Here is a 57,028-nt window from a genome sequence, read left to right on the forward strand (position 1 = left end):
CAGAAATAGACAAAATGATTGAAATTTTCTAAAAATTCAGTTACAATGAGTCCTAAGTCGTGATAGGTAAGACCTATTAAATAATTGAAAAATACAAAGGAGGAGAATGATGACTTTGGAGCGTATGTCTTTAGCTCGTCAAGTGGATGTTGCATTAGAGAAACTGAGTGGAGAATTAAAAGGATTGAGCGCGGGCACAATTGTATTGCAAATTCGTGACGATGCGGTCGGCAGATTCGGTATTCGCCATCTCCCAGTGGATTGTGGAACTCAAGAGCAGGGCACTTCAGGGATGTCACCCTCACAGGTATTAAATCTAAGACGGCTGGCTATCGAAGCACTTAAACATAAGAGTGGATGGACGCATGGAGAAATCTCTTACGATTTTGGATTGAAGCAGGGGCAAGTGTACGTGAGCGTGCTATTCGAGTCGAACTACAATATGGCAAATGTATTGTTTCGATATTCTCCGAAAAATCGAGATCGCAGAGAAGCTTCTAACGAATAATGGTCTTACATAATCAAATCCGGCATCCTCTAAGGAGAATGTCGGATTTTTCTGTGAGTAAGTATTTATGGAGGTTAAAAAGTTTATCGACCGGAGCGGCCAATGAGCTGCTGTTCTCCCATTTGAATGAGACGGCGGGTAATTTGTCCTCCGATGGAGCCGGTTTCACGAGTTAACATATTGCCGTAATAACCATCTTGCGGAAGCTGAATACCTAACTCCTGGGCAACTTCATATTTCAATTGTTCCAATGCTTGTGCAGCTTGAGGAACGACGAGGGAATTTCGACGTGAAGCCACTATCGCTCACCTCCTTTTCACGTAGTATGGACTTTATTGGGAGCACTATGCATTTCAAGGGAACGTTTCCATTATTAATTTTGGATATTTTGTTTTTTCTTAACCGAAATCAAGGTCTGGAGTCACATAGGGCTCGTCAGGTGGAGCGATCTTAACGACTTTACTGACATCGAGCTGGATAATCTCTTGGCCATGATAGGAGGTCGTACCAAGCTTCCCTGTAACGGTTACCCATTCATCGGTTGCGAGGAGATAGGCTTTATTGAATTTCACCATGACGCCGAAGGGGGAAGCATCTGCGGAGCAGCATGAAACTGCAAAACGGCTCACTCCGAATCGATTACGCTCCATCCCCTCTTCACGATAGACAAACCCACTTAGCTCAATGGTTTTCCCGAGGAATGCATTTCGATACAAATCAATTGTCGTCAAGGCTTCAATATATTGCTTATCGGTTACTTGAATAAGATTTTGCTTAATGAGTTGCTTACCGAAATGGGCATAGCTTTCTGTAAATTCATCTGAAGGAAACATGCGATCTAGTGCCGCAGCAGAATGTAAAGGTTCGACAGTATCCTTAGGTTCAATATCAATATCATCGAATTGAATAAGCGGGCTTGTATCTTCTGAGGATTGCTCTGTAATGGTCAACTGCTCGCTTTCTAGGGGATAAGAGTGAATGGATACAGAAAGATCAGCGGATGGGTTGACGAGCTGCTGAGGGGCGAACTGAACACCTTTGGCGGTTGCTAAGCTACTTCCAAGCGGTCCATTGGGCAATATGAATCCGATAATTAATGGAAAGGCAAACCAACTGTACAAGAGAATGCTTTTCCCCCAAGTTGCTGGCATCTCATGGTTACAATCGCATGAAAAATCATGAGCATTCTTATCAAGCCACGTTCGTATAGCGGCATAGAATTGCTGTGCTGCAATTGCATATAATCCTAGGGCGGCAAGCTTGACGATGACTTGCATCCGATTTGCAATATAGAGATTAAGATTGCCAGAACGGACAAGATGAACGATGAAGAACGCAAAACCGGCAAGGATTAAAGCTCTAACTAGATAATGGAGTGCCAAAGCGGCTGAGCTCTTATGCATAATGATATCCCTCCCTTATACGAAGCCCAGATGATCGAACAAAATGGAACCGGCTAATACGAGTATCGCGATTAATAAACTAAACTTCAGAACGAACTTTTTGCGGAAAACAGCTAGCATCATTAATGTGTTCTTCAAATCGAGCATTGGCCCGAATACGAGGAAGGACAGAAGTGCTGCTGGGGGAAACATATTGCTGAAGGATGAGGCTACAAATGCGTCAGAGGTAGAGCATAGCGAGAGAGCATAGGCGAAGCCCATCATGAAGAGATGGGACATGAGTTCTTGATCTGCAACTGCTGCGAAGGACGCGCGGGTAACTAAAGTTTGCATAAGCGCGGTGATCAATGAACCTAGAATTAAATATTTACCCATATCGAAAAATTCTTCGGCGGCATGTGCGGGGGTGTCGGCAAGCTTCTTGATGAGGCTACCTTTACCCTGTGGTGGATGTTCGTGGTGATGATGCTCGTGGCTGTGAGTATGGTCATGGGTATGAGCAACGCTGTGATTATGCGTGTGTTCATGTCGCTCAGCCTTTAAGGGATTCTGTTTCATAAAATAGTACAAGATGAGTCCAATAGTGACCGACACCAAGAAAGCTAAATAGAACCGCGAGTAAGCCAGGTCTCTGTTTGTCCGAAAAGCGGCCATGGTTGCTCCAAAAACAACAGGATTAATAATGGGTCCCGCAACGATATAGATGATTCCTATGTAAGCTGGCAGCCCTTTACGGATGAGTCTCCGAACGATGGGGATCATGCCACATTCACAGAGGGGTAAAATAATGCCAAGTAAGCTACCGAACAACACTCCTGCAATCGGATTGCGAGGTGTTAGCTTTTGAATAAGTTTGTCCGATACGAAAGATTGCAGAAGCGCTGAAATGAACACTCCGACAAGGAGGAAGGGTAACGCTTCGAGTATGATGCTGAGAAATACGATTTTGAAGTTTTGTAGCTCTCCGGCATCGAAGCTCCACTGTGACAAGTCCCTTCCAAAGAAAATCAAGATTATAAGTGCTGCGCAGCAGATAGTAGCAGCTACGGTTGCCATTCGCATGAGTACATTAGGCACTGTATCACTTCCTTATCGATATATAAGTTCCTATCCCTAATAGGTTGACAATGCACTTATGAGGGGTATAATGAGTAACAACTAAAGTATATTCGGCGTTGAAGAGAACAAGTACGCTTGGATGGAGCGCTCCCAGAGAGCCGGTGATTGCTGGAAGCCGGTACGCTTGCCTTGCGGAATGGGTCTTGGAGCTGAGAGCGAAACGACGGGCTAGCGGAGTGGGTTAAACCCCAGCTGTGATCGCGTCCTATGTTCTCCGATTGTTCCCCGTTAATGGAACTGAAGGTATTGCGACACAGGTGGTTAATGGGTTGTGATACGAATTAGGGTGGTACCACGGCTTTCTCGTCCCTTGCGGAGGAGGGCTTTTTTTGTTTTCAAAAATAGAAATAAGGGAGTTCGATGACTATGACTACACGCCAACGCGTATTATCAGGTATTCAGCCTAGTGGCAAGCTTACATTAGGCAATTATATTGGTGCTATGAAAAACTTCGTGGCTTTGCAGCATGAACATGATTGCTTCTATATGATTGTTGATTTGCATGCCATAACGGTGCCACAGGATCCTGCCGCCCTTCGTGAGCAAAGTGAAGCAGTAGCGGCGCTATTCGTAGCTGCCGGTCTTGATCCTACGCAAGCCTCTATCTTTATGCAATCTCACGTCCCGGCACATGCGGAGCTCGGCTGGTTATTAACGACTATGACGTATATGGGCGAGTTGGAACGTATGACTCAGTTCAAAGATAAATCAGAAGGTAAGGAAGCGGTCGGTGCAGGTCTGTTCGTGTATCCATCGTTAATGGCTGCAGATATTCTTCTCTATAGATCTCATCTTGTTCCAGTAGGTGATGATCAGAAACAGCATTTAGAGCTTACTCGGGATTTGGCAGGGCGATTTAACCACCGTTACGGAGAGACATTGGTCGTTCCTGAACCGTTCATTCCTAAAGTAGGTGCACGGATTATGTCCCTGGACGATGCTTCCAAGAAGATGAGCAAGAGTAGCCCTAACGCTGGTAGCTTTATTACCCTTCTAGATACGCCAGATGAAATTCGCAAAAAAATATCCCGAGCCAAGACGGACTTGGGTCGGGATGTCCTATTCGATGTTCAGAATAAGCCGGAAGTTAGTAATCTCATGACGATTTACGCACAGTGCTCTGGTCAAACGCTTGAGCAAATTCAAGCTACCTATGAGGGTCAAGGTTATGGGGCATTTAAGAAGGATCTCGCTGAAGTCGTCGTGCAAGCACTTGAACCCTTGCAAAGTAAATACAAGGATATTCGGGCTTCAGGAGAAATTCATCACATATTACGCGAAGGTGCGGAGCGTGCTAACACAGTAGCGGAAGTCACTCTACGCGAGGTTAAGGAAGCTATGGGTTTCTTGCCGCGTGGTGGGCATTAAGGATTTTTAGAATTTTTTTTTCGCAGCTTTGCTTTAACTACGAATCCGAAACCTGTCATACAGAGACTTAAGGTTGCGAACAAGAGCGCTAGCCAACCGTTGTTACTTAAGGAGAAAGCGGTAGCGAGCAAGAGTACAATAGAAACAACAGCAAACAAAAGCGACAAAGATTTACTCATTATTTCACCTCGCATATTTTCCTTCATTTCTAGCATACTAAGTTGGCAAGCTTGCAAACCAATCATCTAGTCGAAGGGAGATTTTAATCATGGCATCAAGTAACCAACTAGTAGTACCGCAAGCGAAAGCAGCACTGCAAAGTATGAAGATGGAAGCAGCTCAATCTCTAGGAGTTCAAATTCCTGCGGATGGATATTACGGTAACGTAACATCTCGCGATGCTGGTTCACTCGGTGGTTATATCACCAAGAAACTTGTGCAAATGGCTGAACAACAACTTTCCGGTCGCTAAGGACGAATAGTCCAGCACCGAAAGCCCGAGGAAAGCCCTCGGGCTTTTCATATTGTGCGCTTATAGGGGGCAAACGTCAAGCGGGAAACCTCATGATGAAGGCTTCCCGCTGCGATTTAGTAAGTATTCATATGGAGTCTTTTTTCCAGCCGTTCATCACTTAACCATCCGACATAGGACGTTAGGGGAACGAGGTTTAAATCCATCAAAACGACGGCGACGAAAGGGAATTGCTTACGATAACGATAGCGGACATCGACCCAACGGACCTCATAGCCCCAAGTCTGTGGCTTAATGTGACCGCATGGGAATGGGGTGACACTTAAGAATGCCTGCACATCGGGATGCTGCTTGGAAGCTTCAATCGCGGGGTGCTCGTCACATTTTAATACATCGAGCCATTTCATTCGTCCGTGATCCCATTCTCCGATCCCATAGGTGCAATCCTTGGAAATCCTAACTAGATTCCAGCGATATAGCGATACGGTAGGAAGTAACGAATAGGTGTCTCCAGCTTGATAGTCGGGATCCTTTTGTGGCATTTTCCGTAATAACCGGTGATGAACGAGTGTCCGCCAACAGTAATAGACGCCCAACAGGATATAGAGTGTCGGGAAGATAGCCTGCGGAGCTGCAATCCCGGTCACCCATAATAAAATGGCGAGCAGATGTGTGGAAAAAATAAAGGGATCGAAGATATGAATGATATTCCACGCGATCCACTTCCTGCTAATGGGTCGAAAGGCTTGTGTACCATAAGAATTAAACAAATCCGACAACACATGTACAACAACGGCAAGTAAAACCCAGAATCCGATATGCCACCATGGAATGCTTCGGAAGATCAAGGACACGATTGTCGTAATAAGCGCTGCCCAACCAATAATAGCTGGGAAGGAGTGGGACAAACCACGGTGATTTTTGATATAATCGGCATTGCTTTTGAATCTCAGTAAACCATCTAAATCTGGTGCGTTTGATCCTGCAATTGTGCCAATCAGAATGGCAAGTGGACCATAGGTGTGTGAAGTGATTGTGGGATCCAGCATGGCAAGTCCACCTAATCCCAAGCCGAACACGAGATGCGTGCCGGAGTCCATGAGCTCAGCCCCCTTTGTTTCAGTATGGACGCCTTAACGAAAAAGTATGAAGGAAAGGATGATAAAGCTTGATCCTCTTTTGCGAATATGTCATACCTGAAATTCACCAAGAAGCATTTACGGCATGGGTACATTCTTTTCCAGAGCAATGGCGGGGCATCAAAATTTGCGAAAACACAGCTCAGCCTGGGGTATATGTAGAAATCCAGTCTGCTGCGACTGTGGAAGAGGCAGCTGAAAAAGAAAAAGAACGCCGCGAGGGACGTTCATGGGGTGAGATGGAGCAATGGGTCAAAGGGGGACGAGAAGGCCTCAGAATCTGGACCTTCAGACCGCTTGAGATTAACGAGTCGGCATAGAGCCGAATGGAAGTGTGTAATTGATTGGCTCATCGAAGGTAATATAATCCAAGTTCAATGTAAGCAGCAAGTAACGTTTGCCAGTGACAGGATCGCTAATAATAATATGGTCGCGACCAGCTGCCTCTAATACGCCTTTGAATATTTTGGCATTCCATTCGGAGTTGTTTTCATAAGTCATGTACAATGTGGCTACTTTGCCTAGATTCATTCGAAGGATATTTTCTACATAGGATTCTTCTTGAACCGGAGCAGGAAATGTCATTCCGTTTGGAGTCATCGGGATACCAGCAGGAATCTGTGGAGGTACGGTCGACTGCATCATCATATTAGGCATCATTTGGGTACCAGCCACATTCATAGGTACCATTTGGTTACTAGGCATGCTCATCGGCATCATTGTATTTTGAGCTTGAGCTTGCGGATAAGTTGGCCAAGGCATTTTATTATTGTTTAACATTGTAAATCCTCCTCTAAATTAATAAACGGATGGACAATCTGCAACTGTCGGGGCAAAGAAACAGTGTGCCTTGTATCTTCCAGTGTTTGCTTGGTCATACCAAGTACCAGGGCAGCCTCCGGCAGGACGGAAAAACCATAAAGCATTAGATGCGGGATGCTGGTGTTCGCCATTAATGACTCGTTCGGCAAGTCTAACGTCCCTCTCTCGAGCCTTTTGGTAAAAGTAGGGTTTCTGAACAGCCTCGAATCCGCCTGGAGATTGGTAAACCATGTCGGGGATTGAGCGAATATTCTTGAAATCCATACAATTGCCTTTGACTCTATTCACGCCAACATTACCGACCATGAGCATACCTAACTCGCCCTCACCTTCGGCTTCGGCGCGCATGAGGCGGGCTAACATTCTCGTATTCTCGCTGTTAGTCTTGATGACGGCCAATTTGCATGCCACCTTCCTTGTCAAGTCGCCCATGTGTTTCCCTTTGGCATTAGGCGATTGTCGCAATACAGTGTATTTAGGCGGTCTGCAATGTGTGACTATAGAGTGGAATGATTTTTGTGTAATTGTTTGCATCTTCTTCACAGGTAGTGGCGATTTGATGAACTCAGAGGGGCGAACGTTGTCAATACTTGAACATATGGGGTATCATTGAACAAACATCAGGATAAGTTTTTTGCTTGTAGAAAGGAGGGCTCCAGTGCTTAAAGATCTTGTGGCTTTAACTAAGCCAGGAATTATTAGGTTGAATTTATTTGCAGCATTCGGCGGCTATTGGGTCGCATCCAAGTGGGAGTGGGGGGTTATTTTTAGCTGGCCTTTGCTTTGGATGCTTCTTGGATCTACGCTAACTATGGCCTCCGCCTGTGTTTTTAATAATTACTATGATCGTGAGCTCGATTTGAAAATGGAGCGGACTCGCAATCGTGTACTTCCTCAGAACAGAATGTCCTCTCGATTCGTATTAGGATACGCGATCATTCTTGGGGTAGCGGGGTTAGCCATTTTGTTCACTTTGGTGAACGTAAGAGCGGGTTGGCTAGGTCTGTTGGGGATGTTCGTCTATGACGTGATCTATACGATGTGGCTTAAACGGAGCTCTACATGGAGCACCTCGATTGGTGGAGTGTCTGGTGCAATGCCACCTGTCATCGGTTATGTAGCGGTTACGAATGAAATTGATGCTGGGGCTTGGATTTTATTCGCCTTGCTATTCTTATGGCAGCCTGCTCACTTCTGGTCGCTTGCCATTAGACGTAAGGAAGAGTACAAGGCAGCGGGATTCCCATTATTGCCTGTTGTTAAAGGTGTGACTCGTACGAAATGGCAGATGCTACCGTATATTTTGTTGCTTATTCCGACATCCATCTTGATGTTCTACTATGATTACGTAGGTGTTTATTTCCTTACGTTATCCGTTGGGATAGCTGCGATATGGTTTATCCATGCGGTATCCGGTTTGCGCGCCAAGGATGATACGAAATGGGCGAAAGCTGATTTTATGATATCGATTAACTATTTAATGATTATGTTTTTAGCTATGATATTGGATACGAACGGGGTGTAATTCGAAATGGATCAAAATAAAGATGAGCAATCGAAGGTTCAAGAACAATCAGTCGATAACACGAACTCGATTTCAGCGGACGTGACGGCAACCCCGCAACGACCTTGGTTGAAACGCTATGGGTTCTCTTTAATCATGCTTGCTTTGTGTATCGTTTTAGGCTATTTCATCATAGATCAGCAAAATGGTAATAAGGGTGAAGAGCTCAGTGTTAAACAAGCGGGCGTTGAGTTTTCTTATCCGGATACGGACGGCAATACGGTTACATTGAGTAACACGAATGGCAAAGCTCGTCTTCTGTATTTCTTCTTCGCTAACTGTCCGGACGTATGTCCACCAACAACAGCGTTGATGTCGCAAGTACAGGATGAATTGATTGAAGATGAAGTGTTCGGGGATAAAGTTGAGTTTTTGTCCGTCACAATTGATCCTACACACGATACGACAGAGGTTCTGAAGGAATATTCAGATCGGTTTGGTGCTGATCCGAAGGGTTGGAAGTTTCTCCGCGGGGACGAGCAGAAAACGGCTGAGTTAGCGAAGGAATACGGTATTCTTGTGAATAAAGATAAAGACGGCAACTTCGGGCATATGAACCTGATCGTATTGCTGGACAAGGATGGACAGGTTCGCGAATGGATTTCTGCCAATGATTATATATTAGAGGGCGAAAATAATTTAAGCCCAAGCGATATGGCCAAAATTATCAAAAGTGTATTGTAATTATTTATTAATTTAGGAGAGCTACTTCCGACGGTCTGTATAGATCATTGGAGGTAGTTTTTTTGCTTTTATGTGGATCTTTGGGAATGGGCTGCTTTGGTGGGCTAGAGCTCGGTGTCACCTCACCAAGGAGCATTTGGGTCAGGATATATGATGTATGACTCAAGCCCTGCCTTTTCCAACTGCTGAATGAGGTATTCCTCAGGTGTCCCTTCAACCCCACTATAGCCCCGGCGAGTGTAAATATGATCAGCGTCTGGGAAAACATCGCGAAGTACACCTCTAATCCGCCGACCGGATGAATCAGGATCGGTAAACAAGAAGACGTGGCGGTCACCGACCATCTTACGCAGTGCCTCTATCCGATTCGTATTCAGAGTCCCGAATGTGCAGTGAATCGGTATTTCAGGGGAGAGTACACGAGAGAGACGGCTTTTATCATTTTTACCTTCGACGATTATTACTGCATGCATGGCAATCCCCCCGCATCGTGACGGAATGATGTGATAGTCTATATTCGAATATTGTAACATGGCTTGTCCGAATTTATAGCAGACAACAATCGAAGGGCGGCAGAGAAGTACAAAGCAGCCCTTCATTGGGTGGCGTGGGATTAATATGCGCGCAATACAATAACAAGTAAAATAAATATGACGAGTACAATGGTAGTAGTCGTTCCGAACCCATTTAGGGATTGGGACATGATCTTCACTCCTCTTGAGTCATCTGATTAAACATCCGCTCACTTCACACGAATCAGCTATAGGCATAGGCCATAGTGCATGATATGCCCAGATTATCGCCCTTGAGTGTGCGAATACCCAGATGAATGATAATTGAGTGAATTGATCGCTCCTTGATCACATTGATCTCTCGCAGATCTCTTTGATACCTCGCTACACCCGTTATTCTCCCAACTTGCTCATCAGCTCCCTGTAGCAGGGGGGATTGAAGCGTTCGTGTTCCAGTTTTCATGGAAGGATGGACGTGGGAATAAAAACACCAATGCGATCATTAGAGAGAGAAAGGACAGGAAATAAGGCGAGAAATGATCTCGAACTGCCCCAGCTGCAACCGGCCCGAGGAATGAACCAATGGATAATGAGATGGATAAAATGGAGAAGGTTCGTCCATATCGAGAAGGGCCGCTTAATTGCAGAAGGAATGAGGTCATCGCAGGGAAGACAACTCCTTTTCCAATCCCAAGGATGAACAATAGAACTAACATAGAAACAGGCCAGTCGGAAGCTAAGCCATAATAACAGAAGGCAATTAACAACAAGCTTACGACTGTGCGAGCGTACGGTAAATAACGGTTTAGAAACAGCATGCTGAGTGTGACAAGGGCACCGAGGCTCACGACAGAGAATAAAATTCCTGTGTCCATTATGGTTGCACTGTCCATGCCGCGTAGGGGTAATTCAAACGACAATATCCCTTGAGCACATGCTAATCCAATGGGGAGAGCGAAGATGGACCAAGGAAAGCTAGTCTTCGATCCCTCTTGCGTATTCGTCATTGGATTTTCCTTAAGCTCAGATACAGGGGCAGTGGATTTCTTCAAAGCTGCAGCGACTTCCTCCGGAGTTCGGATAGGCTCCTTCACAAACCAGAGAGATAAGATACCCGTGAAAAGAAGAGTCCATCCTAGGATCGTAAAGGATTGACTAAAGCCTATCGTTGCGGCTAAATAAGCTCCTGCTGCCGGAGAGACAACGGACGCGATCGTATGCACTAGGCCATTACCAGCCATTAGCTTACCTTGCTGAATATGATCCTTCGCAAGTCTGGCGAGTAATGACATACAGGCTGGAGATAGAAAAGCTAAGACGAAGCCGCTTATGGAGCGAACATACAGCAGCTGCCAAGGGTCTGTTACGCGTGCTTGGAACAGCAGCAGAATGCCAGCACCGACCAAGCTGAAGGAAATGAATAGCTTACTGCCGAAGCGGTCTACGACGATCCCGGCGATGAGATTTCCAGGAAGATGGGTTAGGGAGTACATTCCCATAACAAGCCCAATGAACGAAGGGGCGGCTCCGAGAGAGACCGCGAACGGTGTGAGCATCGGGTATTGTGCGTGTAAATCAAAAAATGCGACAAATAAAAATAAATAAAGCCAGATGGCGGTTTTCAATGTCCGCTACCTCCTCATATTGGGGGGATGTTATTACCACTTGTCCGAATAAATGGCTTATCCTACTTGTACGTGCCTTTAGCCGCATATATGACGGTCGTTTACGGAGCGTATGGCGTTACGGTATAATGGGAATAATGTGAGGTTAAAGTGAACAGTTAAATAGGGGGAGAGTAAATGAGTTTCGATTCAGATGCTTGGATTCAATTTGCGCAGGATAATTGGATGGTTATCGCGATTGCCATTGTGGCAATATTTCTCATTATGAAATTGGTCAAAACCGTGATGAAATGGGTATTAGTATTGGTTATCATCCTTGGGATCGTCACTTACGGAGGAATAAGCGTAGATGAACTAAAGGAAGCCGGCACTAAGGTTTCTGAGGAAATTGGTGCAATTGGGGATAAGGTCTCTACTGAGCTTAAGGAGCAAGCGATTAAATCGATGGCTGGCGAAGCGAGTGAAGCAACCTATATCGATAACGCGGATGGCTCCTACTCAATCAAATCGAAAAACTTCGAGCTGTCGGGTGTCCCGAATTCAGGGGAAGTATCTGTTAAGTTCAAGGATCAATCCCTCGGTACATGGAAAATGGAAGGCGCTGTCCGTGACTTCGTTAAGCAAGCACGAGCTTCGGCTAAATAGCTTCAATGAGTGGTCAAGGGTCAGTTGTGGATGCTAACCTAGTCACCTGGATTTTGTTGATCGTCGTCTTATTTTCTTTACTCCAAGGCGCTAGACGAGGGGCTTCAGGTTCTGTTAAGCAACTTCTATTTTTTCTAGTGAGCGCGGTTGTTGCTATTATTGCTGTCGTTGTAGCCGCCCTGGCTGCTACCTCGATGTCTCCACATTTGCAGAACTGGTTAATCGATCAAAGCTTAGAGCGACCGAGCCCGGATGCGTCTTTTTTTGCTCAATTTGGCTATACGGTGCTTACGGGCTTACGTGATTTACCATTACTAAGATTTGCAGCTTTGTTTTTGGTGTTCCATATTGTGTTTCGGCTTCTTACGGGGCTAGTAACACGTATATTTGCTTCTGTCGTTTCCTTTCCGTTCTCTATCGTGCCTTCTGGTGGTGCGGTTAGTCGAACCGTAGGCGGTGTTATCGGTACAGCGCTGGGTGCTGGAAGGGCATTGCTGTTTACGGCAGTATTGTTCGCTTATTGCGCATTGTTTCCACAAGGACCCCTGACGGATTATATTCAACAATCCAGTTTATATCGTGAGGTAGCAACGGAAGTCATCCGGCCAGCAACGGGTAATTTGATTGAAGATCAGCTTCCTGTCTTCGCTCAAGCGATGTCGAGCGAGCTAGATCAGCTATGGCAGAAGCGTTACGACGTGATTGACGCTGAATTGCCTAAAGACATCGTACAAGCTGCAATTTCTGTCACTGCAAATAAGACAGGTGATGAAGAGAAAGCACGAGCCTTATATGAGTGGGTTGGAAGTAGAATCACGTATGACGATGATAAAGTTCGGGCGTATGAGGATGAGAACGATTGGTGGGAGCAGGATCCTGAACAGACGTTTACAACACGTCGAGGAGTCTGTATCGATTACTCAAGGCTGTATGCCTCGATGGCTCGAGCCGTCGATTTAGATGTACGTGTTATCACAGGGCTTGGCTATGATGGGCGTGGTGGTTATGGAGCTCATGCTTGGAATGAGGTTTATTTATCGGAGCAAGGACGATGGGTTTCATTGGATTCGACTTGGGCTAAAACAGGGAATTGGTTCGATTCTCCTGGCTTTACCGATACTCATATACGGCAAGGAGGGTTAGTGGGGTGAACAATAGCCGCACGGAGGAAACCCAGAAGCGAGAAATAAGCAACAGAAGACATTTTAGCTTTCGTCTCAACGTTTTTTTCTTTATTTCGTTTGCTATTTTCTCCATCTTGATTGTGCGGTTATCTTACTTGCAGTTCGTAATGGGTGATTCTCTTCGTGCTGAGGAGCACAAAAATGGAACAAGGAAAATCCCCATCCCCCCTATCCGCGGAGATATTTATGATTCGGCAGAAAATCCGATCGCTTATTCGCTTTCTACGCAATCGTTGTATTATTATTTAGATATGAAAATGAAAAGTGAACAAGGAATGGAATTAGCCGCAAGTCTAGTTGAGGTTTTCAACAAGCTTGGGAATAAGTCGGCTAAACCACTTACGGTTCAGGATGTTTTTGACTTTATGGATTTGGACGGAAAAGTACACAAGTCTTTCCAACCTCGCCGGATTAAGTCGGGCTTAACGAAAGAAGAAATCGCTTATTTTTCGGAGCATCGCCCGCAGTTCAGTGGAATCGAAATCGACGAAGAGAGCATTCGGCAGTATAGCCAAGACCAGGTCGCTGTGCAATTAGTTGGTTATATGAAAAAGCTGAGTGGTTCAACGGCGATCGAGAAATACAAGGACATCGTCGAACAGAAGAAGACAGACGATAAATTGAAGTACATTTCAACCGAAGAGGTAGGCGTGGATGGACTTGAGCTGTTGTATCAGGATGCGCTGAGGGGCCTTAATGGAGTAAAAGAGTATCCTATTAATAGCCTAGGCGAGATCATTGGTCCAATGAAGCTGACGAAGCCGACTAAGGGTGAAAATCTATATTTGACGATCAATAGAGATATTCAATTGATTACTCAGCAAGCGATCATGGAGCATATTAAGAAGATACATGATTCAACGTTGAAGCATGAGAGAGCACCAGCAACGACTGGATATGCTGTTGCTATGGAAGTCGATACCGGTAAAATAGTTGCGATGGCGAGTATGCCTGATTATGATCCTAGCGTGTGGCAAGGTGGAATTAGTCAGAAGGATCTGGATGAAATTGGTTTTTTCGTCGGTAATGGAACAATCAATCAGGTTTATCCTCCTTATAAAAATCCAGATGAGCGGAAAAATCACCCCTCATCAATGGTCTATCTCGGGTCGACTCAGAAGCCATTGACAGTGCTTCTTGGTTTGAATGAGAAATTGTTCACAACAGATACGATCTATAAAGACATCGGCTACTTTGAATTCGGAAGGGAAGGCCACGAGGTCAGAATCCGAAACGCAAGCGGTGTAGCAAATGGGAATCTAAACGCAACAAGAGCAATCGCCAAATCGTCTAATGCGTTCATGTCCGCAATGGTCGGTAACCAGCTATTCAAACAATTCAAAGATGATAAAGGATTAGATATCTGGGACAGTTATATGAAACAGTTTGGTCTTGGTGTCACGACGGGAAGCGGGCTTCCGAATGAATCCGCTGGTGTTCTCGATTACTTTAAGTCCGCTAAGAGTGAGGGTCTACAATCCGCACTCATTCGGGCATCATGGGGGCAACAAGCGAAATATACAACATTGCAGCTTGCCCAATATGCGGCTACCCTCGCAAGCCATGGCAAGCGAATGAAGCCTCAGTTTGTTAACGAGATCAGAGACGTCGACGGCAACGTCACGCAACCTTTCCAAGCTGAAGTATTAAATACGGTTGATATACCTGAGGCTTATTGGAATGCGATTGAAGCGGGGATGGCGCAAGTTAAAGTTGAGGGCTTCGAAGGTGTTAATTATACTTATCTTCGTAAAACCGGAACTTCCCAGCAGGATGTTGGTAATCGCCTCAAGGTAGAGAATGCCGTCTTTATTGCCTATGCCCCAGCTAAGATTCCTAAGCTTGCAGTCGCTGTAGTTGTACCAGACGGAGGCTATGGGGGATGGGGAGCCGCGCCAATTGCACGGAAGATCTTTGACGCTTATGATGCTAAAATAGGTTTGACTGGAACTCCGCGTAATCAACAATAAAGCTTATTAAACCATGCAGATTCTATACAGATGAGCATTTACAGCAAGGAGCATTAAGCCAATGAGCAATAACCGAACTGAAGAGGAACAGAAGCGGGAATTAAGAAATCGCAGACATTTCAGCTTTCGTCTCAACGTCTTTTTCTTTATTACGTTTGCCGTATTTTCCATATTAATCGTGAAGCTCGCCTATTTGCAATTCGTTGAGGGTGATAACTTCCGGGCACAAGAGCACTCGATCGGAACGAGACCCGTTGCGATCCCTCCTATCCGCGGTAATATCTATGATTCAGACGGGGAGCCTCTTGCGTACTCTACCTCGACACAATCGCTATACTATACGCTGGATACAAAGCTGTCGAAAGAGGATGGATTGGCACTTGCATCTAGGCTAGTTGAAGTATTTGACAAGCTAGGACTCAAAACACCTAAGCCGCTTACAGCGGAGGCTGTGTTTGCAGATATGGATTTTGGTGGGAAAGTGTATTATTCCTATCAACCTCGTCGAATTAAATCGGGCTTAACGAAAGAAGAAATTGCTTATTTCTCAGAGCATAAAGATGATTACCCTGGCATTGAGGTTGTTGAGGAGAGTATTCGTCAATACAGTGAGGAGAAAGTAGCCGTACAGCTTATCGGATACATGAAGAAGATGAGCGGGGCGTCCAGTCTTGAGAAATACAAAGACATCAATACGGATCAAACAGATAAGACACTGGAATATTTGAAAAAAGAAGAAGTCGGGTTTGATGGATTGGAGTATTTGTACCAGGATGAGCTGAGAGGCCGAAATGGGATTAAGGAATACCCCGTTAATAATCGGAGTGAGATTATTGGCCCTATGAAGCTTACTAAGCCGGTGAAGGGAGATAATATCTACCTTACCATTGACAAAGATATTCAATTAGCGACTCAGAATGCAATAACTGAGCATCTCCAAAAAATTCGAACTTCTCAGAACAAGCAAGAACGTGCACCGAATGCAAAAACCGGTTATGCGGTTGCGATGGAAGTGAAAACTGGTAAAGTGGTTTCTATGGCGAGCATGCCTGACTATGATCCCTCGCTATGGCAAGGTGGAATAAGCTCAGAGGATTTTGAAGACATCAAATATTTCATGAGCAATGGAGCTATTAAAGATGTACAGCCCCCTTACAAAGATGATAAAGAGCGGTCGAAGCATCCTTCATCGCTTGTCAATCTGGGATCAACGCAAAAACCATTGACTATACTTCTCGGCTTAAACGAAAAGCTAATTACTTCGCAATCAAGATTTTCCGATCCTGGCTATTTTGCTTTCGGTAGCAAAGGGCATGAAACAAAAGTTCGCAATGCGAGCAGTAAAGCTAACGGAATACTGACAGCGTCAGAGGCGCTTGCAAAGTCGTCTAATGCTTTCATGGCTGGGATGGTAGGGAATGAGCTTTATTTGCGCGATGGTAAGGCTGGCGTGGATGTGTGGGATAATTATATGAAACAATTCGGTCTAGGTGTGACGACCGGAAGTGGGCTGCTGAATGAATCAAGCGGTAGCATTAACTATTATAAAGAAATTAAAAACGGGAGTGCTCAGTCCGCGTTAATCTATGCTTCATTCGGACAACAAGCTCGATATTCTGCTTTACAGCTTGCTCAATATGCTGCAACTTTGGCGAGCCATGGGAATAGGATGAGACCGCAGTTCGTAGAGAAAATTGAGGATACAGACGGGAATCTTGTTCAACCGTTTCAATCAGAAGTTCTTAATACGATTACTTTTCCGGATTCTTACTGGAGAACAGTTGAAACAGGAATGTCTCAGGTTAAGGTGCAAGGCTTCGATGGCTTCAAGTACAACTTTTACCGTAAAACCGGAACCTCGGAGCAAGACGTTGGGGGTGGCCGTGTTGAGAATGCTGTATTTATCGCCTACGCGCCTGCTGAGAACCCAACACTAGCTGTAGCTATTGTTGTGCCTGAAGGCGGATATGGGGGTTGGGGCGCGGCTCCGATTGCTCGGAAAATTTTCGATGCCTACGATGCTAAGGTAGGTCTAACAGGAACACCAAATAAGGCTCTAGCTCCAATTGAACCTGTTGAACCTGTTGCAGGCGATGATGCAGTTGCTGGTGATCAACAATAAAAACAATAAAATAAGCGTTATGAAAATGCCGCCTAGAAAATTAAGCGGCTTTTTTTTGAGATAAATGTTGCATTAGGTAAACATTTTTGTGTATTATAAATAAATAGTCCTTAGGTAAAATATTAGTCTCTATAGCAAAATAATTGTTTGTAGGCAATTTTTAGAGAGCGAAATAGATAGTTTAGGAGGAGAGTTATCCAATGGTGAAAAATAGGCCGTCATCTATAAAAAGATTCATGTGGGCTGTTGTTTTTTTAATGGCAATCATCCTAACAGGCTGTGCGCCAAGTGCTTTCAAGGATGAGGGTAAATTGCACGTAACCGCTACGATAGGGATGATCACTGATGTTGCGAAGGAAGTTGGTGGCGATCATGTAGAGGTCATCGGACTGATGGGACCTGGCGTCGATCCTCATCTATACAAAGCTTCGCAAGGAGATATTAGTAAGCTTGAGAATGCGGACGTGATTTTGTATGGAGGATTACATCTAGAAGGCAAGATGACAGAAATTTTCGAGAAAATGGCGAAGAAGAAAACCGTAGTTGCAGTGACGAAGAACATTCCAGAGCAGCAATTGAGAACGATCGGGGATGGAAATCATGACCCTCATGTATGGTTTGATGTTCAACTGTGGATGAGTGCTACGGAAACCATTCGAGATACGTTAATCGAGAAAGATCCTGAAAATAAAGCTGATTATGAAATTCAAGCTGACACCTATCTGAGAAAGCTTGAGGAGTTGGATCGCTATGCTAAGGAGCAGATTGCGACAATACCGAAGCAAGGACGTGTAATGGTTACCGCACATGATGCCTTTGGCTATTTTGGCGATGCATATGAGATTGAGGTTGTTGGCTTGCAAGGCATTAGCACAGCGGCTGAATATGGCTCGAAGGATGTCACTGGCTTGCGGGATATGTTGGTGGAGCGGGGGATTAAAGCCGTTTTCGTCGAGTCTAGCGTTCCTAAGAAATCAATCGAGGCAGTGATTGAGGGTGCCAAGAAGAAGGGGCATGACATTGTCATTGGGGGAGAGCTATTCTCTGATGCAATGGGGAAAGCAGGGACAATAGAAGGAACATATATTGGGATGGTTAGGCACAACGTGGATACAATCGTTAAAGCTTTGAAATAGGAAGGGGTAGAACTAAAATGCTAACTCGTAAAGAACATATATCGCCATTATCCGTAGACAATTTAACCGTTGCTTATCAGAAGAATCCAGTTCTAAGGAACATCACTTTTGAGGTGACTGAGGGTGAATTGATCGGAATTATCGGTCCTAACGGAGCGGGGAAATCAACGCTCATTAAAGCCATACTGGGTCTGCAGCCAACTCTTACAGGTCAGACTCTAGTGTATGGCAAGCCCTATAAGACACAACGGAAATTAATTGGTTATGTCCCCCAACGGGAATCGGTAGATTGGGATTTCCCTACGAATGCACTGGATGTCGTCATGATGGGCAGATACGGTCATCTTGGCTTGTTAAGACGCCCTGGTGCTAAGGAAAAGGCAATCGCGATGGAATGTCTAGCTAAGGTTGGGATGGCTGATTATGCTGGACGGCAGATTAGTCAGCTTTCAGGTGGACAGCAGCAGAGGGTGTTTCTTGCCCGTGCATTAGCGCAGGACGCTACTTTGTATTTCATGGATGAACCCTTCGCTGGAGTTGACGCAGCGACGGAGAAAGCGATTATTACTTTGCTCAACGAGTTGAAGCGACAAGGAAAAACAGTACTCGTCGTTCATCATGACCTGGCTACGGTTGAGCAATATTTTGATTCAGTAATGCTGCTGAACGGAGAACTCGTGGCGTTTGGCCCGACGAGAACAACCTTTACCGAGCAGCGACTTCAAGAAGCATACGGTGGAAGACTTACTTTTATTAAGAGTAGCCTTTCCGAGCAGACCGAACAGACCGAACAGACTGCCATTCTCTCGGGAACAGGACGGTGAGTGGGATGCTAAATCTATTTACCGATCCTAATTTACAATGGATATTGGTCGGGAGCATGCTGCTGGGATTAAGCACAGGGGTCATAGGTACGTTTGCTTATTTACGCAAACAAAGCTTAATCGGAGATACTCTCGCACATGCTGCGCTTCCCGGCATTTGTATCGCCTTTATGCTAACGGGTGTTAAATCCATAGCCTTCTTCATGCTTGGAGCCATAATATCTGGGATGATCGCGACAGTCGGGATCAGTTGGATTACTCGACATTCACGAATTAAACCCGATGCTGCGATGGGGATTGTGCTATCTGTCTTCTTCGGACTGGGTATCGTACTGCTCACACAAATTCAGCATAGCTCCTATGGGAATCAGAGCGGGTTAGATAAATTTCTCTTTGGCCAGGCGGCTTCAATGACAGCGAATGATGTATACACGATGATGGGTGTGGCGGTATTGCTCGTTATTGCTTGTGCTTTGCTATTCAAAGAATTTAAGCTGATCAGCTTTGATTCAGGCTACGCACGAGGACTCGGCTTTTCTGTGACGACTTTGGAGCAGCTTCTCCTATGGCTTGTTACGATTGCCGTCGTAGTTGGGATTCAGGCTGTAGGTGTTGTTCTCGTTGCGGCTTTGCTTATTACTCCTGCCGTAGCCGCACGATATTGGACGGATCGGCTTGGTATGATGACCATTCTCTCTGGCTTATTTGGCGCATTAAGTGGAGCGCTTGGGACCTGGATTAGTGCGGGGACGGAGAACCTGCCTACGGGCCCTTTAAGCGTGTTAACCGCAACGGCAATATTTGTGGCATCAGTGTTGTTCGGTCCCCGCAGGGGGCTCGTGGCAAAGCTCGTACGCCGTTATTCCGCCAAGCGGGATTGGGAGGCTGCTGAAAATGTCAAACAAGCAAGCGGCAGCCCTTCATCGAAGAAAAAGGAGGTGTCGGCATGAGTGGATTCTGGATTATGCTGACGGGCTCCTTAGTTGCAGCATGCTGTGGGATTCTCGGGTGTTTCCTAATCCTGCGCCGCATGGCACTCATAGGGGATGCGATAAGTCATTCCGTCTTACCGGGTATCGTTATTGCATTTCTAATTAGCGGCTCGCGAGATTCCTTCTTCATGTTGTTCGGAGCTGCAGTAATTGGCTTTGTTACCGTATTTCTTATCCAGCTGTTTCAGCAGAGCGGAGTACAGAGCGACGCATCGATTGGCGTCGTCTTTACCTCCATGTTCGCTGCAGGCGTTCTACTCATTAGCTTGAACGCCCAACATATTGATCTGGATTTGGACTGTGTTCTCTACGGAGAGATCGCATACGTTCAGTGGAACCAATTATCGGTAGGCGGCATGGAAGTGGGTCCCAAAGCCGTGTGGCTGCTTGGAATCACGTTGTTCATAATTGCGACGATTATTAGCTTGTTTTTTAAACAATTTAAATTATGTGCATTCGATCCTGCGCTAGCGGCAGCGATTGGAATACCGGTTGCGTTGTTCCATTATATCCTTATGGGCTTAGTATCGATGGCCACAGTAAGCTCCTTTGAAAGCGTAGGAGCCATTCTGGTCGTAGGATTACTTATTGTTCCGCCTTCGACAGCGTATTTGCTTACTGATCGATTAGGAAGAATGATTGGTTTGAGCCTCATTATTGGTGTCATTAGCTCAGTGGCCGGATATTACACTGCGGCTGTACTGGATGCATCGATTGCGGGATGCATGGTGTGTGTTGCGGGTGTGCTCTTCCTACTGGCGTTTCTTTTCTCACCTACGCAAGGACTTGTTACTCGGAAGCTACGTCATCGTGCATCTGTTACTCGTGAAGCTTATTAATATCCTATGATCCTAACGGTTGGACAGGTAACATCACTGTTCAGCCGTTTTTTTAAAATTTTAATTCCGGTGTCAAAATGTGATAGAATGACGTTAAATTGCAGAAGGTAGACGGCAGCAGGGAGTGAGTGGAGCTCGTGGCATATGAGATGGGGAAATATCGACTGTTAGCTTTAGATTTGGATGGTACTTTATTAAATGAACAGAGTGAAATTAGCGAATTGAACGCCAAATGGGTAAAGCATGCCGTTGAGGCAGGCGTTACGGTATGCGTGTCTACGGGACGTGGATTTGTTAGTGCACTTCCAATTGCTGAACAATTAGGCTTGGATACACCGATGATCACGGTTAACGGAGGCGAGATTTGGACGAAACCACATGATTTGCATCGTCGAATATTACTCGATGCGGATAAGGTTTTGAAGCTACATGCGTTAGCTGAGAAATATAAAGAGGTTTGGTTCTGGGGATACACGATAGAGGACATCTATAATAAGGAACGTTGGGTGGACGATACGCTCGCGAGAAAATGGCTGAAGTTTGGTTATTATTTCGAGGAAATCCCTGTCCTTAACGAAATTCTTAAAGAGATTCAAACCTGGGAAGGTCTTGAGATCACCAATTCTTCACCACACAATATTGAAGTTAATCCGCTAGGGGTATCCAAAGCAACCGCACTTATGGAAGTGTGTCAGATGTTAGGGTATGACATGTCCGAAGTCGTAGCTGTTGGGGATAGCTTAAATGATATCGCTGCGATTAGAGCCGCAGGACTTGGTGTAGCGATGGGCAATGCACAAGATGAAGTTAAGGTTGCTGCAAATGTCACAACAGGAAGCAATCAAGAGAACGGTGTTGCACAGGTCATTCAAAACTATGTGCTAAGGACGTGATTTTTAGTGGACATATTGGGCTGGCTGCTCATTGTGGTTTTATTCGCAGTGGGGATGGCTGGAGCCATTTTTCCGATTTTACCTGGAGCATTGGCTATTTATGCTGCTTATTTTGTTTATGGGTGGTTTTTCTCGTTTGAGCCGTTTGGTTTTTGGTTTTGGAGTATTCAGACGGTTATTGTCGTTATCTTATTCGTGGCTGATTATGCGGTCAATGCTTGGGGAGTCAAGAAATTCGGTGGCTCTAAGGCTTCCGTTATCGGGAGCACGATCGGAATATTAATTGGTCCATTCGTAATCCCCGCATTTGGACTTATCATCGGACCTTTCGCGGGAGCCGTTATTGGAGAGATCATTCACGGTTCATCCGTAGATCGTGCCTTGAAGGTAGGCTGGGGCTCACTCGTCGGTTTATTCAGCAGCACGATCGTTAAGATCCTGTTGCAGGGTGTGATGATCGCTATATTCATTATCTGGCTAGTTGCTAATTAACCGACAGGAGCGATGGATTATGGTTCGCGTAACCGTATGGAATGAATATAAGCATGAGCAAATTCATGATGAAGTACGAGAGGTTTACCCGAAGGGGATTCATACCGTAATTGCCGAAGGCTTGGAGGAAGCGGAGCAGGGTTTCGTTATTCGAACGGCAACCCAGCCTGAACCAGAGCACGGATTGACACAAGAGGTTCTGGATAACACAGACGTGTTGATCTGGTGGGGCCATATGGCTCATGACGAAGTAGACGACAACATCGTGAACAGGGTACATGAACGTGTCATGAATGGTATGGGGTTAGTCGTCTTGCATTCTGGACATTTTTCAAAAATTTTCAAGAAGCTGATGGGTACGGGCTGTGATCTGAAATGGCGCGAAGCGAACGAGAAAGAACGGATTTGGACTGTCGATCCTTCTCATCCTATTGCCGAAGGCATTCCAGAATATTTCGAACTTAAGCCAGAGGAAATGTATGGTGAGCACTTTGATATTCCAGCACCAGACGAGCTCATATTCGTCAGCTGGTTTGAAGGCGGGGAAGTATTCCGCAGTGGCTGTACTTTCCGTCGAGGCCAAGGGAAAATTTTCTACTTCCGCCCTGGGCATGAGACCTTCCCTACTTATTACCATCCATTAGTGCGTCGTGTAATCGCTAATGGTGTGAAGTGGGCAGCTCCGTCCGGTATCGCACGTCCTGTGCGTGGTCATCATCAACCGCTTGAACAGATTCAATAAATGATTCCACTAATTATTCCTAAAGAGGGTTCCCTTGAAAAAAGACACGTTACTTAAAAGCACGCTCATTCTTGCGGCCGCCGCACTTGTAGCCAGAGCGCTGGGTATATTCCAGCGAGTTCCACTTGATTATCTAATGGATGATCTAGGAAACATTTATTACAACAACGCGAATGGAATTTATTTGCTGTTGCTGATCGTGGCGACAGCGGGTATCCCAAGTGCTGTAAGTAAGATGGTATCCGGACGTTATGCCGTCGGTCGCGTAGAGGAAGCACAGCAAGTATATCGAGCGGCGCTATTATTCGGAGCCGTTGCAGGCGTCATTATTACGATCGGACTGTGGCTCATCGCTCCGTTTATCGCACAATCAATTATTAAAGAACCTCAGGCAGCGTCAGCGATTAGGGCAATAGCTCCTTCTTTGCTATTGTTTCCGATAATCGCGATGATGAGAGGGTATTTTCAAGGGCGTCAGTTCATGACTGCAGGCGCAATCTCGCAAATTATGGAACAAATATTGCGTGTATTCGCTGCTGTGGTTATTGCCTTTGCTATGTTTTCTATGGACAAGACAGACCAACAAGGTATCGCTTCAGGGGCTTCGTTGGGGAGTGTATTTGGAAGCATCGGGGCTTTCGCGGTCATGCTCTATTATGCTCGCAAACTAAAGTCTAGCGACCGTATTGAGCCGCAAGTCCAGATGGATAACTCGCGGAAGCTACGTTTACGCTCGATTTACAAAGAACTGTTTAGCTTATCTATTCCGATTGTGATGACAGCCATTACCGTTCAATTGTTGTATACGATGGATAACTTTATGATCAAGTCTCTGACTGTTGGCCATTACGATTTAGCGACGATTAATCACTGGGCAGCCGTATATGGAATGAATGCACAATCCATCGCAGGCATTCCCGTTATTCTCGCTGTAGCTTTAAGCCAATCCATTATTCCGATTGTTTCCTCTGCACATGCAACAGGCGACCATCAGAAGGTTGGACATCAAGCATCGCTAGCGGTCCGGATTGCTCTCTATAGCGGAATGCCAGTTGTGCTGATGCTAGGAATTGGCGCTTATAGTGTTAACGGCCTTCTATTTGAGAAAGCAACCGGAAGCGCGATCGTGGCCATGCTAACCCTCGGTACATTGTTCCAGATTGGTATGATGATCACAAACTCCATCCTGCTGGGTATCGGAGAACCAAAAAAAGCGACGATACACGCATTAACGGGTGTACTTATTAAAGTCATATTAAGCTTCTCACTTGCTCCCTTTTTCGGAGTATATGGAATCATAGCTGCAACAACCGTATGTTTTATCTGGGCGCTTTCGTTCAACATTCTTAGCTTGCGCAAGAGGTCCAAATTCAAGCTCCTTGGAAACAAATGGATCCCTTTCCTGATGACAACGGGGATTGTCGCAGCTGTGCTTGCTTTAGTAGAATGGGCGGTATTAGCCATTTGTGATGGGCTTCCGAACAAGCTGGCATTTTTCCTCTCCTGCGCGGTAATGGGAGCGGTTCTAATCGTGCTCTATCCGGCTCTACTTGTGTTCTTGAAGGTTGTAACAGCAGAGGAGATCGCAACTTACCCTCGCCCTGTACGCCGGCTGCTAGCGCCTTTCATGAAGCTTCGTTCAAGAAGCACTGCTGTCTGAAGCTTATTCTGACTTAAGAGATGCTCGTGAGTCATATCGATTACGCGAGGTAATCTTATCGATCTCAAATAAGACATCACCTCTATGTTGTGAAACCAATCCTTTTCCTTGGTGGATTTATAGGGCTGATCTGGCCAAGCTTCCGAGAGCGAGGGACTTAGCCACATCGAAGAGAATGACTGACCGGCGGAACTGTCCCCTTTATCGGGCTTTCCGTCGGTTTTTTCTTTTCTGAGTTTTCGGAAGCGTTGGGGCCAATAATCTGCACGAGACCCCGTATGTATAATGCTCTCAGCGAACAAAGTTGTTTCCTTCAGCACCTGTGGATAGCCAAAGAGCATCCCGTACAAGCTTTTTCCAAATTCGATTCTCTCCTGTAAGTCTGTGAAATTTTCTAACACCCTTCCGACTAGCCGCTGTGAATTTCCTTCTCTTGTCGATTTCACTTCCCCTATCGGAAACACAATCTGGTTCAGTTGTAACAGTGGTAAGCTTCGAAAAGACAAGCTGTCGAAAACATTACGACGAAAATGGGTATCCTCCACCACTCTCGATTGGATGAAATGCTGTTCGTTGATAATGAGAGCTTCAGTAAGGGGGACGGCATTTCCATCGGACCAGAATTGGTTCCAGAAAGGGATCATGAAGGAGGAAACCCCAAAATGAGGAAGGAGATGGAAGAGATTTCGCTTCGTTCGTTGGCTCTCTACATACAAACAAAGCTGAGGATAGGCATCGCCAAATATAAGGGAGTTACACGCCTCTAACATTTCGAAGGTTGAAGTGATGAGTTCGTTGTCCATTAACTGAGGCAGCCACTCTCCTCGGAGGTCCGTCATGCTCCAGCCTCCATTGCGAGATACCATGTGGGCGAGGAACGCCCATTGAAGCTCAGGATAGAACCTGTAAACCTCCCAGTAGGCGGCGGTACGAGTAATATTATTACGATTGAACTGAACCGTCATCTCGTTGATTTTTGAACATATTTGCTCATCGATTTGTGTCATAGGGCTACAGTTAGAATGTTTCTTTGCTGAGTGGAATAGGCTTGTGAAGTGCTTAACCCTTTCTGGATGAATAATGAGCGGGGTGGAGGACCGAGTCAGTCTATAGCTGATCTGTAAGCTATTGATCTTTCCTACCCAGCTCGTTATGAATTGCCCAGGCATTTGTAGAAGGGTGGACAACCCTTTCCTTGAATTAAGCGTGTTCTTCAACTTGGATATACTCCTTCACGGCCTATGATGGAATGGGGGATAGGGCAGGATTTCCAATTTGCTTGTCGAAATTAATGTGTTGCAGTACAAATCATTAATGAAATCATAGATAAATTCAGGATAAGGGAGAGGGATTGTTCGTGAGAAAAGGGTCTTTTAAGAAGCTTGGGGTTTTATTATGTGCGTTAACGCTCGCTATTATCGTGGGTTGCCAATCGATTGCTGGATTTAACTTGAACAATATGATTTTGAATCAGCTGGATGTTACTCAGCAGGAACAATCTCAGCAATTTGAGCTAGAAGTGGAGTTAAACGAGAAGGTATTGTCCGCTGAAGGAGCGGAAATTACGGATATCATTAATGCGTTTCGTAAAGTGACTTTGAATATTACTCATTCCAAGCGGGATGATAAGGGCAACCAATGGATGACGGGAGTTCTCAGCTTTGGCAAAGGAGATATTCCATTTACCTTCCATTTGGATTCGAAGGCACTGAGATTCGACGTAGGAGGCGCTCACCGTCCACTTATCGTAGAAATTCCCGATATGAACAGCTTACTCGGTACGGATGTAGAAGAAGGAGTATCGGGAGCTAATATGCAACAAGCGATTATGGAAACGGTAAGACCGCTCCTCAAGAACATCGCTTCTTATTTGGTGAAGAGTGCTCCGAATCCTCCGGTTCTGAAGCTCGAAAGAGTTACTTTGCCAGTGCACGGTGTAACAACGAGTTTAACGAAGGTGCATGCGGAATTAAATGGGGAGCAGCTAGGTGAGCTGATTCCAGTCTTTATCGACAACCTCATTCAAGATAAGGATGGGCTACGTTCAACATTGCATAGTATTCTGCAATGGATAGAGGAGCTACCACCAGAGCTTAAACAGGCATTTGGAGATGATGAGCTTTTTGCAGAGGAACTAGATAGCGATACGTTCGTTGAAGAAGGCTACAATGCAGTGCTCTCAGCTTTATCTGATGCTAAAAAAGAAATTGATGAAGCTCGGATGGATGATGAAGAGTGGCAGGAAGTGTTTGATAAAGGAGTTACGATGTCAGCAGATCTATTTGTTGACGATTCCTTACATCTTCGCAAGTCTGCGGTTGAGATTAATATCGCCCCTGCTATTTTTTCAGAGGGAGATAGTCCTTTGAAGAGCATTAAAATTCGCAGTAATAGCGAGATGTGGAACGTGAATGGAAATGTCGAGATTCCTGCCGTTAAGATCCCTCTCAATGCTTTGACTATAGGCGAATTGGCCGATTTCGAACCGTATCAGACTCTGAGGTTGTTTGATGAGAATTCAGTCGTGTACAAGGTGCTGAAAAATGACTTTCAAGTGGATGATCAGAGCTTCGAGCTAAGTAACGAATGGGGAATTCCGTTCTACATTGATTCTAACGATGTGACTTATGTACCACTAAGGGCGACGATGGACAATTTCGGGGTGAAACTAAACGCTCCTTCCGCGAATGGAGAAATCGGCTTCTACGACCGCGCAACGGAGCAAGCTATTGTTTTCCAGACGGGTTCGACGAAAGCTACTGTGAATTCGAAATCGGTTACTCTTGCACACAAGGTTGAAAACGATGGACTGTATACCTATGTGTCTGCAGATGACCTCTTTGGTCTTCTTCATGCCCAGTACTCAATCACTGAGGACTTAAGTGGAGGTCTTGTGATTGAGGTTACAAGAGACTTATAATAACGTTAAGTTGAGTTATCTACGGAGGTGCAGACAGAAGATGCAACGCATTACAGACGAAGTAAAGTTTCGTGAGCTAGTAGGGGAGGACCGGTTAACGGTCGCAATTTTCAAAACAACATGGTGCAAGGACTGCCATTTCATTGATCCATTCATTGCTGAGGTTGAAGCGGCTTATGCAGATCGTTTAACGATGGTGGAAATCGATCGAGACGATATGGAGAATCTATGCAGCGAGCTTAATATTCTCGGAATCCCAAGCTTCATTGCCTTCAAGCAAGGTCAGGAGCTCGTGAGGTTTGTAAGCAAGCTTCGCAAAACACGCGAGGAAATCGAGCAATTCCTTGACCGAGCTGTTGAAGTAGCAAGTGCTCTAGAGAGTAAATAAAGCGAAGACTTCATCAAATAGGACCGGTGGCAGATGGATGTAAATCCGTGCCTCGGTCTTTTGCTTGCTTCGCCTGAGTTAGGGGCTGCGGCATAGGAACATTACATGAGATTGTCACAATCTAAGGCTTTGATATGCTGTTCACAGTTTGATCATGGAATTGGTTGTTGGGGTTGGGTATAATGGGTATTGGCTCCTAGCGCCTACTTTCACAAGAAATCGGGGATGGGCATGACTTTTCAAAAATATCGTTTATTAGCTTTAGTGACTTGTATCGGCATGTTCTTAGTGCTCATTGCAGGCGTTCTTGTTACAAATACGGATTCTGGTCGCGGCTGCGGTTCGGACTGGCCATTATGTCATGGGAAATTCGTACCTGCTTATACCGTTGAATCCATGGTGGAATATAGTCATCGGATGATTAGTGGGATTGTGGGTCTTCTTGTTGGTGCGACTTATTTAGTTACTCGCTTCTGGAAACCAGCTCGTAAGAAGGAAAATCTTCTTTATGCAGGTGGTGCGTTGCTCTTTACCGTGATGCAAGCTGGACTTGGAGCAATGGCAGTTGTGTGGGAGCAGTCTTCGCTTGTATTGGCGCTCCATTTCGGAATTTCCTTGTTTGCCTTTACATGTACATGGCTATTGTATGCTCTTGTTAAACGGCAAACTCAGCCGCTATCGACTCAGGAAAGCACTAACCATGCGAAGGTCAGGCCTCCTGCAGCGGTTACCTTGCCGAAGGGGCTGTTCCGCAGCATCATAGCTTTGCTCGTGTATTGTTATGGGGTCATTTATTTGGGGGCGTATATTAGACATACGGAGTCTGGTGGCGCATGCGATGGCTGGCCATTATGTAATGGTGAAGTCATTCCTGAGTTAACTGGAACGATCGGAATTGCCTTTGCCCATCGATTAGCAGCCTTATTGGTGTTAGTGCTAGTCCTTATTCTTGTGATTTATATTCGTAAAACAGTTGGAAAGACTTCCGAATTGGCCTCTATTGCCAATAAAGCTCTGATATTAGTTGTTCTACAAATATTCAGCGGGGGACTACTCTCGTTTACCCTTAGCAATGAGGATGTCTATATCTTCACAGGGTTAATTCATACGATCATCATTTCTGCACTCTTTACAATGCTTGTATTATTGGCGATTCGAACACGTCAATTATCACATGAATAATTTAGGTATGTTTAAGAGACGGCGAATGCTCAATGGTTGTCAGTTGAGCGCGTCGTCTCTTTTACGTTACAATACAATTATGATGTTGGAGTAGTTGCGACAATCTGCAATGTAGTAGGAGGAGAAGCTTTGCTAAGAATGTTGTTCGGAGAAGAGCCAAGAGAGTGGACAGGAATGGCTCTCGATACTGTACAATCGATTGAACAATTCACTTCGCAGGCTTCTAAGCTAGCTGAACGATACCCGGAGCAATCCTCGAAATATCGTACTTATGCGATTTGGGCGGAGGGGCTACTCCGATCGATGGATGAGCTCGAACAAAGCTATTATGCTGCGAATCGTTATGCGGGACTCATTAAGCATACCTACGTGGACGAGCTGTCCTATAAGGATCAGCTTAATTATTACAGGCATGTGTACTACGATAAGAACGCCTATATTCGTGTATTTGCGTTATTAGATAAGCTTGGAACATTGCTTAATCAACTACTTGATCTTCGAACGGAGCGATATAAATCTCGGTTTTCCTATTTTACGATGCTTCGGAACTTGCGGGAAAATCAGCTGCACTCACAATTAATGAAGCCGCTTACGGAGCTGAAGGAACGCCATCAAGGAGCCATGAATCGACTCCGGGATCGTAGAAATTTAGAAATTCACCAGATGAATGCAGAGCTTAAGGATGATCTTACTCAAAAGCTCGCAAACCTAGGAAGCCGTCATACCCTTGAGGATTTGATTGCTAATATGGCAGATTTAGACCAAGCTTGGAAAATGAGTTTGGGATCTTTAAATGAGTCTTTTCAATTTGCCTGCAAGTGGCTTCGTAAGATGGAATAAGCGAGAGTCGGGGATGGGGGAAGCGTGTGAAGCTGTTAGGCAGAACGGCGTTAATAACCGGAAGTGCCAAAGGTTTAGGGCGTCGCACAGCGTTTGAGCTGGCATCGAATGGCTGTGATGTCGCCATTAACTATGTGACGAGTCGTGATGAAGCTGAGCAGCTTGTCGAAGAGATTGTGTTAATGGGACGCAAGGCGTATGCAGTGCAAGCAGATATTGCCAAAGCGGAAGATGCCGAAAGACTCGTCTCGGAAGTTGAGAAGAGGCTTGGTGGTGTGGATATTCTTATTAACAATGCAGGACCATTTATCCGTGAACGTCGATTATTCGCGGATTATAAGACAGAGGATATTCATTATTTAATGAATGGTAATCTTGTTGGAACGATGCTGATGGATCACCGAGTATTACCTGGGATGAGAAGCCGACAATGGGGAAGGATCATCCATTTTGGATTCGGTCATGCTTCTGAAGCGCGTTCGTGGCCTCATCGTGCTGTGTATGCTGCTGCAAAGGTAGGTCTTGTATCGTTCACGAAGACACTTGCTGTTGAAGAAGCAGCGAGTGGAGTCACTGTGAATATGATATGTCCAGGAGATATTCGTGGGGGGAATAAAGAAAAAAGCATTGTAGATGTTGCAGGTGTTCTAGATGATGAATCGCCGCGTGGCCGACCTGGAACAGGGGAGGACGTCGCCCGCATGATCGCGTTTCTCTGTATGCCAGAGTCAGATTTCATTACGGGAAATACGATAGACGTATCAGGTGGGCTAGATCCGATTAGGACGCATTTGAAAAGATAACAAAAAGGCCCTGCCATAGGGCAGGACCTTTTCAAATTCTGAAGATGAAGAAAATCAGAACACTTGAACAACTTCTTGAATGCCTTCGACTTCTTCCAGCAATGCGCGCTCGATACCTGCTTTAAGCGTGATCGTGGAACTTGGACAACTACCGCATGCACCCATTAGGCGCAATTTTACGATACCGTCTTCAATGTCGACCAATTCAACGTCTCCGCCGTCGCGTTGCAAGAACGGACGCAATTTATCGAGAACGTCGATGACTTCATCATACTGTGTGCTTGGAGCATTTGTACTCATAATCATCCACTCCTTTCAAATTCTATTATAGTACAAAAAGTCAGGTTTTCAAACAGACGCTTGTTAGCATTTTGCTTAAAGAAAGGATGATATGGAACTTATGCATATCGTGGAGTACTGTACAAGCAATACGCATCACGGTACAGAGCAAATTATTGAAAAATTGGAACTAGTTCCTGACATAGAAGTTATTGAATACGGCTGCTTGGGCAATTGTGGAGAATGCTACTTATCTCCGTACGTGCTTGTAAACGGTGAGAGTGTAGTCGCAGAAACGGCAGATCAGCTTTATGATCTAGTGCTGGAAGCCATTAAGAACCAAGAGCTTGAACAAGCTGCGTTAGATAAGTTACTTGATGATCTTTAACCGAAGTGACGTTTGCTTTTCCAGAGCACTCCACTCTTGAGCATTCGAGGAATTCGACCGAGTAGTGGAGTTGCTCCCATTAAACCGAATCCAGCTTTTTTACCAAGAGAACCAAGCACGCCCTTAAGCTTAATATGGGATAGCTTCGGTTCTTTGTTGTCCCAACGGGCACGAATGATCTCAGCAACCTGCTTGCCTTGAGCTCCAGCTAGCTGTGCACTAGGGGAGAATGGCTGGCTGGAGCAATCGCCGATGACATAAACTTGAGGAGCATCGGGAAGCTCGTGCAATTCATTAACGATTAGACGGCCCTGTGGGTCCTTAGGGAGCTCCATACGCTGGACGAGCTCCACGGGCTGAATTCCTGCTGTCCATACGGTTACGTCCGTGAGAATGGGCTCCTGACCGTTGTGGATGACACCTTGCTCAAGAGAGGTAATTCCGATGTGTGAACGCATCTCAACATGATGCTCACGGAACCAGTCAGCTACATAAAGCTGAAGTTTACCAGGGAATGCTGACATTACGCTGTTGCCTCTATCGAGTATGCGAATATTAATATCCGCACGACTTTCCCGTAATTCCGCAGCCAATTCAACTCCGCTTAAGCCACCACCAACAATTGTTAGTTGGCCGTAAGGACGAATATCATTAATTTGCTGGAATGTACGGCGAGTTGACGAAAGCGATTGTATACTGCAGGAATAATCGGAAGCACCAGGGATGCCATGGTAGTTGTCTGAGCAACCAAGAGCGATGACTAAGGAGTCGTAAGCAAGAGGCTCTTGATCTGTAATATGCACAAGCTTTTGTTCTAAATCTAGATCGGTCACTTCACCGTACACCATTTGTAGTTGGGGATGCACGGGGAAATTTACACGGATTTCCAAATCGGATACTGTTCCTGCTGCTAAAGCGTAGTATTCGGTTTTAAGTCCTTGGTAAGGCATCCGATCCACGAGAAATAATTGAGCATCCTTCGGCAGGTGCTCCAGCAGTTCCTGAACGACCATTAAGCCGCCATAACCGCCACCTAAGATTACGACCTTACTCATGTAATGAACTCCTTTAGCATTGAATAGCTTTATACGTTTAGTATGACACAGAAGAGCCCCCGTCTACCCGACGGGGAACTCGATTTTACTCGTATATTTTCATTTCATTGTAGAAAGTATCACGTTCAACAGGGATGCGTCCAGCGCCTTTAATTAACCAAACCAAGTCCTCGCGGGTAATGCCGTCTGGTGTTAATGCACCAGCTGCATGGCTGATCTTCTCACGGACAATTGTTCCGTGAGCATCAGAAGCACCCATTGTAAGCGCGATTTGTGTTAATTGGGTTCCAATGTTAATGAAATAGGCTTTAATGTGTTGGATGTTATCGAGCATCAAGCGGCTGATCGCTATCGCCTTCAGATCGTCATAAGCCGAGTTTCTACGACGTATGCTCGCTTTAGGACTAATTGGCTGCATGGATAGCGGGATGAACACCTGGAAACCGTTCGTTTCATCCTGTAGATCCCGGATGTGGAGCATGTGCTGCACTCTTTCCTCCAAGGATTCTATCGAACCATACAACATGGTTGTATGCGTGCGTAAGCCAAGCTGATGAGCCGTACGATGAACGTCAAGATACTGCTGGATATTGGCTTTATTAACCCGCATTTTTTTACGATATTGATCGGATAAAATTTCAGCGCCTCCACCCGTTAAGGTTTCTAATCCATTCTCAATGAGACGTTCTAACACTTCCTTGTAGCTTAAGCCGGAAATTCGGGAAAAGAAGTCGATTTCTGCAGCGGTATAAGCTTTCATCGTTACATTTGGATATTTTTCCTTCAGGGCACGAATGGACTCCACATAATAATCAAAAGGAACAGTAGGATTATGTCCGCCGACGATGTGGAATTCGCGGACGCCCGGATGAATATGCTGCTCCACGTAATCGATCATTTCTTGTGGGGATAACGTATAAGAGCCTTCTTGCCCTTCATCCTTGCGAAAATTACAAAATGCGCAATGTGCTTCGCAAACATTAGTGAAATATAAGCTCATGTTTTCAATAAAATAAACCTTTTTACCATTTTTCTTCAAATTAACCTCGTTGGCTAATTGTCCGATCGTTAGCAAATCATCAGAGCGGTAGAGGAAAATGCCATCATCCAGGGATAACCTTTGACCATTTCTGACTTTTTCGGCGATTTCCGCCATTTGGCGATCGGGGTGCGTCGTAACAAGTGTCATGACATCCGCCTCCTGTAACCCTTCATAGGGTACTCGTACTTAAAAGTGCAATAGTGTAGCAATAATGTTTGTGAAAAAAATAACTTAGAAGGTTTGCAGACAAACCACAAGATGAATAACTCTAAACATTATAAACCTCATCATAAACCTCGGCAACTGTAAAAGTAAACGTATAAAAGATAACTGAATAGGGAATGAACTTGAATAATAAGAAAATTATGGTTATATTAATGAAAATATCGAACAAGGCGGTGTATTCAACTGAAACCGGAGATTTTACCACTGAGCGAGCTGGAAAAACTGGACGAAGCAGAAAAGATTCAAACGCTTCAGCAGTATCGGGCGGCCTATACCATTAAAGACTTAAGTCATGCTTGGAAACTATCCAATCCGATTCAATATTATATGTGGCTGAAGAAACAAAGAATTTATGAGCAAATCGTGAGACGTGCAGATAAATTCGAGCCATCAAAAGAATGGAAGAGAATGCAAGAGTTAGAGGCGCGTGATTTGGATCGGGGAGATCGGGGTCGGATACGCGACTTGTCTGCAGATCAATTCCGCTATGCCTTAGATACCGATTCAACAGGACCAGAGCTAGCTATGGTTTTCCGACGCTTAGCTGATTTCTTGCATAATGAGAAGGGTCATTTTCGTTGTCGGATCGAGCTTAAAGCAATTGCTCAGCAAATTGCAGGCGATACCTCTCTTGAGGCATGAGACTCTCTGGAGTATACTTAGGGAGAGATCAAGCAGCGAGTAGCTAACGATCCATCCGCACAACTTGCGTATGAAGACGTTGCTCGCAATTTGGGAGGGAATCATCGATGGTAAACATAAGCGAGTCAGCTACAGGTAAAATTCAAGAAATGTTGGCTGCAGAAGAAAGCCCGAATTTGTTCCTACGCATTGGAGTCCAAGAAGGCGGATGCAGTGGTTTTTCATATGGCATGGGATTCGATGATGAGACTCATGATGGCGATAAAGAGTTGGAAATTGGCGGAGTTAAAGTCGTCGTTGACGGCGATAGCATGAAATATTTGAACGGCCTGGAGATTGACTGGAAAGAATCCGCCATGGGCGGAGGCTTTACGATCAATAACCCGAACGCAACTGCAACTTGCGGCTGTGGCTCGAGCTTCAGAACGGCAACAGAAGCGGGCAACCCTGCTGCTGATCCTTGCTAAAGCCTGCTATAAGAAATTAAAGCGGCTCGGTTTGATTACGGTAAGTAGCGGAAATAATCGCTAGGGTACCGGAGTCGAGCCGCGCCTTTTTTGTGTTTAGCGTGTCATTATTTTTCACCGACTAGTTTGAATTTTCCAGACGTCGTATCTCCGATGTCGTGGTATTCTATTGATAGGAACACATTTTTGTCTTTCCATTTCGGTAAGATGCTGGTGCTTTTTCGTGCCATCCTGTAATATTCTTTTACTTCTGCAACAATCTCCTCACCCTTCGTGCGAAGTTCATTATCTGTTAAGTTAAATTCGCCGTCCCCTTTGTATAAAGATTCTTTTCCCCTAAGCATTCTTATTGTTATCAAAACTTCAAACGTCTCATCATCGGGATCGAATAGTAAATGCAGTTTGTCTACTATGAATTCGTCTGTAGATACTAAAGACTCCGCTCCATGCTGTACCATCTGTAATGCGGACATTTTGGACATAAAGGAAATGCCCTTCTTGTAGTCGGGTGTAAATACAGCATCTCCTTTCATTGTTTCGATAGAACTACTCATTTGTTTGAGTTGTGTTTTCATTTTTACCTTATCAATATACAGAAATATAACAAAATAAAAGGAGAGTGCCGCCAGAGAGAGAGCAATAATTGAGATAATACGGTAAGCCTGCAATTGGGAATTTAAGTGTGAACGCTCTGCTTGCTGCTCCAAAATATAACCTCCATACATAAATTGGGTATAAAAACCAATAATTCGACATGATCCAATTAAATCCTCCAATATTACATTATGTGCTTTAATAATTACCTGAAAAAGGGACGAATAGCGAAGAGTAACAACCGAATGAAAAACGAAGTAACATCTTCAATAAATAGGATGTAGCAGGCGAAATCAAATTACTGAAATCTGTGGGTGAAAGTGGTAGGTTTTCCAAATGTGCTAACATTTTCTTAATAGTTTTCCGTTAACTTCCCAAAAACTATCCAGCTATGATAGAGGGAGAATACGATAATTGCGTATATTCTATTCCAATGAATGTTCTCAACGGAGGGATTTGCGATGCACTGCAATGTAAGAATAATTAAGAAAAGGATCGAATATTTGCGCAAGGAGATGATATTGACCTTTATCCAGAATGGTGCAGATACGAGTCATCCTGAAGTGTTACATCTTTCTCAGTTGCTCGACAAGCAGCTTAACTGCTATGAAGAGTGCTTGAGAGTTCAGAAGCATGGAAAAGGCTTTGTAAAGAGGATGACTTGGAGTCAGCAGTTAGGCTGACTTTGAAATAAAGGCACATTTCCAGCGTCATCCATCCAAGAACCTGTCCGCCTTGTAGAGTATGTATAAGTATACCCTCAGGAAAGGAGCCTCATTGGATGGAGGTTACGATAAGTCGGCAGTTGGCCAGCAAGTGGCTGAAAACGAATGCATTGCTTACCAATCCTTATATTGCACGGCATATCCCATCTTCGCGATTGTTTACTCCGACGAATCTTCGAGTAATGATCTCGAGATTCGGGATGGTCGTCGTGAAGCCGGTTTGTGGTGCAGGAGGGATCGGCGTCATTAAAGTCGAAAAAATAGGCAGAGCATACAAGCTCACGCATAAATCGAATACACGTACGTTCTCTAGCTTTGACGGACTAATACGTGCATTGAACGCAACCCGTCGAAAACGGGCTTATTTAATTCAAAGAGGTATTCACCTTGCAAGGATTGGTGGAAGGCCTATTGATTACCGAGTCAAATATGTCAAAGGAAATGGCATGTGGACTTATCGTTCAATGGTAGGTCGATTAGCTAAACCAGGGCTGTTCGTGACGAATCTTTGTCGGGGTGGCACTCAGATGACGGCTGCCCAAGGAATTCGTCGTTCTTTGTCCTCGAAACTTGTGAGTGCGAAAAAACGCGAAATGCGACAATTGACGAATGCCGCAACCACGCTATTGGAAAGCCGTTATCCGGGTGTTGGGCATCTAGGGTATGACTATGGAATCGACCGAAACGGACATGTTTGGATACTTGAAGTCAATACACGACCGCAGTAACTTGCTAGATGCGACAATGTTTTCTATAGAAACCTCTAATTGAATATTTTGCGGTTATGAAAGTTATTTATGCGGAGCTTTAAAATGGATTCAATAACAATCTGTGTATAACTTCATCCACAAAACACACATTGTAAACAGTGGCTTTTTGGCATTTTTCAACAATTTACTCACACCTTGTGCACACTCACCTGTGGATAAGGTGTGAGCTTGTCCACAAAGTTGAGGACATGCTATGATGCTTTCACAAACCTCACCAAATGAATGAAAGGGTGTGTGAATCATGTTACCTCAACTACCAGATGATATGTTGCTGGATGCTTACCGTAGTGCGCTTCGTTTGCAATTGGAAAAGGACTTTGTACGGATGCTGCGATCCGAGATTCGAAGAAGAAATCTGTTCGTACTGGAAGAGCGGGTATTTTAGATATGCCAGGTGTTAATTTCGATTGTAAATGGAGTATGACAGGCGACGCAGCGAACGGTATGCTGGCAAAGGGTCTCATCAGTGATTGTAAGAGCATCTCCTTTGGCGAAGAGAATGGGTTCATAGGGAGAGTAAGGGCCATCCCAATCGCTCCAACGACCTTCATCTTCGGCAGCGGAGCCACAATTCGGACAAGAAACTTCTAGGGGGCTCAGAGCATTGCAAATCGGACAAATCAAAAGGGCATCCTCCTTAGTCACCGGAGTTATTCCGGGTTACTAAGGTAGGATGCCCTTTGATTACAATTTCATATTGCTACTGTGACCAGGAGATAGCTTAGCAGCTGGATCCACATATACTTTGGCATTATTGATTGCTGTTGGAGCTTCCCCGAATCCGACGGCTATGAGCTTGAGCTTCCCCGCATAGCTTGTAATATCTCCGGCAGCGAAAATGCCAGGAATACTCGTTTCCATTCGAGAATCTACAATAATAGAACCGCCTTCTATATGAAGACCCCACTCCGAGATCGGACCGAGAGAGCTTACAAATCCGAAGTTGATAATCACTGAATCGACTTCATGGACGGATGTTACACCAGATTTAACATCTGTAAGCGTGACATGAGTGATTTTATCTTCCCCTTGGAGATCAGTAATCTCTGTTGGCGTTATCACTTTGACTTTAGATTGCATGAGCAATTCAACACTATGCTCATGCGCTCGGAATTTATCACGCCGATGGATTAATAGAACTTCCTCAGCGATGGGCTCAAGCATAAGCGCCCAATCCAACGCGGAATCTCCACCGCCACTAATCAGAACCTTTTGGCCACGGTAACGCTCCAAATCACTGACGAAGTAATGAAGATTGGATTTCTCATATTGTGCGGCTTGCGGTAATTCCAATCGACGGGGCTCGAAAGCGCCAACGCCAGCGGTAATAATAACGGATCGTGCATGATGAGTGCGCTTATCGGTAATAATTTCAAAGATGTGATCATCGATCTTGCTTACTTGTGTTACTTTTTCTTCTAAGTATATCTGAGGTTGAAAATGATCCATCTGCTGCTTAAGGTTATTGACTAGCTCTTGAGCAGTTACTTTCGGAAATCCAGCAACATCATATATATATTTCTCAGGATACAACGCTGCTAGCTGACCTCCAAGTTGAGGCATACTTTCAATTATACTGACTGACATTTGTCGAAGACCGCCATAGAATGCTGCGAACATTCCAGCGGGGCCTCCGCCAATGATGGCGACATCCACATTTACAGCAGGTTCGTTAGACTGATTCAAAGGGTGACACCTCCGTTTATAAGCCTTATTGTAAAGGAACTAAACGTATTCATTATAAACTTGACGAACAAGCATGAAAAGGACTTTGTAAAGATGTCCAAATATATTCGTGAAAAAGAACCTTGAAAATTGTTGGAAAAGCCTATATGATCAAATCTGTAGATCTCCGGTATGTGACATAACGGAGAACATTGTGTAAATTTTCACAAACTAAACACACATAGGGATTGGATGGGATCATCAATGAGCAGTATACCGAAAATTGTTATCCTTGGAGCAGGCTATGGCGGTGTGTTAACCTCGCTTCGGCTGCAAAAGGAGTTAAACTATAATGAAGCGGATGTAACCCTAGTCAATAAACATGACTATCATTACATCACGACTCATCTGCATATGCCGGCAGCGGGTACGGATAACCCGGAAAATGCACGAGTCAACATCTCCAAGCTGATTGATGAATTTAAAATCGACTTCGTTAAATCGACAGTTGTACAAATTCGTCCTCAAGATCGCAAAGTTATTCTGGAAGATGGCACACTTTCTTATGATTACTTGATCATTGGTCTTGGTGGCGAGTCGGAAACTTTCGGAATTCCTGGACTAGGCGATTATGCAATGAACATTCGGAGTATCAACTCTGTTCGCTTAATTCGTGAGCATATTGAATATCAATTCGCACGCTTCAAACGTGAGCCACACCGTACAGATTATTTGACTTTCATTGTCGGTGGCGCAGGATTTACAGGAATCGAATTTATTGGTGAGCTTGCGGATCGTATTCCAGAGCTTTGCAAACAGTTCGATGTGGATCCAGCATTGGTGAAAATCATTAATATTGAAGCTGCGCCTACAGCATTGCCGGGGTTTGATCCTGAGCTTGTTGAGTATGCGATGCAAGTTCTACAAAAGAAAGGTGTTACGTTCCGCATCGGCACTGCGATTAAAGAATGTACTCCGGACGGCGTAATTGTTGGCGAAGGCGAAGAAATCAAATCGCAAACCGTTATTTGGACCGGCGGTGTTCGTGGTAACCGTCTAATTGAAGAAGCTGGTTTCGAAACGATGAGAGGCCGCGTGAAGGTTGACGAATTCCTTCGTGCTCCTGGTCACGATAATGTTTATATCTTGGGTGATAACTCACTGGTATTTAATCCAGAAGGTCGTCCGTACCCACCAACAGCACAAATGGCGATGCAACAAGGCGTTAATTGTGCACACAACCTGGTTGCTTCTATCCGCAACCAACCGCTTAAAACATATACTTTCCAAAACAAAGGTACTGTTGCATCGCTTGGTAAAGGCGAAGCGATTGGCGTAGCATTCGGTAAGAAGTATAAAGGCCGTTTCGCTGCAATGTTGAAGAAAGCTATCGATATTCGTTATTTGTTCATCATCGGTGGTATTCCGTTAGTTCTGCGCAAAGGTAAGTTCTTCTAATGAGACACTGCAGCGTTCAAGTGCGGGGCCTGTTAACGAGAAGCGAATTGGATCGTTACAATGCGCTGATGGAAGTAGGCTCATATCTGGAATCGCAAAGCAGGTACGATCTTGTGGCAACGGTTCAAGCGGAAGTGGATTTGCTCATTCAGCCGGGTATTGAGCGGTTGAAGGAGAAAGGCCGCGAGCGGGACCGTATGACACAGGAATATTTAGAGGAAAAGCGTCGCGCAGAATGGGAAGCTCAAATGCGTGCAGTAGAAGATGAAGATTAATGATGAGAGTCGGATTCAGATCCCCTTAGGAATAAGGAGTTCTGAATCCGGCTTTTTGTTAAACGTATGAGTTGCTGATCTCTATTCGGTGTAAAATAGAGAGGAATACATAATCATTCAGGGAGGGATCACGATGTCCGCACGAATTGAGAAAGATTCTATTGGAAGTAAAGAGGTTCCGAATTCCGTTTATTACGGTATCCAAACGCTTAGAGCCGTGGAAAACTTCCCGATAACAGGCGTACCCGTCCATCCCGAGCTTGTTATCGCTTTGGCACATGTGAAGAAAGCAGCTGCGCAAGCGAACATGGAGCTGAAGCATCTCCCTCATAAGATCGGACAAGCGATCATTCAAGCGGCGGAGGAAGTCGCACAAGGGCAATGGGCGGATCAATTTATTGTTGATTCTATTCAAGGTGGAGCAGGAACTTCTATTAATATGAATATGAACGAGGTGCTCGCGAATCGGGCATTAGAAATAATGGGATATGACAAAGGTGATTACTTCCATTGCAGTCCCAACAACCATGTGAATATGTCCCAATCCACGAATGACGCGATTCCCACTGCATTAAGAATTGCTGCACATACCTTAACGGGACAATTGTTAAGTACAATGCGTGAGGTGCAGCAAGGATTCACACGCAAAGCATTAGATTTCGATGATGTGATTAAGATGGGGAGAACGCATTTACAGGATGCTGTTCCAATTCGGATGGGGCAGGAATTTGGAGCGTACGGGAAGGTACTGGACCGGGACATCGGTCGAATTACTCGTGCATCGGAAGGATTGCTTGTCGTCAATATGGGGGCAACTGCTGTAGGGACGGGGCTCAACGCGACTGTGGAATATATTCATCTTGTTGTCCAGCATATCGCTGATGACTTGAGAATACCCATTCAATCGGCTGCTGATTTGGTTGACGCGACACAAAATACGGATGCGTATACAGAGCTTTCCGCTGCGCTGAAGGTATGCGCAGTGAATTTGTCAAAAATCTGTAATGACATCCGAATGATGGCTTCAGGTCCGCATGTTGGATTAAACGAGATCATGCTGCCACCGAGACAGCCAGGTTCCTCCATTATGCCGGGGAAAGTCAATCCGGTCATGGTAGAGGTTGTGAATCAGGTCGCTTTCCAGGTCATTGGAAACGATCATACGATCTGTATGGCATCAGAAGCAGGTCAATTCGAGCTGAATGTGATGGGGCCTGTTATCGCGTTTAATCTGTTACAGTCGCTCCAGATGATGCAGAGAGCTCTAGATGTCTTTAATCGATTTGCTCTGGAGGGCATGGAAGCGAATCGAATAAGATGCCAAGCTTATGTGGATAAGAGCTTCGGTATCGTAACGGCTCTGAATCCTCATCTGGGCTACGATGTTGCCGCACAGCTGGTGAAAGAAGCGACGGCGACGGGGATGACGATCAAGGAGCTTATTTTGGAACGAGGATTGTTGACGCCAGAGGAAATCAATGAAATTCTTGACCCTGTACAAATGACTACTCCAGGAATTGCGGGGGAGAGATTGTTAAAGGATCAGCCTTGAAAAAGGAAATAGAAAAGTCCGTGCCTGATCGCGTTTGCGAATCAATGCACGGACTTTATTAAATAGGGAGCGGGAGCATACTAACCTTGTAGCAATTGTGTAAGCGAGCTTCCACTTAAAATATTGCCAACATAGAATGCACCGAATTCTCCGTAACGAGCGCTAACTTCGTCAAAACGCATTTCGTATACGAGCTTCTTAAATTGTAACGCATCGTCCGCGAACAAAGTAACGCCCCATTCCCAATCGTCAAATCCGACTGATCCTGAGATGATTTGTTTAACTTTGCCTGCGTATCCGCGGCCAATCATTCCATGGCTTCTCATGAGAGTTTTGCGATCTTCCATCGGGAGCATGTACCAGTTGTCTTGCAGATCACGTTTCTTATTCATCGGGTAGAAGCAAATATGCTTGCTCTTCGGCAAGATCGGCTTCAAGCGAGCAACGATTTCTGGGACTTGATAGGGATCTACTCCAGGAGCAGACAAATAATTGCTTAGTTCAACAACACTGACGTAAGAATGCTCCTTACGAGTAAAGCGAGCGAAGCTTGAACGATTGAACGCATTTTCGATTGCGTTTAATTCCTCTAACGTTTCGCGCAAATGCATGAAGATAAGATCAGCCTTTTGTCCGACGATGGAATACAAGGCCAAGCTTCCTTCTTTACGCTCTTCTACAGCTTCCCATTCCGAAACAAGCTTCATAAGCTCGGTTAGAGCAGTATCCTTCTCCGCTGGAGATGCTGCATTCCAAGCCTGCCAGTCGATACTGCGCAGGTCATGTAATACATACCAACCATCCAATGTTTGAGCGGCTTCACTCATGAATCATCTCTCCTTCTTGTCCAACATATCCCTCCCATTGTAGCCCAACTGAGAGGGGGGGAGCAAACCGTTATCATCGTACTTTATAATAAAAAGGGTCATCTTTGCTCGTTTGTTCACATCTCATTCACACCCTGCTCGTTGACGGGCGGGGAACCAACTTGTAAACTGGTACTGTAAACTATTTTGGAGGGAAGCATAATGCTCGGTGGGGTTCTCGGTGGAATTTTGTTTGCTATTGTCGGCTCGATGCTCTGTCTCGTTCTATTTTTCGGCATCGGTTTCATATTGAACATGCTTATTAAGACAACTTGGTTTCCATTTTGGTTGTTCTTAATTATCGTAACACCGTTAGGGATTTGGCAGCTGTGGCAAGATGACATTAGCGTAACAGAAAATATACAGTCTATGCTCGTGTCGGACATGATTCTCATTGTTGCAGGAGCTGTTGGTGCTTATTTAAGTGGCTGGGCAATCCGGGCATTGCGACGCGGTGGATACAAAATGTTCTAAAGTGCGGTTAGGGGGAGTCTTATGCTCCGGTTATCGGAAGGTAAAAGGATGGCGAAGTACACACTCGTAGGCGGTTTGAATACGGGGGTGGATTTCGCTATTTTTTGTTTGTTAGTTTACGGATTGAGTATGGGCTCCATTGGGGCGCAATTGATATCCTATCTAGCAGGTGTGGTAAACAGCTATTTGTTGAACCGTTACTGGACATTCCAGGTCAAGAGCAAGCGGAGTATGACTGAATTGATCCGGTTCATCCTTGTTAACGTTCTCTCTTTCGCTGCGGCAACGTTAGTATTGCTTAGTTTGGAACAGTGGGGCGTTGAGACCGCATTCGCGAAAATCGTATCCATCTTCTGTTCCTTGGTTGTTAATTATGCGGGATATCGCTTGTGGGTTTTCAAGGGAATGAATCAGCAAGGAAATCAAGCATCAGAACAGTAGGCTATGAATAGATGATTTTGTATGAGCGGAAGAAGTCTTAATTTACATATCTTCGGGATAGTGGTTTTATGCTACAATAGAACAATCATTATCTAGCAGAAGAGAGTTGTCGGTCCCGTCATGCGCGTATCAAATGTGATGGAATTTACGGAAAACCACCGTTATTTTACTAGTCGTGACTTTGCCCTCAGTGGGTTGGATCGCAAAGTTTTCATATGCCTCTATCAACCGATGGTAGGCGCGATTTCAGCTGCACTCTATCATTTGCTCTATCATCAATTTGCGGACGACAGCGCAGGGTATTCCGCACCTGAGCCGCAACGCAAGCTATTTCTCGGTCTCGGATTAGAGCTTAACGCGACAGGACGTCAAACGGCCCTAGAGGCTGCGTCCAGGCTTGAAGCTGTTGGTTTACTCCAGGTTTACCGCAATCATAATCCTTTAACAGAAGAATCTATATATGAATACGTACTTCTACGACCACTTAACTCCGCTGAATTTTTCTCTAATTATCATCTCACACTTCTACTTATGGACAAAGTTGGGAAAAGCGCACTGTTAGAGCTGCGTGAAGGCTTTGCGGTAAAACAGCCACCTGAGCTCGCTCGTTTCGTTAATCGGGAAGAGGCGACAATTCCGTTCTATGAAATATTCCATATTAGTTCGGCAGCAATGGACTCCGAGCTGGAAATGGGATGGGCGGAAAGCGCCACTGCGAAGGAACGGACGCCAACCTTTCAGCCACAGGAACGAATACGCCACAGCGACATGTTGTTACGTTTTCCACGTGGCTCCGCTAATCGCGGGTATGTAGAGCGGCTCAATCGGGCGCCGGAATCGATGGCGCAAGTGAATTATTTGGCTTACAAATTTAATCTGGAAGCACCGGAAATTTGCCGTCTGCTTGATGAGGATGGGGTATTCCATCCTGACGGTACATTGCTATGGGACGAGCTCCAGCATCGCGCGAATCTTATGTATCGCCAAGATCGCAAGCGAGATGAGGAGCGGGAACGATTCCAAGCACGCGGGGAGGAGCGACCGGTTACTGATCTTACGGATCGGGGAACAAGCGCTACACCGCAGCTAGACATCCCTGAGCGGTTTCAACAAGATGTCACAGTCGCACGGTACAATGAGATGCTGTGGCGTGAGCCTTATACCCGAATGCTTGAATGTTATTTTCCAGGGGCTGTACCAGGTCCGTTTGTGAGTATTTTCGAACGGATAGACTTGAATTATAAATTGCCTGAGCCGGTTATTAACGTCCTTATTCATTATGTGTTTTCCCTAGGTCAGGCCCAACGGTTAACTAAGCCTTTTGTGGAAGCCATTGCATCTAATATGTTGGCCAAAGGTATCGATACCCTTGATAAAGCGATCATGTACATACGCGAGCAAGAGAAGCTGAATGTTACATTGGAACGTAAGCGTCGTGGGGAAGAACCTGTACGGGCGGGTGCGAATGCCTATGGCACACAAGCGCAGGGGCGCAACACTCGGCGTAAGCCGGCGATGTCGGTCGTGAAGGATAACGGACCGGTAGATGAGGTAACACCGGAGGAAATGGAGAAAATGCTGGAGCTAGCTAGAAAGCTTCAAGGTGATAGTTAAACCTCTCCTATGTAGCCAGACTTGCTTAAGAGGAGATACTCAGCTAGTTTACTTATTACTTTCGTAAGGAGGAACGGGAAATGGAATCATTGGGAGAGTCGCTACGCCGTATGCCTCCGATACAAGGGTTAGCTAAGTCGGAGGAGATTGCTAGGCAAGTTCTAAGTGATCCGATCGTTCTCAAGCTGCGTTCCCGTTACCCTGAGCTAGAGGAGTCAGTGTTACGGGCGAACTTGAATCGCTTATATCAGATGACTACGGAATATCGTACCTGTAAAGAGTGTCCAGGTCTAGATAAATGTCCGAATGATATGCAGGGTCATTCGACAGGTATTAGCTGCGTTCAATTGAATGGGCGTTGGCAGCTAAATGATTACAAAACAGCCTGCTCAAAATGGACAGCCAATGAACAACAGGAACAAATTCGCAAAAGAATTACAAGCTTCTATGTAGATGAGACCATTCTCGGGAAAAATTACGTTGAGGCAGAAATGATCCAGTTGGATGCCAATCGCGCTCTGGCTGTTAATCAATTGCAGAACTATGTCCACACAACGATCAATGATGGACTCCAAAAGAAAGGTCTCATCTTAAAAGGTGACTTCGGTACGGGTAAAACATACTTAGCTGGATACCTCCTTCAGAAGCTAGCCAAAGAAGGATACTCAGGTGTAATCGTGTATATGCCGGAGTTCGTGGAAGATGTTAAAGCGATTATGTTCGAACCTCAGAAGCTTAAAGAAACGATTACGCTCATGAAAGATGCCGATCTTCTTGTATTCGATGACATCGGTGCGGAAAATTTAACGCCATGGGTTAGAGATCATGTGCTTGGAGCCATATTGAATCACCGGATGAATCGCAAGCCCACCTTTTACACGTCGAACCATGATCTGGACGATTTAGAGAAGCATTTCAGCTTCACGCATAAAGAAGGCGAAGAGATGCACAAAGGGCAACGATTAATGGACCGTATTCGTCCTTTCGTTGATGTCATACATGTTCGTGGTCGGAATCATAGGGGCTCTTAATATAAAGGATAAGAATGGGTTATCTCTGAAGGTCAATACGACCGGATGGATAGCTCTATTTTTTGCGCTAAAATGATTTATCAATTTTTTTTATAGCACTTATTGACAGCTAGCAAGTTCACCTGTTATCATAACTCCAATACCTACTAAACAGGTATGAATTATAAGAATATTGGGATTAGACTACCGGGCATCCGGCGTCTGATGGAAGAGTAAAGACCATCAAATGAATAATAGGGGTGCATGAAAATGAAATCATTTAAAAAACTTACATCGATCGCGATTGCGGCATTACTCGTTACGGTACTGTCAGCATGCGGAGCTAACAATAAAAATAATGAACCTTCGGCAGCGGCTAGCGGATCTGTAGCAAGTCCAAGTGCAGTTGCGAGCGAAACTGCGAAAGTTCCGGATGATATCGAGCTACTCAATGTCTCTTACGACCCAACACGCGAATTGTATGAAGAGTTCAATAAAAGCTTCGTTGAATATTGGAAAGAGAAAACGGGCGGTAAAATTACGATTAAGCAATCTCATGGCGGTTCAGGCAAGCAAGCTCGTGCAGTCATCGATGGATTGAAAGCCGATGTCGTAACTTTAGCGCTTGGCTATGATATTGATGCGATTGCTGAGGCGGGCGCATTAAAAGCGGATTGGCAGAAATCCTTCGAGCAGAACAGCACTCCTTATACCTCAACAATTGTTTTCCTAGTCCGTAAAGGCAATCCGAAAGGGATCAAGGACTGGGGCGATTTAATCAAAGAAGGAACTCAAGTCATTACTCCGAATCCGAAAACTTCAGGTGGAGCACGTTGGAATTACTTGGCGGCTTGGGGATATGCAACTAAGACACTCGGATATGATGAAGCACAAACCTTAGATTTCCTTAAGCAGCTGTTTAAGAATGTGCCCGTATTGGATACAGGAGCACGCGGATCGACAACTACGTTCGTAGAAAAAGGAATTGGTGACGTCCTGCTAGCTTGGGAAAATGAAGCTTATCTTGCATTGAAGGAATTCGGCGATGACTATGAGATCGTAACGCCTTCGATCAGTATTTTAGCTGAGCCCCCGGTTGCAATTGTTGATAAAAACGTAGATAAGAATGGTAATCGCGAGGCTGCTGAAGAGTATCTGAAATATCTTTACACAGAGAAAGGGCAGGAAATAGCAGCGAAGAACTTCTATCGTCCGCGTCTTCAATCCATTGCAGACAAATACAAGGACCAATTTGGACAATTAAATTTGCTAACGATTGATAATGACTTCGGTGGTTGGAAAGAGGCTCAAGCGAAGCATTTCGCAGATGGCGGAACGTTCGACAAAATCTACACACCGGGATCCTAACAATGGGCCGGAAGAGGGGCTAAGGCGGGGACATGACATTACTTCGTAAGAAAGATCGGGTACTGCCTGGCTTGTCAATTACATTAGGATTTTCGGTCTTATACTTGAGCTTGATCGTACTGATTCCTTTGGCTGCCCTAGCTATTAAATCTGCGGACCTTTCTCCCTCAGAATGGTGGAATACCGTATCCGATCCTAGGGTTGTTGCCTCTTACAAGCTAAGTTTATTGACAGCATTTTTCGCAGCAATCGTTAATATGGTATTCGGACTGTTATTAGCTTGGGTGCTTGTTCGCTACAAGTTCCCTGGGAAAAGAATCGTAGACGGCCTAATCGATCTGCCTTTCGCTCTACCGACTGCTGTTGCGGGTATCGCCCTAACAACGATCTATGCACCAAAAGGTTGGGTTGGATCATTATTGGAGCCACTAGGTGTTAAAGTGGCGTACACACCAATTGGAATAACGCTGGCACTTATCTTTATTGGAATACCTTTCGTCGTACGAACAGTACAACCGATATTACAGGATTTAGAGTCCGATATGGAAGAGGCAGCCGCGCTGCTTGGCGCCTATCGTGCCAGAACCTTTTTCAAAATCATCTTGCCAGATTTAATCCCTCCGTTGTTGACGGGCTTTGCATTGGCATTCGCTCGCGGCATCGGAGAATATGGCTCGGTTGTGTTTATCTCCGGGAACATGCCGATGAAAACAGAGATCGCACCGTTACTCATCATTACGAAGCTTGAGCAGTTCCAATATGCGCAAGCAGCTGCGATAGCGGTTGTGCTGCTCCTGATCTCATTCGTGCTGTTGCTGTTGATCAACATTTTACAAAGGTGGAGCAATCGCCGCCTGCGTATTGTTAAGGGGGGTTAAGCGATATGGCGGGAATCGTTACAAATCCTCGTTCGAAGAAAGGCAAACCAATAAGACCTCACTTAACGGAATCAGCGGTCGTCCGTTACACATTAATCAGTATTGCGCTTCTATTTCTAGGACTTATCGTCATTCTTCCAATGGTATCTGTTATCGCAGAGTCGTTCCGCAAAGGATGGCATGCGTATGTATCAGCGCTAGCTGACCCGGATGCGATGTCAGCACTGAAGCTGACGCTGATTACAGCGGCGATTGCTGTTCCGTTGAATACGATTTTTGGGGTAGCGGCTGCTTGGGCCATTACGAAGTTCAATTTTCGAGGAAAAAACCTGCTCGTTACGTTAATCGATCTTCCTTTCGCAGTGTCACCGGTCGTTAGCGGGCTGATCTACGTGCTGCTGTTCGGGGCTCAAGGTTTGCTGGGACCGTGGCTGGCGGAGCATGATATTAGTATTATTTTTGCAACACCCGGCATAGTGCTTGCTACGATGTTCGTTACATTTCCCTTCGTGGCAAGGGAGCTTATCCCGCTTATGGAAGCGCAAGGGGTACAAGATGAGGAAGCAGCTGTTAGTCTGGGTGCGCGTGGTTGGCGAGTGTTCTTCAAGGTTACGTTACCGAATATTAAATGGGGATTGCTGTACGGCATGATCCTCTGTAATGCTCGAGCGATGGGAGAGTTCGGAGCGGTATCCGTCGTCTCTGGGCACATTCGGGGGGAAACGAACACCTTGCCACTGCACATCGAAATCGTCTACAACGAATACCAGTTTAGTGCAGCATTCGCTGTTGCTTCATTATTGATGTTATTAGCAATCATTACGCTTATTGCTAAATCAATCTTGGAGAGTCGTATGAGTGAGGAGCACGAAGGTTAAATTTGAACAACGATAACAAATCGGAGGGAAACGATATGGCAAAGCCGGTAGAAGTGGATGAGCAATGGCTGGGACGAATAGCAGAGCAGGTTAATGGTTTGGAATATGGGGAAGTGAATATCGTCGTACATGACGGCAGAATCGTACAGATTGAACGCAAAGAACGCAAGCGTTATGATGACTCGACACGGATTGTTAAGCTGCAGGAGCAGAAAGAAGCTTAGAAGCTTACATGGCTAAATCAATTGCAAAGAGACAGTTTCAGAAGGTCAGGAAATTGACCTTCTGAAACTGTCTCTTTCATTCATAAGAGAAAGCAAAAGCCGCCAGGGGCAACTTGCAGCCCTGACGGCTTTACTGTTTCGTAGTTTGCTTATTAAGTAATGATAAACTTAACGACAACCGCTACGGTGAATACAACGAACATGAAGCCGAACATAGCTCCAAATCCGATAACAGTATCCATCAAATCGTCGCGCGGCTCTTCGTTGATATGCTGCCGGGGATCTGTAACGTTTTCCATGGGAAGCCTCCTGACACATTCTATACTTACAGTATAACCAACATCTCTTTTTGTTGTAAAGCATTCTTGAATGACTTGAGTGACAAGTTTGCGAAATCGCACAATCCGATTAGGTTGAGAAACCCGTAGCTGTGTTACAATGGGAGGAACGGGTGTTCTACCCTATTCTTACTGCAAAGAGGAGGCGCCGACCTTGGACATCCTTAATCTTTCCGCTGATCATGGCAAAGCGATGGAAAATATTCGCCACAAGCTGGCGTTGCTCCCGGATCAACCGGGCTGCTATTTGATGAAAAACGATGAAGGAAAAATCATCTACGTGGGCAAAGCCAAAGTGCTTAAAAACCGCGTCCGTTCCTATTTTACAGGAAGCCACAACGGAAAAACGCAAAAGCTAGTTTCGGAAATTCGGGACTTTGAATATATTGTCACCGCCAGCAATACGGAATCGCTTATCCTTGAATGCAATTTGATCAAGGAGCATTTTCCTCGGTACAACGTGTTATTGAAGGATGATAAGTCGTTCCCCTATTTGAAAATTACGCATGAGGCGCATCCTCGTCTGGAGGTAACCCGGCGGATTGTGAAGGATAAAGGGAAATATTTTGGTCCTTATCCTAACGCATTCGCTGCCCAGGAAACGAAGAAGCTTCTAGATAGGTTGTACCCTTTACGCAAATGTAATACAATGCCCGACAAAGTGTGCTTGTATTATCATCTTGGGCAGTGTGTAGCACCCTGTGAGTATCCAGTTGAGCAAGCTACCTACGACGAAATGATCGGTGAAATTTCACGGTTTCTTAATGGGGGTCACACAGACATCAAGAAGGACCTCAAGCACAAGATGGAGGTCTCAGCGGAACAACTCGAATTCGAACGGGCGAGGGAATATCGCGACCAAATCGTGGCGATTGAATCACTTATGGAGAAGCAGTCGATTAACTTCGCGGATGCGATGGATCGTGACGTATTTGGATATTCGGTTGATAAAGGCTGGATGTGCGTTCAGATTCTATATATGCGTCAAGGGAAAATGATTCAGCGCCATGTGTCGGTTTTTCCGTTCTATGGAGAAGCGTATGATGATTTCTTGAGCTATGTGACCCAATATTATAGCGACAACCCTGCACTGCCCCGTGAAATGCTGCTCCCGCCTCCACCGGAAGCAGGAGAGGTGCAGGCTTCTGTAGTAGACGATGCTGGTGCACAGGTGGGTATGGTTGCCGAGGCTAAGGAAGTTTACGGCGAAGAGACGGAGGAGGCTTCTGAAGAGGGGGAAGCGGCTGAGGTGGGAGAGTCACTGCGTCACTGGCTTAAGATTAAAGTGGCAGTACCCCGCAGAGGCTCGAAGCGTCAGCTCGTTGCTATGGCGTGTGATAATTCACGTGTGGCTCTGGAGGAGAAGTTTCGTCTCATCGAACGGGATGAATCGCGAACGGTGAAAGCCGTGGAAGGGTTAGCAAAGTGGATTGGCATTCCTCACGCCAACCGTATTGAGGCATTCGATAATTCGAACGTACAAGGTGCTTCGCCGGTGTCGGCGATGATCGTCTTCACGAATGGTAAGCCAGATAAGAAGGAATACCGCAAATATAACGTCAAAACGGTACAAGGACCAGATGACTATGAAACGATGAGAGAGGTCGTTAGGAGACGTTATGAGCGGGTGCTTAAGGAAGGACTACAATTACCTGACTTGATCGTTGTCGATGGAGGCAAGGGGCATATCGCATCCGTGCTGGACGTATTGGTTAATGAGCTAGGTTTGAATGTTCCAGTATGCGGTTTAGCCAAAGATGCAAAGCATCGCACGGCACAACTACTGGTGGGTTATCCCCCGGAAGTCGTTCCTTTGCCACGGGACAGCCAGGAATTTTATTTGCTGCAGCGTATACAAGATGAGGTTCACCGCTTTGCAATCACGTTCCACAGAGAGAAGCGGGCTAAATCGATGGTCGCCTCCCGACTTGATGCGATTGCTGGCATCGGGGAAAAGAGGCGCAAGCAGCTATTAAGCCATTTCGGCTCGCTTAAGGCGATCAAGGAAGCTACTGTGGAGGATTTCAAAGCTGTATCCATCGGCGAGGCGCTTGCTCAACGAATTCTTGAAGCTTTGAATGTGGAGTAATCCATGAAAAATTAAATCATTCACGTACAAACCGTCAGAGTACCTGACGGTTTTTTCTTGTCCACATGCAGATTTAATTAGGAGAGCGTTACGATCACAACCAAGACTTTAGTCCAATCATGACTAGACGTAAGAGAGTACTAAAACCCGACGTGGAGCGATGGGAGAGGTCATTGTTGAAAGATACAATAAAAGTAGGAAGATCTTGATGTTCATTCTTACAAAGGTGGAATGATGAAGTGGGAAATAAACGAAAGCGGTTGAACGGTAAAATGATCAGACAAAACCTATGGCTTACATGGGAAAAGGGAATCGGTTGGATTATGAGCCTTAGGAGTGAACATAGTCTCGAATTTGGCATATGTAAAGTATTGGTCAAAAAGTACTCAGGGGACGGTATTTTGTGCGAAGAAGGAACATGGATTAAGGATGGCGATTGGATTGGTGAGCTACATTTGAACAATGAGAGGGTGCTGGCACTGACGCGTGAGGTAGGGGCGGATCGAGGCGCACTTCAGACAGCGCGCCAATTACGCGTTTCATTGAAAGCAATCAGTGAAGCCTTAGAAACACGCATCGAGATGACCCAAGTAAAGGCATTAATCGGAGTCACATTGCTTCACCGCGGACTTACGCATGGTTTGGGATTTGAGCAGCAACAGCTCCCATCGAAGAGGTTCGAAAAACTGTCCACTCTCTATTTACGATTGTTATTACGTTGCATGCATCCCGAAGGCTTAGAGCGAATCGAGAGAAGCAAGGATAAACTCACCCCACTCTTGCTTGTCTATCCAAGAGCCGCATTAATCCAAAAATATCAGGTTAAGCCAAAGCTGCGTTGGGTTCGTTCTTATTCTGAAAATGCTCCTGTAGCGTCAGTAATTTCTTCATAGAAACTTCAGAATGATCCTAAGTTGTTCCTTATTTTTGTTTACTATGATGTGTTCATCAGAATTAGGAGGAGTGAAAGACGATGAGCACGGAAGAAAGGAAGACTACAAAAGGGATGTATAAGCCGCTACTATGGCTATTGGCAGTACCCTTGTTAAATATTCTGTATGCATTACAGAATCATTCTGGAGATCAAGTACAATCCCTTGTCACGGATGTGGATAGAAGCACGCCCTTTATTCCAGAGTTTGCAGTTCCCTATATGATTTGGTATCCGTTTCTTATTCTTGTATTTGTTCTGATCCTGCGTAAAGACAAACAGGAGTATTACCGAACAGTGTTGGCAATGTGTCTTGGGCTTCTCCTATCAAATATGATTTTCTTTATGTTCCAAACGATCGTTCCTCGGCCTGAAGTTTCTTCTTCAGGATTTTTCAATCATTTAGTCTCGTTTGTCTATGCCAACGATAAACCCTATAACTGCTTCCCAAGTGTCCATGTCATGACGAGTACGTTGATGATATTTGGTTCTCAAGCATTGGGATGGATGAAAAGGATTCCTATTATCCTAATCGCACTATGCATAATCGTATCCACCTTGTTTATTAAACAACATGTGATAGCCGATGTCTTAGCGGGGATGTTGCTAGCAAGATTCGTATTTTGGTTTGCGGCGTACCTGCTCCCGGTATTCAATAAACGAATGACGACTGGAAGTGCTAAGGAGGCTGTCCACTATGCGGATTATGAGTAAGGAGGTGCGTCTTTTCTTTCGCAAGTTCCTTCGTCAGCCCAAGCAGATCGGTAGCGCGATTCCGAGCTCGAGATTTTTGTCCGAAAGCATGGTTGCAGCTATTCCTTGGCATAACGTGAAGGCTGTAGCGGAGTTAGGAGCCGGAACGGGGGCCATTACCCAATCGATCGTACGTAGCATATATCCGGGTACTGAGGTGTATTTATTCGAGAAGGATACGAGAATGAGGAAACAGCTCATACAGGAATATCCCGAATTCATATGTGCTGCGAATGTCGCTAATATGCAGCGTATTCTTGAAAAGGGGAGTGGCGTAGATCAGCTCGATTGCATCGTTAGCGGTCTGCCCTTCTATAACTTTCCTCAGCAGTTACGTAACCAGCTCATGGAACAAATCATAGGAGCTTTAAAGCCGGGTGGCCTATTCGTGGCCTTCCAATATTCCTTGCAAATGAAAAAACAAATGTCACGGCATTTCAAAATAGAGTCAATCAAGTTTGTACCGATGAATTTCCCCCCTGCCTTTGTGTATGTATGTAGAAAAGAAAACGAAATCTATTGGAAAAAGTAAAAAAAAGGGGATATTGGGTGCGGAATAGAATATTGGATATTCTTAGGGAATAATCCGCTTAAGGTGAGTGTGAGGATGCAAATGCACAAGAATACCATTCTGGTCGTCGATGACGATTCCGCAATCCGCGATGTCATTCACGTTTATTTGCGAAACGAAGGATTTCATGTCATAGAAGCTGCAAATGGGACAAGGGCGTTGGAAATCATGGAAGCAGAGTCGGTCCAATTGATTATTTTGGATGTCATGATGCCTGAATTGGATGGGATCAAAGCCTGTCTTAAAATCAGGGAAACTTCGGATATACCGATTATTATGCTATCGGCTAAACAAGAGGATATCGATAAAATCACCGGATTTTCAACGGGGGCGGACGATTATGTTTCCAAACCATTCAGCCCGTTGGAATTAATGGCAAGAGTTAAAGCACAGCTTCGTAGGCAAAATCGGATCGCGAGACAAGAGCCTGAAACCGTTATACAAGTTAATGAGTTGAAAATTGATATTGTTCAGCATCAAGTTACGTTGAGCGGGAGAGAGATTGCTCTAACCCCGCTGGAGTTCGCCATTCTCGAACTATTAGCGAGCCATAGAGGGCAAGTATTTCACGCAGACAAAATCTATGAGAGGGTATGGAAAGAGACAGCAGGCTATACGGACAATACGGTAATGGTTCATATCCGGAATATCCGCGAGAAAATCGAGGAATATCCTCGTGAGCCCCGTTATATCAAGACGGTGTGGGGAGTAGGCTACAAAATTGAAAAATAACTTTTTTTCGATCATATCCGGCCGAAGGAGTATTCGTTTTCAAATGATATGGGCGTTCTTGGCCAGTTTCTTTACAGGCTCTATGGTTTCCGTATCGATCCCTATAGGTCTGTTGTTCGGTATGCCCTTGTCGTTGATCGCTTTTATCGGTACTTTCGCAATATCCTTTGTCGTGTATACCCGCCATACGATTAAATATATGCAGCAGTTATCCGAAGGTCTAACCGTGATCTCGGGCGGCAATCTTGAGTACAGAATTCCCGTTTTCAGGCAAGACGAGTTGGGCACGGTAGCCGAGCATATCAATGCTATGGCCGAGAAACTTGAAAACCTGATCGAGAGAGAACGCCTGATCGAAAAGTCGAAGATGGAATTAATTACGGGCGTCTCCCATGATCTAAGAACGCCGCTGACGAGCATTATCGGTTATCTGGAGCTGTTGAAGGAGAAAGCTTACAAGGACGAGGCAGAGTACGATCGTTTTGTCGGAAACACCCACAACAAGGCGCAGCAATTGAAATCGCTCATCGAAGAGCTGTTTGAATATACGCGACTTACTCAAAGTGGGATGAATCTTATGAAAGAGAGGATCGATCTTCGTCAGCTATTAAACCAAATGCTTGTTGAAATTCAACCTCTTGCCCATGAGAGTCATATAACCATACAAACGTTGCTGCTTGAGAAAGCAGTATTCATCCAAGTAGATCCAGAGCAAATCAGAAGAGCCATCGATAATTTGTTAATGAATGCATTGAAGTTCTCCGTGAAACCCGGGGTCATCCGGGTTTCCATGGAGGAGTGTGATAAACAGGTAACTCTCAGAATTGAGAACGAAGGGGAGTCGATCACGAGGGAGCAGGAAAAACAATTGTTCGAACGCTTCTATAAAGCGGACGACGCTAGAACGAGCATAAGCCTGCAGGATGGAGCGGGGTTGGGCTTGTCGATCACGCGTAGCATTATCGAACTGCATGGAGGTCAAGTGAATTTAGAGCATTCCAACGGTCACTTCAGCTTCGAGATCGCATTGCCCCATGAAGCCACCAAATGATAACCCCCACGATACCGGGCAAGAACAGACTGATTACACCTCCAGCAAAATCCCCAGGAAGGCCGTCGAACATCATTTGCATTCCCATAAGGATTGCATCTAGGGTGACATGAGCGAATATAACAGTCATGATTCCGAACCGTAGCATGAACCAGCCGAATAGGAAGGACATTAACACGAGCTCGATAATACGTGTATATACAGGATAAATCGCGTATCCGACATGTCCGAGAGCCCATATTAAGCCGGGAGGAACGATGGCCGCTACAGTAAGAACTATTGTTGTTCGATGCGAAGGATCACGGCCTAACAATTTGCGCGCACCCCCGACAAACCATTTACGGAATACGCCAATGCCGAACAAGCGGCTTTGTAGCTCTTCCGATATTCCTGCGCACCACGCGAGTAAGGGGAGCAGCAAAGGAATGCTCATGTTGTACATCGACTGAGTCGCATCTGAGGCCGCGAAAGAGCCTAATGATTTCTCAAGCACAAGCAAGATGAAGGATTGTGCTCCGAGCAATATAAACGCTAGAAAGTACCCTTCGCGCATGCTTTTGAGCACGGCATTTCCATACCCCGACTCCTGCCACCTTGGCCAAAGGGAGTGACCCATGGACTTCCAAAGGCCATCTCCGCCAACCGCAGAGAAATAGGTGAGAAGGGCCATAACCGCGTAGGTGACTATGCTGACGGTGATATTTACGTTATCCGGAATACCTACCCCAGCATCCCATGAGCCTGCTCGAAGACCAGGTATGATATTGAACGTATAGCCAGCGTAAAGTACAAAAAATACGATGGATAAGAAAATTCCTCTTCGAT

The 57,028-nt window shown here is 45.3% G+C and carries 66 protein-coding genes (1 of these 66 only partly in view); 46 read left to right on the forward strand and 20 right to left on the reverse strand.

What is annotated here, in order from left to right; translation table 11 throughout:
* Positions 1-109: 109 nt before the first annotated feature.
* Positions 110-508, forward strand: coding sequence for an O-methyltransferase (locus M1K58_RS15530; RefSeq protein WP_306220531.1), 399 nt, complete (start codon positions 110-112; stop codon positions 506-508).
* Positions 509-591: 83 nt separating this feature from the next.
* Here the strand turns inward: M1K58_RS15530 and M1K58_RS15535 are convergent, their stop codons facing one another.
* The 3 genes from M1K58_RS15535 to M1K58_RS15545 all read right to left on the reverse strand — a co-directional run bounded on the left by M1K58_RS15535 (position 592) and on the right by M1K58_RS15545 (position 2,988).
* Positions 592-807: an alpha/beta-type small acid-soluble spore protein gene (locus M1K58_RS15535; RefSeq protein WP_256759773.1), complete on the reverse strand. Its 216-nt coding sequence runs from the start codon at positions 805-807 to the stop codon at positions 592-594.
* Between the two features lie 99 nt (positions 808-906).
* On the reverse strand, positions 907-1,911 hold the full coding sequence (locus M1K58_RS15540) for a TIGR03943 family putative permease subunit (protein WP_256759774.1): 1,005 nt from the start codon (positions 1,909-1,911) through the stop codon (positions 907-909).
* 15 nt (positions 1,912-1,926) lie between these two features.
* Complete coding sequence (locus M1K58_RS15545; protein ID WP_256759775.1) at positions 1,927-2,988, reverse strand: permease; 1,062 nt, start codon at positions 2,986-2,988, stop codon at positions 1,927-1,929.
* A 408-nt stretch (positions 2,989-3,396) separates the two neighbouring features.
* Here M1K58_RS15545 and trpS point away from each other — a divergent pair, with 408 nt between their 5' ends.
* Entirely contained in the window at positions 3,397-4,398 is a 1,002-nt protein-coding gene (gene trpS, locus M1K58_RS15550) for a tryptophan--tRNA ligase (RefSeq protein ID WP_372339166.1), read from the forward strand.
* On the opposite strand, the gene M1K58_RS15555 is transcribed toward trpS, so the two are convergent.
* A complete protein-coding gene (locus M1K58_RS15555) occupies positions 4,395-4,577 on the reverse strand; it encodes a hypothetical protein (RefSeq protein ID WP_256759777.1) in 183 nt (60 codons plus the stop codon). The genes trpS and M1K58_RS15555 overlap by 4 nt on opposite strands.
* An 89-nt stretch (positions 4,578-4,666) precedes the next feature.
* On the opposite strand from M1K58_RS15555, the gene M1K58_RS15560 reads away from it, so the two are divergent.
* On the forward strand, positions 4,667-4,870 hold the full coding sequence (locus M1K58_RS15560) for an alpha/beta-type small acid-soluble spore protein (RefSeq protein ID WP_116062173.1): 204 nt from the start codon (positions 4,667-4,669) through the stop codon (positions 4,868-4,870).
* A gap of 116 nt (positions 4,871-4,986) precedes the next feature.
* Here the strand turns inward: M1K58_RS15560 and M1K58_RS15565 are convergent, their stop codons facing one another.
* Complete coding sequence (locus M1K58_RS15565) at positions 4,987-5,970, reverse strand: metal-dependent hydrolase (protein WP_256759778.1); 984 nt, start codon at positions 5,968-5,970, stop codon at positions 4,987-4,989.
* A gap of 68 nt (positions 5,971-6,038) precedes the next feature.
* On the opposite strand from M1K58_RS15565, the gene M1K58_RS15570 reads away from it, so the two are divergent.
* On the forward strand, positions 6,039-6,329 hold the full coding sequence (locus M1K58_RS15570) for a hypothetical protein (protein WP_256759779.1): 291 nt from the start codon (positions 6,039-6,041) through the stop codon (positions 6,327-6,329).
* Here M1K58_RS15570 and gerQ read toward each other — a convergent pair.
* Together gerQ and M1K58_RS15580 are read right to left on the reverse strand one after the other, a co-directional pair.
* Positions 6,313-6,789 carry a spore coat protein GerQ gene (gene gerQ, locus M1K58_RS15575; protein ID WP_372339167.1) on the reverse strand — a complete coding sequence of 159 codons (477 nt, stop codon included), beginning with the start codon at positions 6,787-6,789 and terminating at the stop codon, positions 6,313-6,315. The two genes, M1K58_RS15570 and gerQ, sit on opposite strands and share 17 nt — an antisense overlap.
* A gap of 18 nt (positions 6,790-6,807) precedes the next feature.
* Positions 6,808-7,230 carry a cell wall hydrolase gene (locus M1K58_RS15580; protein ID WP_256759780.1) on the reverse strand — a complete coding sequence of 141 codons (423 nt, stop codon included), beginning with the start codon at positions 7,228-7,230 and terminating at the stop codon, positions 6,808-6,810.
* 259 nt (positions 7,231-7,489) lie between these two features.
* Between M1K58_RS15580 and cyoE the strand changes: the two genes are divergently transcribed.
* Positions 7,490-8,356: a heme o synthase gene (gene cyoE, locus M1K58_RS15585; protein WP_256759781.1), complete on the forward strand. Its 867-nt coding sequence runs from the start codon at positions 7,490-7,492 to the stop codon at positions 8,354-8,356.
* Between the two features lie 6 nt (positions 8,357-8,362).
* Positions 8,363-9,079, forward strand: coding sequence for an SCO family protein (locus M1K58_RS15590; RefSeq protein ID WP_256759782.1), 717 nt, complete (start codon positions 8,363-8,365; stop codon positions 9,077-9,079).
* A gap of 122 nt (positions 9,080-9,201) precedes the next feature.
* Here M1K58_RS15590 and M1K58_RS15595 read toward each other — a convergent pair whose 3' ends face one another.
* The 3 genes from M1K58_RS15595 to M1K58_RS15605 all read right to left on the reverse strand — a co-directional run bounded on the left by M1K58_RS15595 (position 9,202) and on the right by M1K58_RS15605 (position 11,216).
* Positions 9,202-9,552 carry a ribonuclease M5 gene (locus M1K58_RS15595; protein WP_256759783.1) on the reverse strand — a complete coding sequence of 117 codons (351 nt, stop codon included), beginning with the start codon at positions 9,550-9,552 and terminating at the stop codon, positions 9,202-9,204.
* A gap of 140 nt (positions 9,553-9,692) precedes the next feature.
* Positions 9,693-9,782 carry a sporulation protein YjcZ gene (locus M1K58_RS15600; RefSeq protein ID WP_256759784.1) on the reverse strand — a complete coding sequence of 30 codons (90 nt, stop codon included), beginning with the start codon at positions 9,780-9,782 and terminating at the stop codon, positions 9,693-9,695.
* A 222-nt stretch (positions 9,783-10,004) separates the two neighbouring features.
* Positions 10,005-11,216 carry an MFS transporter gene (locus M1K58_RS15605; protein WP_256759785.1) on the reverse strand — a complete coding sequence of 404 codons (1,212 nt, stop codon included), beginning with the start codon at positions 11,214-11,216 and terminating at the stop codon, positions 10,005-10,007.
* A 177-nt stretch (positions 11,217-11,393) separates the two neighbouring features.
* Here M1K58_RS15605 and M1K58_RS15610 point away from each other — a divergent pair, with 177 nt between their 5' ends.
* The 12 genes from M1K58_RS15610 (at position 11,394) to M1K58_RS15665 (ending at position 24,715) form a co-directional block, all read left to right on the forward strand.
* Positions 11,394-11,861 (forward strand): hypothetical protein, encoded by a 468-nt coding sequence (locus tag M1K58_RS15610; protein ID WP_256759786.1) that lies wholly within the window; start codon positions 11,394-11,396, stop codon positions 11,859-11,861.
* Positions 11,862-11,887: 26 nt separating this feature from the next.
* Positions 11,888-13,012, forward strand: coding sequence for a transglutaminase domain-containing protein (locus M1K58_RS15615; protein ID WP_256759787.1), 1,125 nt, complete (start codon positions 11,888-11,890; stop codon positions 13,010-13,012).
* The gene (locus M1K58_RS15620) at positions 13,009-15,015 is read left to right on the forward strand and encodes a peptidoglycan D,D-transpeptidase FtsI family protein (protein WP_256759788.1); all 2,007 of its coding nucleotides are present in this window, start codon (positions 13,009-13,011) and stop codon (positions 15,013-15,015) included. The genes M1K58_RS15615 and M1K58_RS15620 overlap by 4 nt, the downstream gene beginning before the upstream one ends.
* A gap of 61 nt (positions 15,016-15,076) precedes the next feature.
* Positions 15,077-17,137 carry a peptidoglycan D,D-transpeptidase FtsI family protein gene (locus M1K58_RS15625; RefSeq protein ID WP_256759789.1) on the forward strand — a complete coding sequence of 687 codons (2,061 nt, stop codon included), beginning with the start codon at positions 15,077-15,079 and terminating at the stop codon, positions 17,135-17,137.
* Positions 17,138-17,337: 200 nt separating this feature from the next.
* Entirely contained in the window at positions 17,338-18,273 is a 936-nt protein-coding gene (locus M1K58_RS15630; protein ID WP_306220469.1) for a metal ABC transporter solute-binding protein, Zn/Mn family, read from the forward strand.
* A 17-nt stretch (positions 18,274-18,290) separates the two neighbouring features.
* Positions 18,291-19,097, forward strand: coding sequence for a metal ABC transporter ATP-binding protein (locus M1K58_RS15635; RefSeq protein WP_306220470.1), 807 nt, complete (start codon positions 18,291-18,293; stop codon positions 19,095-19,097).
* Between the two features lie 5 nt (positions 19,098-19,102).
* The gene (locus M1K58_RS15640; RefSeq protein WP_256759790.1) at positions 19,103-20,047 is read left to right on the forward strand and encodes a metal ABC transporter permease; all 945 of its coding nucleotides are present in this window, start codon (positions 19,103-19,105) and stop codon (positions 20,045-20,047) included.
* Entirely contained in the window at positions 20,044-20,928 is an 885-nt protein-coding gene (locus tag M1K58_RS15645; protein WP_256759791.1) for a metal ABC transporter permease, read from the forward strand. Before M1K58_RS15640 ends, M1K58_RS15645 begins: the two co-directional genes overlap by 4 nt.
* Positions 20,929-21,056: 128 nt before the next feature.
* On the forward strand, positions 21,057-21,821 hold the full coding sequence (locus M1K58_RS15650) for a Cof-type HAD-IIB family hydrolase (protein WP_372339169.1): 765 nt from the start codon (positions 21,057-21,059) through the stop codon (positions 21,819-21,821).
* Between the two features lie 6 nt (positions 21,822-21,827).
* Positions 21,828-22,313 (forward strand): DUF456 domain-containing protein, encoded by a 486-nt coding sequence (locus tag M1K58_RS15655; RefSeq protein WP_256759792.1) that lies wholly within the window; start codon positions 21,828-21,830, stop codon positions 22,311-22,313.
* A 19-nt stretch (positions 22,314-22,332) separates the two neighbouring features.
* Complete coding sequence (locus M1K58_RS15660) at positions 22,333-23,055, forward strand: ThuA domain-containing protein (protein WP_256759793.1); 723 nt, start codon at positions 22,333-22,335, stop codon at positions 23,053-23,055.
* 34 nt (positions 23,056-23,089) lie between these two features.
* Positions 23,090-24,715, forward strand: a complete 1,626-nt coding sequence (locus tag M1K58_RS15665) for a putative polysaccharide biosynthesis protein (protein WP_256759794.1) — start codon at positions 23,090-23,092, stop codon at positions 24,713-24,715.
* Here M1K58_RS15665 and M1K58_RS15670 read toward each other — a convergent pair.
* Positions 24,646-25,932, reverse strand: coding sequence for a DUF2515 family protein (locus M1K58_RS15670; protein ID WP_256759795.1), 1,287 nt, complete (start codon positions 25,930-25,932; stop codon positions 24,646-24,648). The two genes, M1K58_RS15665 and M1K58_RS15670, sit on opposite strands and share 70 nt — an antisense overlap.
* Positions 25,933-26,072: 140 nt before the next feature.
* On the opposite strand from M1K58_RS15670, the gene M1K58_RS29700 reads away from it, so the two are divergent.
* The 5 genes from M1K58_RS29700 (at position 26,073) to M1K58_RS15695 (ending at position 30,848) form a co-directional block, all read left to right on the forward strand.
* On the forward strand, positions 26,073-27,635 hold the full coding sequence (locus M1K58_RS29700; protein ID WP_256759796.1) for a stalk domain-containing protein: 1,563 nt from the start codon (positions 26,073-26,075) through the stop codon (positions 27,633-27,635).
* A 40-nt stretch (positions 27,636-27,675) separates the two neighbouring features.
* Positions 27,676-28,023, forward strand: a complete 348-nt coding sequence (locus M1K58_RS15680) for a thioredoxin family protein (RefSeq protein ID WP_372339170.1) — start codon at positions 27,676-27,678, stop codon at positions 28,021-28,023.
* Between the two features lie 231 nt (positions 28,024-28,254).
* Complete coding sequence (locus M1K58_RS15685) at positions 28,255-29,205, forward strand: COX15/CtaA family protein (protein ID WP_256759797.1); 951 nt, start codon at positions 28,255-28,257, stop codon at positions 29,203-29,205.
* 138 nt (positions 29,206-29,343) lie between these two features.
* Positions 29,344-30,045 (forward strand): Cthe_2314 family HEPN domain-containing protein, encoded by a 702-nt coding sequence (locus tag M1K58_RS15690; protein ID WP_256760311.1) that lies wholly within the window; start codon positions 29,344-29,346, stop codon positions 30,043-30,045.
* Between the two features lie 32 nt (positions 30,046-30,077).
* Positions 30,078-30,848 (forward strand): SDR family oxidoreductase, encoded by a 771-nt coding sequence (locus M1K58_RS15695; protein ID WP_256760312.1) that lies wholly within the window; start codon positions 30,078-30,080, stop codon positions 30,846-30,848.
* A 54-nt stretch (positions 30,849-30,902) separates the two neighbouring features.
* Here the strand turns inward: M1K58_RS15695 and M1K58_RS15700 are convergent, their stop codons facing one another.
* Positions 30,903-31,148: a NifU family protein gene (locus M1K58_RS15700; protein ID WP_115994096.1), complete on the reverse strand. Its 246-nt coding sequence runs from the start codon at positions 31,146-31,148 to the stop codon at positions 30,903-30,905.
* A 100-nt stretch (positions 31,149-31,248) separates the two neighbouring features.
* Here M1K58_RS15700 and M1K58_RS15705 point away from each other — a divergent pair, with 100 nt between their 5' ends.
* A complete protein-coding gene (locus M1K58_RS15705) occupies positions 31,249-31,515 on the forward strand; it encodes a YuzB family protein (protein WP_256759799.1) in 267 nt (88 codons plus the stop codon).
* Here M1K58_RS15705 and M1K58_RS15710 read toward each other — a convergent pair.
* Together M1K58_RS15710 and mqnE are read right to left on the reverse strand one after the other, a co-directional pair.
* Entirely contained in the window at positions 31,512-32,570 is a 1,059-nt protein-coding gene (locus tag M1K58_RS15710; protein ID WP_256759800.1) for an NAD(P)/FAD-dependent oxidoreductase, read from the reverse strand. The two genes, M1K58_RS15705 and M1K58_RS15710, sit on opposite strands and share 4 nt — an antisense overlap.
* Before the next feature lie 85 nt (positions 32,571-32,655).
* Positions 32,656-33,759, reverse strand: a complete 1,104-nt coding sequence (gene mqnE / locus M1K58_RS15715) for an aminofutalosine synthase MqnE (RefSeq protein WP_256759801.1) — start codon at positions 33,757-33,759, stop codon at positions 32,656-32,658.
* Between the two features lie 441 nt (positions 33,760-34,200).
* On the opposite strand from mqnE, the gene M1K58_RS15720 reads away from it, so the two are divergent.
* Both M1K58_RS15720 and erpA read left to right on the forward strand, forming a co-directional pair.
* Complete coding sequence (locus M1K58_RS15720) at positions 34,201-34,479, forward strand: hypothetical protein (RefSeq protein ID WP_256759802.1); 279 nt, start codon at positions 34,201-34,203, stop codon at positions 34,477-34,479.
* A 107-nt stretch (positions 34,480-34,586) separates the two neighbouring features.
* Positions 34,587-34,946 carry an iron-sulfur cluster insertion protein ErpA gene (erpA, locus tag M1K58_RS15725; protein ID WP_256759803.1) on the forward strand — a complete coding sequence of 120 codons (360 nt, stop codon included), beginning with the start codon at positions 34,587-34,589 and terminating at the stop codon, positions 34,944-34,946.
* A gap of 107 nt (positions 34,947-35,053) precedes the next feature.
* Here the strand turns inward: erpA and M1K58_RS15730 are convergent, their stop codons facing one another.
* Positions 35,054-35,653 carry a hypothetical protein gene (locus M1K58_RS15730; RefSeq protein WP_256759804.1) on the reverse strand — a complete coding sequence of 200 codons (600 nt, stop codon included), beginning with the start codon at positions 35,651-35,653 and terminating at the stop codon, positions 35,054-35,056.
* A gap of 348 nt (positions 35,654-36,001) precedes the next feature.
* Here M1K58_RS15730 and M1K58_RS15735 point away from each other — a divergent pair, with 348 nt between their 5' ends.
* From M1K58_RS15735 to sda, 3 genes are all read left to right on the forward strand, one after another.
* Positions 36,002-36,223, forward strand: a complete 222-nt coding sequence (locus M1K58_RS15735) for an aspartyl-phosphate phosphatase Spo0E family protein (protein WP_256759805.1) — start codon at positions 36,002-36,004, stop codon at positions 36,221-36,223.
* 98 nt (positions 36,224-36,321) lie between these two features.
* Entirely contained in the window at positions 36,322-36,993 is a 672-nt protein-coding gene (locus M1K58_RS15740; protein ID WP_256759806.1) for a YheC/YheD family protein, read from the forward strand.
* Between the two features lie 283 nt (positions 36,994-37,276).
* Positions 37,277-37,420 (forward strand): sporulation histidine kinase inhibitor Sda, encoded by a 144-nt coding sequence (gene sda / locus M1K58_RS15745; protein ID WP_256759807.1) that lies wholly within the window; start codon positions 37,277-37,279, stop codon positions 37,418-37,420.
* Here the strand turns inward: sda and M1K58_RS15750 are convergent.
* A complete protein-coding gene (locus M1K58_RS15750; RefSeq protein WP_256759808.1) occupies positions 37,417-37,659 on the reverse strand; it encodes a hypothetical protein in 243 nt (80 codons plus the stop codon). The genes sda and M1K58_RS15750 overlap by 4 nt on opposite strands.
* A 60-nt stretch (positions 37,660-37,719) precedes the next feature.
* On the reverse strand, positions 37,720-38,721 hold the full coding sequence (locus M1K58_RS15755; protein WP_256759809.1) for an NAD(P)/FAD-dependent oxidoreductase: 1,002 nt from the start codon (positions 38,719-38,721) through the stop codon (positions 37,720-37,722).
* Positions 38,722-38,964: 243 nt separating this feature from the next.
* Here M1K58_RS15755 and M1K58_RS15760 point away from each other — a divergent pair, with 243 nt between their 5' ends.
* From M1K58_RS15760 to M1K58_RS15770, 3 genes are all read left to right on the forward strand, one after another.
* Positions 38,965-40,158: an NAD(P)/FAD-dependent oxidoreductase gene (locus tag M1K58_RS15760; protein WP_256759810.1), complete on the forward strand. Its 1,194-nt coding sequence runs from the start codon at positions 38,965-38,967 to the stop codon at positions 40,156-40,158.
* Complete coding sequence (locus tag M1K58_RS15765) at positions 40,158-40,433, forward strand: hypothetical protein (RefSeq protein ID WP_256759811.1); 276 nt, start codon at positions 40,158-40,160, stop codon at positions 40,431-40,433. The genes M1K58_RS15760 and M1K58_RS15765 overlap by 1 nt, the downstream gene beginning before the upstream one ends.
* Positions 40,434-40,566: 133 nt before the next feature.
* On the forward strand, positions 40,567-41,985 hold the full coding sequence (locus M1K58_RS15770; RefSeq protein ID WP_256759812.1) for an aspartate ammonia-lyase: 1,419 nt from the start codon (positions 40,567-40,569) through the stop codon (positions 41,983-41,985).
* Positions 41,986-42,065: 80 nt separating this feature from the next.
* Here M1K58_RS15770 and hemQ read toward each other — a convergent pair whose 3' ends face one another.
* Positions 42,066-42,812, reverse strand: a complete 747-nt coding sequence (gene hemQ, locus M1K58_RS15775; RefSeq protein ID WP_256759813.1) for a hydrogen peroxide-dependent heme synthase — start codon at positions 42,810-42,812, stop codon at positions 42,066-42,068.
* Positions 42,813-43,013: 201 nt separating this feature from the next.
* Here hemQ and M1K58_RS15780 point away from each other — a divergent pair, with 201 nt between their 5' ends.
* The 8 genes from M1K58_RS15780 (at position 43,014) to M1K58_RS15815 (ending at position 49,738) form a co-directional block, all read left to right on the forward strand.
* Positions 43,014-43,325 (forward strand): YuiB family protein, encoded by a 312-nt coding sequence (locus M1K58_RS15780; RefSeq protein ID WP_256759814.1) that lies wholly within the window; start codon positions 43,014-43,016, stop codon positions 43,323-43,325.
* Positions 43,326-43,346: 21 nt separating this feature from the next.
* A complete protein-coding gene (locus M1K58_RS15785; RefSeq protein WP_256759815.1) occupies positions 43,347-43,766 on the forward strand; it encodes a GtrA family protein in 420 nt (139 codons plus the stop codon).
* Positions 43,767-43,886: 120 nt separating this feature from the next.
* A complete protein-coding gene (locus M1K58_RS15790; protein WP_256759816.1) occupies positions 43,887-45,380 on the forward strand; it encodes a DnaD domain protein in 1,494 nt (497 codons plus the stop codon).
* Between the two features lie 80 nt (positions 45,381-45,460).
* Entirely contained in the window at positions 45,461-46,411 is a 951-nt protein-coding gene (locus M1K58_RS15795) for an ATP-binding protein (RefSeq protein ID WP_256759817.1), read from the forward strand.
* A 249-nt stretch (positions 46,412-46,660) separates the two neighbouring features.
* Entirely contained in the window at positions 46,661-47,758 is a 1,098-nt protein-coding gene (locus M1K58_RS15800) for a sulfate ABC transporter substrate-binding protein (RefSeq protein ID WP_256759818.1), read from the forward strand.
* A 32-nt stretch (positions 47,759-47,790) separates the two neighbouring features.
* A complete protein-coding gene (gene cysT / locus M1K58_RS15805; protein WP_256759819.1) occupies positions 47,791-48,636 on the forward strand; it encodes a sulfate ABC transporter permease subunit CysT in 846 nt (281 codons plus the stop codon).
* A 5-nt stretch (positions 48,637-48,641) separates the two neighbouring features.
* A complete protein-coding gene (gene cysW, locus M1K58_RS15810; RefSeq protein WP_256759820.1) occupies positions 48,642-49,514 on the forward strand; it encodes a sulfate ABC transporter permease subunit CysW in 873 nt (290 codons plus the stop codon).
* A 35-nt stretch (positions 49,515-49,549) separates the two neighbouring features.
* Positions 49,550-49,738: a YezD family protein gene (locus M1K58_RS15815; protein ID WP_256759821.1), complete on the forward strand. Its 189-nt coding sequence runs from the start codon at positions 49,550-49,552 to the stop codon at positions 49,736-49,738.
* 152 nt (positions 49,739-49,890) lie between these two features.
* Here M1K58_RS15815 and M1K58_RS15820 read toward each other — a convergent pair whose 3' ends face one another.
* Entirely contained in the window at positions 49,891-50,037 is a 147-nt protein-coding gene (locus tag M1K58_RS15820) for a YqzM family protein (RefSeq protein WP_256759822.1), read from the reverse strand.
* A gap of 232 nt (positions 50,038-50,269) precedes the next feature.
* Between M1K58_RS15820 and uvrC the strand changes: the two genes are divergently transcribed.
* From uvrC to M1K58_RS15850, 6 genes are all read left to right on the forward strand, one after another.
* Positions 50,270-52,165: an excinuclease ABC subunit UvrC gene (uvrC, locus tag M1K58_RS15825; protein ID WP_256760313.1), complete on the forward strand. Its 1,896-nt coding sequence runs from the start codon at positions 50,270-50,272 to the stop codon at positions 52,163-52,165.
* Between the two features lie 239 nt (positions 52,166-52,404).
* Complete coding sequence (locus M1K58_RS15830) at positions 52,405-53,058, forward strand: YkoP family protein (RefSeq protein WP_256759823.1); 654 nt, start codon at positions 52,405-52,407, stop codon at positions 53,056-53,058.
* An 80-nt stretch (positions 53,059-53,138) separates the two neighbouring features.
* Positions 53,139-53,810, forward strand: coding sequence for a phosphatase PAP2 family protein (locus tag M1K58_RS15835; protein WP_256759824.1), 672 nt, complete (start codon positions 53,139-53,141; stop codon positions 53,808-53,810).
* Positions 53,803-54,381: a class I SAM-dependent methyltransferase gene (locus M1K58_RS15840; protein WP_256760314.1), complete on the forward strand. Its 579-nt coding sequence runs from the start codon at positions 53,803-53,805 to the stop codon at positions 54,379-54,381. The genes M1K58_RS15835 and M1K58_RS15840 overlap by 8 nt, the downstream gene beginning before the upstream one ends.
* 81 nt (positions 54,382-54,462) lie before the next feature.
* Positions 54,463-55,152, forward strand: a complete 690-nt coding sequence (locus tag M1K58_RS15845) for a response regulator (protein ID WP_372339181.1) — start codon at positions 54,463-54,465, stop codon at positions 55,150-55,152.
* Positions 55,153-55,195: 43 nt separating this feature from the next.
* Complete coding sequence (locus M1K58_RS15850) at positions 55,196-56,203, forward strand: sensor histidine kinase (RefSeq protein WP_256759826.1); 1,008 nt, start codon at positions 55,196-55,198, stop codon at positions 56,201-56,203.
* Here M1K58_RS15850 and M1K58_RS15855 read toward each other — a convergent pair.
* Positions 56,163-57,028: the 3' portion of a CPBP family intramembrane glutamic endopeptidase gene (locus M1K58_RS15855; RefSeq protein WP_256759827.1), read on the reverse strand. The gene runs 832 nt beyond the window's last position; 866 of the gene's 1,698 nt are visible here — the last part of the coding sequence; its start codon lies off the right edge, out of view; the stop codon is at positions 56,163-56,165. The genes M1K58_RS15850 and M1K58_RS15855 overlap by 41 nt on opposite strands.

This window comes from Cohnella sp. WQ 127256, assembly GCF_024519285.1.
Classification (GTDB): Bacteria; Bacillota; Bacilli; order Paenibacillales; family Paenibacillaceae; genus Cohnella.

Coding starts and splice junctions, on each gene's coding strand:
- M1K58_RS15780 (WP_256759814.1), top strand. CDS start 43,014: ATGCTCGGTGGGGTTCTCGGTGGAATTTTGTTTGCTATTGTCGGCTCG.
- M1K58_RS15645 (WP_256759791.1), top strand. CDS start 20,044: ATGAGTGGATTCTGGATTATGCTGACGGGCTCCTTAGTTGCAGCATGC.
- M1K58_RS15770 (WP_256759812.1), top strand. CDS start 40,567: ATGTCCGCACGAATTGAGAAAGATTCTATTGGAAGTAAAGAGGTTCCG.
- M1K58_RS15685 (WP_256759797.1), top strand. CDS start 28,255: ATGACTTTTCAAAAATATCGTTTATTAGCTTTAGTGACTTGTATCGGC.
- M1K58_RS15765 (WP_256759811.1), top strand. CDS start 40,158: ATGAGACACTGCAGCGTTCAAGTGCGGGGCCTGTTAACGAGAAGCGAA.
- M1K58_RS15705 (WP_256759799.1), top strand. CDS start 31,249: ATGCATATCGTGGAGTACTGTACAAGCAATACGCATCACGGTACAGAG.
- uvrC (WP_256760313.1), top strand. CDS start 50,270: ATGGAAAATATTCGCCACAAGCTGGCGTTGCTCCCGGATCAACCGGGC.
- M1K58_RS15595 (WP_256759783.1), bottom strand. CDS start 9,552: ATGCATGCAGTAATAATCGTCGAAGGTAAAAATGATAAAAGCCGTCTC.
- M1K58_RS15555 (WP_256759777.1), bottom strand. CDS start 4,577: ATGAGTAAATCTTTGTCGCTTTTGTTTGCTGTTGTTTCTATTGTACTC.
- M1K58_RS15680 (WP_372339170.1), top strand. CDS start 27,676: ATGCAACGCATTACAGACGAAGTAAAGTTTCGTGAGCTAGTAGGGGAG.
- M1K58_RS15760 (WP_256759810.1), top strand. CDS start 38,965: ATGAGCAGTATACCGAAAATTGTTATCCTTGGAGCAGGCTATGGCGGT.
- M1K58_RS15840 (WP_256760314.1), top strand. CDS start 53,803: ATGAGTAAGGAGGTGCGTCTTTTCTTTCGCAAGTTCCTTCGTCAGCCC.
- M1K58_RS15740 (WP_256759806.1), top strand. CDS start 36,322: ATGGAGGTTACGATAAGTCGGCAGTTGGCCAGCAAGTGGCTGAAAACG.
- hemQ (WP_256759813.1), bottom strand. CDS start 42,812: ATGAGTGAAGCCGCTCAAACATTGGATGGTTGGTATGTATTACATGAC.
- M1K58_RS15820 (WP_256759822.1), bottom strand. CDS start 50,037: ATGGAAAACGTTACAGATCCCCGGCAGCATATCAACGAAGAGCCGCGC.
- M1K58_RS15530 (WP_306220531.1), top strand. CDS start 110: ATGACTTTGGAGCGTATGTCTTTAGCTCGTCAAGTGGATGTTGCATTA.
- M1K58_RS15795 (WP_256759817.1), top strand. CDS start 45,461: ATGGAATCATTGGGAGAGTCGCTACGCCGTATGCCTCCGATACAAGGG.
- M1K58_RS15735 (WP_256759805.1), top strand. CDS start 36,002: ATGCACTGCAATGTAAGAATAATTAAGAAAAGGATCGAATATTTGCGC.
- mqnE (WP_256759801.1), bottom strand. CDS start 33,759: ATGACACTTGTTACGACGCACCCCGATCGCCAAATGGCGGAAATCGCC.
- sda (WP_256759807.1), top strand. CDS start 37,277: ATGTTACCTCAACTACCAGATGATATGTTGCTGGATGCTTACCGTAGT.
- M1K58_RS15565 (WP_256759778.1), bottom strand. CDS start 5,970: ATGGACTCCGGCACGCATCTCGTGTTCGGCTTGGGATTAGGTGGACTT.
- M1K58_RS15790 (WP_256759816.1), top strand. CDS start 43,887: ATGCGCGTATCAAATGTGATGGAATTTACGGAAAACCACCGTTATTTT.
- M1K58_RS15690 (WP_256760311.1), top strand. CDS start 29,344: ATGTTGTTCGGAGAAGAGCCAAGAGAGTGGACAGGAATGGCTCTCGAT.
- M1K58_RS15785 (WP_256759815.1), top strand. CDS start 43,347: ATGCTCCGGTTATCGGAAGGTAAAAGGATGGCGAAGTACACACTCGTA.
- gerQ (WP_372339167.1), bottom strand. CDS start 6,789: ATGTTAAACAATAATAAAATGCCTTGGCCAACTTATCCGCAAGCTCAA.
- M1K58_RS15835 (WP_256759824.1), top strand. CDS start 53,139: ATGAGCACGGAAGAAAGGAAGACTACAAAAGGGATGTATAAGCCGCTA.
- M1K58_RS15850 (WP_256759826.1), top strand. CDS start 55,196: ATGATATGGGCGTTCTTGGCCAGTTTCTTTACAGGCTCTATGGTTTCC.
- M1K58_RS15845 (WP_372339181.1), top strand. CDS start 54,463: ATGCACAAGAATACCATTCTGGTCGTCGATGACGATTCCGCAATCCGC.
- trpS (WP_372339166.1), top strand. CDS start 3,397: ATGACTACACGCCAACGCGTATTATCAGGTATTCAGCCTAGTGGCAAG.
- M1K58_RS15700 (WP_115994096.1), bottom strand. CDS start 31,148: ATGAGTACAAATGCTCCAAGCACACAGTATGATGAAGTCATCGACGTT.
- M1K58_RS15600 (WP_256759784.1), bottom strand. CDS start 9,782: ATGTCCCAATCCCTAAATGGGTTCGGAACGACTACTACCATTGTACTC.
- M1K58_RS15625 (WP_256759789.1), top strand. CDS start 15,077: ATGAGCAATAACCGAACTGAAGAGGAACAGAAGCGGGAATTAAGAAAT.
- M1K58_RS15540 (WP_256759774.1), bottom strand. CDS start 1,911: ATGCATAAGAGCTCAGCCGCTTTGGCACTCCATTATCTAGTTAGAGCT.
- M1K58_RS15815 (WP_256759821.1), top strand. CDS start 49,550: ATGGCAAAGCCGGTAGAAGTGGATGAGCAATGGCTGGGACGAATAGCA.
- M1K58_RS15590 (WP_256759782.1), top strand. CDS start 8,363: ATGGATCAAAATAAAGATGAGCAATCGAAGGTTCAAGAACAATCAGTC.
- M1K58_RS15630 (WP_306220469.1), top strand. CDS start 17,338: ATGGTGAAAAATAGGCCGTCATCTATAAAAAGATTCATGTGGGCTGTT.
- cysT (WP_256759819.1), top strand. CDS start 47,791: ATGACATTACTTCGTAAGAAAGATCGGGTACTGCCTGGCTTGTCAATT.
- M1K58_RS15610 (WP_256759786.1), top strand. CDS start 11,394: ATGAGTTTCGATTCAGATGCTTGGATTCAATTTGCGCAGGATAATTGG.
- cysW (WP_256759820.1), top strand. CDS start 48,642: ATGGCGGGAATCGTTACAAATCCTCGTTCGAAGAAAGGCAAACCAATA.
- M1K58_RS15800 (WP_256759818.1), top strand. CDS start 46,661: ATGAAATCATTTAAAAAACTTACATCGATCGCGATTGCGGCATTACTC.
- M1K58_RS15640 (WP_256759790.1), top strand. CDS start 19,103: ATGCTAAATCTATTTACCGATCCTAATTTACAATGGATATTGGTCGGG.
- M1K58_RS15635 (WP_306220470.1), top strand. CDS start 18,291: ATGCTAACTCGTAAAGAACATATATCGCCATTATCCGTAGACAATTTA.
- M1K58_RS15560 (WP_116062173.1), top strand. CDS start 4,667: ATGGCATCAAGTAACCAACTAGTAGTACCGCAAGCGAAAGCAGCACTG.
- erpA (WP_256759803.1), top strand. CDS start 34,587: ATGGTAAACATAAGCGAGTCAGCTACAGGTAAAATTCAAGAAATGTTG.
- M1K58_RS15710 (WP_256759800.1), bottom strand. CDS start 32,570: ATGAGTAAGGTCGTAATCTTAGGTGGCGGTTATGGCGGCTTAATGGTC.
- M1K58_RS15660 (WP_256759793.1), top strand. CDS start 22,333: ATGGTTCGCGTAACCGTATGGAATGAATATAAGCATGAGCAAATTCAT.